Source organism: Moraxella sp. CTOTU48268, assembly GCF_032069585.1.
In the GTDB taxonomy this organism is placed as follows: Bacteria; Pseudomonadota; Gammaproteobacteria; order Pseudomonadales; family Moraxellaceae; genus Faucicola; species Faucicola cinerea.
Genome location: NZ_DAMALV010000016.1, coordinates 1 through 53,686, shown reverse-complemented (window position 1 = coordinate 53,686; position 53,686 = coordinate 1). Strand labels below are relative to the sequence as shown.

At 43.4% G+C, this 53,686-nt stretch carries 49 protein-coding genes; 18 read left to right on the top strand and 31 right to left on the bottom strand.

The annotated features are described in order from the left end of the window. Positions 1–158: 158 nt before the first annotated feature. The gene (locus RT143_RS07275; protein ID WP_313092141.1) at positions 159–1,574 is read left to right on the top strand and encodes an ABC1 kinase family protein; all 1,416 of its coding nucleotides are present in this window, start codon (positions 159–161) and stop codon (positions 1,572–1,574) included. A gap of 59 nt (positions 1,575–1,633) precedes the next feature. Here the strand turns inward: RT143_RS07275 and lpxB are convergent, their stop codons facing one another. Beyond that, positions 1,634–3,022, bottom strand: a complete 1,389-nt coding sequence (gene lpxB / locus RT143_RS07270; RefSeq protein WP_313092139.1) for a lipid-A-disaccharide synthase — start codon at positions 3,020–3,022, stop codon at positions 1,634–1,636. Between the two features lie 305 nt (positions 3,023–3,327). On the opposite strand from lpxB, the gene RT143_RS07265 reads away from it, so the two are divergent. Then, positions 3,328–4,425, top strand: a complete 1,098-nt coding sequence (locus RT143_RS07265) for a 3-deoxy-7-phosphoheptulonate synthase (RefSeq protein ID WP_159374623.1) — start codon at positions 3,328–3,330, stop codon at positions 4,423–4,425. Between the two features lie 121 nt (positions 4,426–4,546). Here RT143_RS07265 and RT143_RS07260 read toward each other — a convergent pair whose 3' ends face one another. Further along, a complete protein-coding gene (locus tag RT143_RS07260) occupies positions 4,547–5,710 on the bottom strand; it encodes a PilT/PilU family type 4a pilus ATPase (RefSeq protein WP_313092137.1) in 1,164 nt (387 codons plus the stop codon). A 359-nt stretch (positions 5,711–6,069) separates the two neighbouring features. Beyond that, complete coding sequence (locus RT143_RS07255; protein ID WP_313092135.1) at positions 6,070–6,345, bottom strand: SlyX family protein; 276 nt, start codon at positions 6,343–6,345, stop codon at positions 6,070–6,072. A 104-nt stretch (positions 6,346–6,449) separates the two neighbouring features. Between RT143_RS07255 and RT143_RS07250 the strand changes: the two genes are divergently transcribed. Together RT143_RS07250 and RT143_RS07245 are read left to right on the top strand one after the other, a co-directional pair. Then, positions 6,450–8,405 (top strand): ATP-binding cassette domain-containing protein, encoded by a 1,956-nt coding sequence (locus RT143_RS07250; RefSeq protein ID WP_313092133.1) that lies wholly within the window; start codon positions 6,450–6,452, stop codon positions 8,403–8,405. Between the two features lie 162 nt (positions 8,406–8,567). After that, complete coding sequence (locus tag RT143_RS07245) at positions 8,568–9,530, top strand: pirin family protein (protein ID WP_313092144.1); 963 nt, start codon at positions 8,568–8,570, stop codon at positions 9,528–9,530. A 66-nt stretch (positions 9,531–9,596) separates the two neighbouring features. Here RT143_RS07245 and ppnP read toward each other — a convergent pair whose 3' ends face one another. Next, complete coding sequence (gene ppnP, locus RT143_RS07240; RefSeq protein ID WP_313092131.1) at positions 9,597–9,884, bottom strand: pyrimidine/purine nucleoside phosphorylase; 288 nt, start codon at positions 9,882–9,884, stop codon at positions 9,597–9,599. Between the two features lie 239 nt (positions 9,885–10,123). On the opposite strand from ppnP, the gene RT143_RS07235 reads away from it, so the two are divergent. Then, a complete protein-coding gene (locus RT143_RS07235) occupies positions 10,124–11,455 on the top strand; it encodes a lytic murein transglycosylase (protein ID WP_313092129.1) in 1,332 nt (443 codons plus the stop codon). A 49-nt stretch (positions 11,456–11,504) separates the two neighbouring features. On the opposite strand, the gene RT143_RS07230 is transcribed toward RT143_RS07235, so the two are convergent. Beyond that, a complete protein-coding gene (locus RT143_RS07230) occupies positions 11,505–12,437 on the bottom strand; it encodes an NAD(+) kinase (protein ID WP_007116759.1) in 933 nt (310 codons plus the stop codon). 201 nt (positions 12,438–12,638) lie between these two features. On the opposite strand from RT143_RS07230, the gene RT143_RS07225 reads away from it, so the two are divergent. Next, a complete protein-coding gene (locus RT143_RS07225; RefSeq protein ID WP_065252594.1) occupies positions 12,639–13,358 on the top strand; it encodes a Bax inhibitor-1/YccA family protein in 720 nt (239 codons plus the stop codon). Between the two features lie 57 nt (positions 13,359–13,415). On the opposite strand, the gene pdxH is transcribed toward RT143_RS07225, so the two are convergent. The 4 genes from pdxH to cysS all read right to left on the bottom strand — a co-directional run bounded on the left by pdxH (position 13,416) and on the right by cysS (position 18,805). Next, a complete protein-coding gene (gene pdxH, locus RT143_RS07220; RefSeq protein WP_313092127.1) occupies positions 13,416–14,075 on the bottom strand; it encodes a pyridoxamine 5'-phosphate oxidase in 660 nt (219 codons plus the stop codon). 25 nt (positions 14,076–14,100) lie between these two features. Continuing rightward, the gene (glmM, locus tag RT143_RS07215; protein WP_313092125.1) at positions 14,101–15,456 is read right to left on the bottom strand and encodes a phosphoglucosamine mutase; all 1,356 of its coding nucleotides are present in this window, start codon (positions 15,454–15,456) and stop codon (positions 14,101–14,103) included. Between the two features lie 196 nt (positions 15,457–15,652). Further along, entirely contained in the window at positions 15,653–17,119 is a 1,467-nt protein-coding gene (gene guaB / locus RT143_RS07210) for an IMP dehydrogenase (RefSeq protein ID WP_313092123.1), read from the bottom strand. Positions 17,120–17,356: 237 nt separating this feature from the next. Next, positions 17,357–18,805 (bottom strand): cysteine--tRNA ligase, encoded by a 1,449-nt coding sequence (cysS, locus tag RT143_RS07205; RefSeq protein WP_313092121.1) that lies wholly within the window; start codon positions 18,803–18,805, stop codon positions 17,357–17,359. 107 nt (positions 18,806–18,912) lie between these two features. Between cysS and RT143_RS07200 the strand changes: the two genes are divergently transcribed. From RT143_RS07200 to RT143_RS07185, 4 genes are read left to right on the top strand one after another with little or no spacing between them, the layout of a single operon-like run. After that, complete coding sequence (locus RT143_RS07200) at positions 18,913–19,476, top strand: cob(I)yrinic acid a,c-diamide adenosyltransferase (RefSeq protein WP_313092120.1); 564 nt, start codon at positions 18,913–18,915, stop codon at positions 19,474–19,476. A 57-nt stretch (positions 19,477–19,533) separates the two neighbouring features. Continuing rightward, a complete protein-coding gene (locus tag RT143_RS07195) occupies positions 19,534–20,247 on the top strand; it encodes an ABC transporter ATP-binding protein (protein ID WP_313092118.1) in 714 nt (237 codons plus the stop codon). Continuing rightward, positions 20,244–21,062, top strand: a complete 819-nt coding sequence (locus RT143_RS07190; RefSeq protein WP_313092116.1) for an ABC transporter permease — start codon at positions 20,244–20,246, stop codon at positions 21,060–21,062. The genes RT143_RS07195 and RT143_RS07190 overlap by 4 nt, the downstream gene beginning before the upstream one ends. Before the next feature lie 41 nt (positions 21,063–21,103). Further along, entirely contained in the window at positions 21,104–21,730 is a 627-nt protein-coding gene (locus RT143_RS07185) for a LysE family translocator (RefSeq protein WP_313092114.1), read from the top strand. A gap of 4 nt (positions 21,731–21,734) precedes the next feature. Here RT143_RS07185 and RT143_RS07180 read toward each other — a convergent pair whose 3' ends face one another. The 3 genes from RT143_RS07180 to RT143_RS07170 are packed head-to-tail and all read right to left on the bottom strand — an operon-like array spanning position 21,735 to position 25,171. Beyond that, entirely contained in the window at positions 21,735–22,463 is a 729-nt protein-coding gene (locus RT143_RS07180; protein ID WP_313092113.1) for a sulfite exporter TauE/SafE family protein, read from the bottom strand. A 56-nt stretch (positions 22,464–22,519) separates the two neighbouring features. Continuing rightward, positions 22,520–23,818: an adenylosuccinate synthase gene (locus RT143_RS07175; protein WP_313092111.1), complete on the bottom strand. Its 1,299-nt coding sequence runs from the start codon at positions 23,816–23,818 to the stop codon at positions 22,520–22,522. Between the two features lie 57 nt (positions 23,819–23,875). After that, positions 23,876–25,171 carry an ATP phosphoribosyltransferase regulatory subunit gene (locus RT143_RS07170; protein WP_313092109.1) on the bottom strand — a complete coding sequence of 432 codons (1,296 nt, stop codon included), beginning with the start codon at positions 25,169–25,171 and terminating at the stop codon, positions 23,876–23,878. Positions 25,172–25,475: 304 nt separating this feature from the next. Between RT143_RS07170 and RT143_RS07165 the strand changes: the two genes are divergently transcribed. The 3 genes from RT143_RS07165 (at position 25,476) to corA (ending at position 28,163) form a co-directional block, all read left to right on the top strand. Beyond that, complete coding sequence (locus RT143_RS07165) at positions 25,476–26,069, top strand: glutathione S-transferase N-terminal domain-containing protein (protein ID WP_313092108.1); 594 nt, start codon at positions 25,476–25,478, stop codon at positions 26,067–26,069. 44 nt (positions 26,070–26,113) lie between these two features. Further along, on the top strand, positions 26,114–26,497 hold the full coding sequence (locus RT143_RS07160) for a DUF2237 family protein (protein ID WP_065252584.1): 384 nt from the start codon (positions 26,114–26,116) through the stop codon (positions 26,495–26,497). A 505-nt stretch (positions 26,498–27,002) separates the two neighbouring features. After that, positions 27,003–28,163 (top strand): magnesium/cobalt transporter CorA, encoded by a 1,161-nt coding sequence (corA, locus tag RT143_RS07155; protein WP_257621452.1) that lies wholly within the window; start codon positions 27,003–27,005, stop codon positions 28,161–28,163. A gap of 89 nt (positions 28,164–28,252) precedes the next feature. Here the strand turns inward: corA and RT143_RS07150 are convergent, their stop codons facing one another. From RT143_RS07150 to RT143_RS07115, 8 genes are all read right to left on the bottom strand, one after another. Continuing rightward, the gene (locus RT143_RS07150; protein ID WP_313092106.1) at positions 28,253–28,888 is read right to left on the bottom strand and encodes a hypothetical protein; all 636 of its coding nucleotides are present in this window, start codon (positions 28,886–28,888) and stop codon (positions 28,253–28,255) included. A 192-nt stretch (positions 28,889–29,080) separates the two neighbouring features. Continuing rightward, positions 29,081–30,013 (bottom strand): electron transfer flavoprotein subunit alpha/FixB family protein, encoded by a 933-nt coding sequence (locus RT143_RS07145; RefSeq protein WP_313092104.1) that lies wholly within the window; start codon positions 30,011–30,013, stop codon positions 29,081–29,083. Positions 30,014–30,081: 68 nt separating this feature from the next. Beyond that, positions 30,082–30,831: an electron transfer flavoprotein subunit beta/FixA family protein gene (locus RT143_RS07140; RefSeq protein WP_050324357.1), complete on the bottom strand. Its 750-nt coding sequence runs from the start codon at positions 30,829–30,831 to the stop codon at positions 30,082–30,084. A 486-nt stretch (positions 30,832–31,317) separates the two neighbouring features. Then, positions 31,318–31,530 (bottom strand): cold-shock protein, encoded by a 213-nt coding sequence (locus RT143_RS07135; protein ID WP_007116781.1) that lies wholly within the window; start codon positions 31,528–31,530, stop codon positions 31,318–31,320. Positions 31,531–31,741: 211 nt separating this feature from the next. Further along, positions 31,742–32,281 (bottom strand): hypothetical protein, encoded by a 540-nt coding sequence (locus tag RT143_RS07130; protein WP_313092103.1) that lies wholly within the window; start codon positions 32,279–32,281, stop codon positions 31,742–31,744. Positions 32,282–32,429: 148 nt separating this feature from the next. Beyond that, positions 32,430–33,446: a ketol-acid reductoisomerase gene (gene ilvC / locus RT143_RS07125; protein WP_065252581.1), complete on the bottom strand. Its 1,017-nt coding sequence runs from the start codon at positions 33,444–33,446 to the stop codon at positions 32,430–32,432. A 48-nt stretch (positions 33,447–33,494) separates the two neighbouring features. Further along, positions 33,495–33,986, bottom strand: coding sequence for an acetolactate synthase small subunit (gene ilvN, locus RT143_RS07120; RefSeq protein WP_007116784.1), 492 nt, complete (start codon positions 33,984–33,986; stop codon positions 33,495–33,497). Then, positions 33,986–35,701, bottom strand: a complete 1,716-nt coding sequence (locus RT143_RS07115) for an acetolactate synthase 3 large subunit (RefSeq protein ID WP_313092142.1) — start codon at positions 35,699–35,701, stop codon at positions 33,986–33,988. The genes ilvN and RT143_RS07115 overlap by 1 nt, the downstream gene beginning before the upstream one ends. Positions 35,702–36,458: 757 nt before the next feature. Here RT143_RS07115 and RT143_RS07110 point away from each other — a divergent pair. After that, entirely contained in the window at positions 36,459–36,935 is a 477-nt protein-coding gene (locus RT143_RS07110; RefSeq protein WP_060995090.1) for a DUF4124 domain-containing protein, read from the top strand. Positions 36,936–37,046: 111 nt separating this feature from the next. Here RT143_RS07110 and RT143_RS07105 read toward each other — a convergent pair whose 3' ends face one another. Beyond that, positions 37,047–38,708: an NAD(P)H-hydrate dehydratase gene (locus RT143_RS07105; RefSeq protein ID WP_313092102.1), complete on the bottom strand. Its 1,662-nt coding sequence runs from the start codon at positions 38,706–38,708 to the stop codon at positions 37,047–37,049. Between the two features lie 70 nt (positions 38,709–38,778). On the opposite strand from RT143_RS07105, the gene queG reads away from it, so the two are divergent. Then, on the top strand, positions 38,779–39,906 hold the full coding sequence (gene queG, locus RT143_RS07100; protein ID WP_313092100.1) for a tRNA epoxyqueuosine(34) reductase QueG: 1,128 nt from the start codon (positions 38,779–38,781) through the stop codon (positions 39,904–39,906). On the opposite strand, the gene RT143_RS07095 is transcribed toward queG, so the two are convergent. Continuing rightward, on the bottom strand, positions 39,903–40,481 hold the full coding sequence (locus RT143_RS07095) for a DUF924 family protein (protein ID WP_313092099.1): 579 nt from the start codon (positions 40,479–40,481) through the stop codon (positions 39,903–39,905). The two genes, queG and RT143_RS07095, sit on opposite strands and share 4 nt — an antisense overlap. 115 nt (positions 40,482–40,596) lie before the next feature. Between RT143_RS07095 and RT143_RS07090 the strand changes: the two genes are divergently transcribed. The 3 genes from RT143_RS07090 to tgt are packed head-to-tail and all read left to right on the top strand — an operon-like array spanning position 40,597 to position 43,452. Next, positions 40,597–41,178, top strand: coding sequence for an acyl-CoA thioesterase (locus tag RT143_RS07090; RefSeq protein WP_313092097.1), 582 nt, complete (start codon positions 40,597–40,599; stop codon positions 41,176–41,178). Positions 41,179–41,185: 7 nt separating this feature from the next. Further along, positions 41,186–42,259, top strand: coding sequence for a tRNA preQ1(34) S-adenosylmethionine ribosyltransferase-isomerase QueA (gene queA, locus RT143_RS07085; protein ID WP_313092095.1), 1,074 nt, complete (start codon positions 41,186–41,188; stop codon positions 42,257–42,259). 56 nt (positions 42,260–42,315) lie between these two features. Next, positions 42,316–43,452, top strand: a complete 1,137-nt coding sequence (gene tgt, locus RT143_RS07080; RefSeq protein ID WP_313092093.1) for a tRNA guanosine(34) transglycosylase Tgt — start codon at positions 42,316–42,318, stop codon at positions 43,450–43,452. A gap of 115 nt (positions 43,453–43,567) precedes the next feature. Here the strand turns inward: tgt and lpxA are convergent, their stop codons facing one another. The 9 genes from lpxA to RT143_RS07035 form a co-directional block, all read right to left on the bottom strand. Next, entirely contained in the window at positions 43,568–44,344 is a 777-nt protein-coding gene (gene lpxA / locus RT143_RS07075) for an acyl-ACP--UDP-N-acetylglucosamine O-acyltransferase (RefSeq protein ID WP_060995097.1), read from the bottom strand. 228 nt (positions 44,345–44,572) lie between these two features. Next, positions 44,573–45,088 (bottom strand): 3-hydroxyacyl-ACP dehydratase FabZ, encoded by a 516-nt coding sequence (gene fabZ, locus RT143_RS07070; RefSeq protein ID WP_313092090.1) that lies wholly within the window; start codon positions 45,086–45,088, stop codon positions 44,573–44,575. A gap of 129 nt (positions 45,089–45,217) precedes the next feature. Then, positions 45,218–46,270: a UDP-3-O-(3-hydroxymyristoyl)glucosamine N-acyltransferase gene (lpxD, locus tag RT143_RS07065; RefSeq protein WP_313092088.1), complete on the bottom strand. Its 1,053-nt coding sequence runs from the start codon at positions 46,268–46,270 to the stop codon at positions 45,218–45,220. 109 nt (positions 46,271–46,379) lie between these two features. Continuing rightward, positions 46,380–46,892 carry an OmpH/Skp family outer membrane protein gene (locus RT143_RS07060; RefSeq protein WP_313092086.1) on the bottom strand — a complete coding sequence of 171 codons (513 nt, stop codon included), beginning with the start codon at positions 46,890–46,892 and terminating at the stop codon, positions 46,380–46,382. A gap of 13 nt (positions 46,893–46,905) precedes the next feature. Continuing rightward, on the bottom strand, positions 46,906–49,299 hold the full coding sequence (bamA, locus tag RT143_RS07055) for an outer membrane protein assembly factor BamA (RefSeq protein WP_313092084.1): 2,394 nt from the start codon (positions 49,297–49,299) through the stop codon (positions 46,906–46,908). 318 nt (positions 49,300–49,617) lie between these two features. Continuing rightward, entirely contained in the window at positions 49,618–50,985 is a 1,368-nt protein-coding gene (rseP, locus tag RT143_RS07050; RefSeq protein ID WP_313092083.1) for an RIP metalloprotease RseP, read from the bottom strand. A 128-nt stretch (positions 50,986–51,113) separates the two neighbouring features. After that, positions 51,114–52,334 (bottom strand): 1-deoxy-D-xylulose-5-phosphate reductoisomerase, encoded by a 1,221-nt coding sequence (gene ispC / locus RT143_RS07045; protein ID WP_313092081.1) that lies wholly within the window; start codon positions 52,332–52,334, stop codon positions 51,114–51,116. Between the two features lie 265 nt (positions 52,335–52,599). Further along, positions 52,600–53,487, bottom strand: coding sequence for a phosphatidate cytidylyltransferase (locus RT143_RS07040; RefSeq protein WP_313092080.1), 888 nt, complete (start codon positions 53,485–53,487; stop codon positions 52,600–52,602). 19 nt (positions 53,488–53,506) lie between these two features. Beyond that, a partial coding sequence (locus RT143_RS07035; protein ID WP_313092079.1) for an undecaprenyl diphosphate synthase family protein occupies positions 53,507–53,686 on the bottom strand: 180 nt, incomplete at its 5' end.

The window sequence follows — 53,686 nt, the reverse complement described above, 5'->3', positions numbered from 1 at the left end:
ATGGCATTTAGACATCTAGCCACTGTCTTACGCCAAGTGGTTACGCTAAGTGTTAATCCGCTTTATTAAAAATCGGTAACAACAATCAAAGCAAATCATGTGTTAAAATGATTTGCTTTTTATTTAGCTTTTTCTTTCAAAAACATTAGGCACCCTGTATGGCAAATCCGCAAAATTACGATAACCAACCGCTTGAACAGCTCAAAACCTCGGCGCTTGACCGGCGGTTATCGATTGCCAAAGCATCGCTCAATATCGGCAGACGATGGGCGACCAATAATGCCTTTGGATTATTCAAATCAAAGGAAGAAAAAGCGGTACAAAAACAAGCATTTATGCGTGAGCAAGCCCAATATTTGGTGGATGAGCTAGGTAAACTCAAAGGCTCGGTGGTCAAAATCGGTCAAATGTTAGCCCTGTACGGGGAGCATTTTTTGCCCCCCGAAATCACAGAAGCCTTACAAACATTGAACAGTCAGACGACTGCTTTTTCATGGTCAATTATCGAATCAGCGCTACAAACCGAATTGGGCAATAAAATCCATGAATTTGATATCGACCATACCCCAATTGGCACCGCTTCACTTTCGCAAGTACATAGAGCGGTTCATAAAGCCACGGGCGAGCAAGTGGTATTTAAGGTGCAATATCCCAATATCGCTGATGCCGTGGACAGTGATTTGGATTTGTTCCGCAAACTGCTTAAAGTCACCAATGTTGTTCCACAAACCCGCCAACTCGATGATTGGTTTGAAGAAATTCGTGACCTGCTGCATCATGAAGTCAACTACCTTCTCGAAGCAGACACCACTGAGTTATTTTTTCAACGTTTTGCTGGCGATAGTCGTTATGTGGTGCCGCGCATCCTCAAAGCTTATAGCACCGATCGGCTGCTATGTATGACCTATGAAGATGGCGTGTCGATTTTGGATGAGCAAGTATTTGCGCTGCCCCAAGAAAGACGAAATGCGATTGGGCAGGCTTCGATTGAAATTATGCTGCGTGAGATTTTTGAATGGGGGGATATGCAGACCGACCCCAATTTTGGCAACTATCTGATTCGCCTTGCACAGCAGCCTGATACACAGCTTGACCAATTGGTGTTATTAGACTTTGGCGCCATTCGTCAGTTTGATGACAATCTGCTACTTATTGCCCGTAATTTGCTGTTGGCAGGGGTTTTTCACGACCGTAGCAAAATGCGCCAAGCGATTGAACAAGCAGGCAAGCATTTTGAATTCTTTGCTAATCTTAGTGATTCGGTAAAAAATGATATGGTAGAGCTATGTTTGCTTGCCAGTGAACCCTTTAGTTTGCCAAGTCGTAATCCGACCATTCCACCGAATGTACTGGATGTACATGGCAATTATATTTGGGCTGAAAGTGATTTACATAACCGTGTCATTAAGCTTGCCAGCAAATCAGCGACCTCAAAATCCTTTAGCGTGCCGCCTAAAGAGCTGATGTTTATTAGCCGTAAATTCATTGGCGCTTATACCTTTATGACTGTGCTTGATGCCAGAACCAAAGCCCATGATTTGATTGCAAAATTCACCTCAGAAGATTGGACGTAAATTTGCCGTCAATATCACCACGCCCAACTTGATAAAGCGTCAAATTTTGCCTGAGATTTTTACTGTTTTTTCCACGTCAGCCAATTATCAATCACCGCATTGGCGGGATTGATGTTGCTTTGCTCACGCAGCCATTCTGACGTTTGCCGCAAATCTCGCAGCTGCTCGTTATAATTTTTAACTTTTAATGATTGCTGTACCACACGGCAAATATTGTCTGGGTTGGCGTCTTCTTGTAGCAATTCTGGTACGATTTCTCGACCTGCCAAAATATTAGGCAGTGCCACATACGGCACTTTGACCAGCCGTTTTGCCAGCCAAAAGGTCATTTTATTGAGTGAATATACCACCACCATCGGTTTACCCAGTAGCATGGCTTCAAGCGTGGCGGTACCGGATGCAAGCAGTACCAAATCTGACGCCGCCATCACCCGTTGGCTAAAATCCGCTTGTGTTTCATCACAGCTCACTGTGACATGATGGCGCACCTGCGCTGATTGGGCTTCTAGATATTGCTCTACGATAGTCAGTAGATGTTGGTTGACCGTTGGTACGATAAAGCATAGCTTATCATCCATAATCAACAGTTGATGAATGGCTTTGAGCATTTTTGGAAAAATCGCATCGATTTCACTGCGTCTTGAACCTGGCATCACTGCAATGAGATGACTCATCTCAAGCTCGCCCATTTTGACAAAAAACTGATGATAGGTGGGATTATCCCAAATCAACTCACGGCGCAGCTCATCCATAGGCGTTGTAAGCAAATTGTCATCAATGGTCTTGAGAAGTGAATGCCCGACACACACGGCGGGATGATTATGTTTTTGGTACACAGACAACTCAAACGGAAACAAACACAGCACCAAATTGGTCGCGCGTTTGATTTTCTCAATTCGCCCTTCCCGCCATGCCCATATCGATGGGCTGACATATTGCACACAATAAATACCCGCTGATTTTAACCGTTCACCCAATCGCAAATTAAAATCAGGCGCATCAATGCCGACAAAAATATCAATTGCGTTTTGTTTAAACGCTGCCAAAATCTCATCGCGTGCTTTAAACAAATCTGGCAAATGCTTGACCACTTCCACCAAGCCCATCACCGACAGACGAGACATGTCAATCACTGAGTTAAGCCCTTGCGCTTGCATCTGTACGCCGCCCACCCCCACCCAAAAAATGTCATCACGCAAATTATTCATCTGGCGCATAAAGTCTGCACCCAGCGCATCGCCTGAGACCTCGCCTGCTACGATACCAATGACAATCGGCTGAAACTTGGTTTTAGCAACGTTTTGCAGCAAATTCTCTTCACTTAGGTTAAAAGAGCTCGCTTCGCTGACGTTAGAAAAGCTGGCTGCGCTTGGGTTAGCAATATAGGTTGCGAGTGTCGCGTTTGCAGCAAGGTCTGAAATGGTTTGTGCAGGGGCATTAGCGTACATGGGATTAAACAGCCTTGTTTGGTTATCATTTTAAAAAAATATTTTAGGGGTAAACAGATGAAAAGTAAAACCATCAAAAAATTTAAATGACAGTTATTTGTTATTTTGTACTAGTATGCTGATACAATAATTGTTATAATGTTGTTGTAGGATATGCAGATATCCAAACAGAGTTTAAACATTGACAAAATATTTTATCAACTGCCAAACTAAAAGTAGGCTTTCCTACTGACTCAAGTAATGACATTATAAATTTTTTGGTTTATAGTGATTTTTTAAATTTTTGCCAACAGCCTGTGAGAATTATGACAACTTTTGCCAAAACTGATATCGCTGATGTAGATAATGTGAATATTGAAGCAATTTTACCGCTAGTGACGCCTGCGGAATTAAAAAACGAACTACCATTGAGCCCCAAAGCTATCGAGACGGTGACCAAAGGTCGCGAAACCGTGCGTAATATTTTAGACGGTAAAGACAAACGTTTATTGATGGTGATTGGTCCCTGCTCTATTCATGACGTCAACGCTGCGCATGAATACGCCGATAAACTGTTGGCTTTATCCAAAGAAATTGAAGACAGTATTTATGTCGTGATGCGTGTGTATTTTGAAAAACCTCGTACCACAGTGGGCTGGAAAGGCTTAATCAATGACCCAGACATGAATGATAGCTTTGATATCAATAAAGGCTTGCGTGTTGCGCGCAAACTGCTGCTTGATTTGAATGAAAAAGGCTTACCTTGTGCAACCGAAGCGCTTGATCCCAATACACCGCAGTATATCCAAGATTTAATCAGTTGGTCAGCCATCGGCGCACGTACCACAGAGAGTCAAACTCACCGGGAGATGTCTTCAGGTCTGTCTTGTCCAGTCGGCTTTAAGAACGGTACAGATGGCGGTATGACAGTGGCAGTCAATGCCATGCAAGCGGTGAAATCTGGTCATAGCTTTTTAGGTCTATCTGCCGATGGTCTGGTGTCTATCATTCAATCAAAAGGTAATCCATACGGTCATGTGGTGCTTCGTGGCGGTAATGGCAAACCCAACTATGATGCCACTGCCGTTGCCCAAGCAGAAAATGAACTTGCTAAAGGTAAAGTCTCAGGCAAAATCATGATTGACTCAAGCCATGCCAATTCAAATAAAGACCCTTACCTGCAACCGATGGTCATTCAAAATATCGCTGAGCAAATCAAACACGGTAATCGCTCGATTATTGGAATGATGGTTGAAAGTCATCTCAAAGGCGGTCGTCAAGATTTGACCGCGGATTTGAGCCAGCTTGAATATGGCAAGTCTATTACCGATGGCTGTATCGATTGGGATACCACGGTCAAAGCGATGCATGATTTACGTGATGCCATTAAAGATGTATTGCCCACTCGCGAGTTGAATGAGTAACTGTTATTTTTTAAGTGATTAGTAATGAGTAAGTGATTATTAATTGTTAATTGACTCTAGTTTTTCACATAGCTGATTAAAACGCCCTGTGTTACTTGTTTAGTCACAGGGCGTTTTTTTATTAAAGCTTTAGCTCACTTGTGCTTTGCGTGTCGCCTTCCGCGCGTCGGCTTTTAAGTTTGATTTGCAACCGCAATTCGTTGGCAGAGTCAGCATTGCGAATTGCTTCATCATACGAGATGGCGCCTTCATCGTATAAATCAAATAAGGCTTGGTCAAAGGTTTGCATACCCAATTCCCGAGATTTGGTCATCAGCGCTTTAATTTCATGAAAATTACCCTTTAATATCAAATCCGCCATCAATGGGGTATTAAGCATAATTTCTACCGCTGCCCGGCGACCTTTCCCATCTTCTGTACGAATCAAACGCTGCGAAATGATAGCTTTCATATTCGATGACAAGTCCATCAGCAATTGGTTACGACGCTCCTCTGGAAAAAAGTTGATAATACGATCTAAGGTTTGATTGGCATTATTGGCATGCAAAGTGCCTAAACATAAGTGACCTGTTTCAGCAAATGCAATGGCGTTTTCCATGGTTTCAGTATCACGAATTTCCCCAATCAAAATCACATCAGGCGCTTGGCGCAAGGTGTTTTTGAGTGCGTTATGCCATGAATGACTATCCACGCCTACTTCACGGTGGGTGATCATGGATTGTTTGTGCTTGTGCACATATTCCACTGGGTCTTCGACAGTGATGATGTGGCCTGCGGAGTTTTCATTACGATGGTCAATCATTGCCGCCAGCGATGTTGATTTACCTGACCCCGTTCCCCCTACGACCAACACTAACCCACGTTTTTCCATGATAATTTTTTTGAGCTGCTCAGGTAGCAGCAGCTGTTTAAAGTTGGGTATTTCTGCCGTAATAGTACGAATCACCATACCGACTTGTAATTGCTGCTGAAACACATTAACCCGAAATCGCGATACATTGGGCACATTAATCGCAAAGTTACACTCAAGATTGGTTGCAAATTCTTCGCGCTGTTTTTGGTTCATCAAACTATAGGCAAACAGTTTGGTTTTTTCAGCCGTCAGTGGTTGTTTATTGAGCGGCTTCATGAGCCCGTGATATTTAATACTGGGTGGAAAATCCGCTGAAATAAATAGATCAGAACCACCGATTTCTACCACTTTGGACAGCATATTAAACATGACTGTTTTGGCTTCATGTAACGTTTCTTCGGCAACACTGATTAAAGATTCATTATGACTCATATAAGATATTCCTAACAACAATTAACAATAAATGAGAGCAGATTATTTGGTCACAGCACTATGCTTGCTTGATATGCTTGTGAAACTTGTTTGCTATGCTGGTGAAAATTGATAGATACATGTATAAAATTTACGTTAAAAAACGACCCGTTTAGCCTCTCATCCTTGCCTATTTTTACGGCACACCTTGATAAAGCAGTTTGCGTTTGATATCCATCACGGTCAATTTTTGCAGAGTTTGTTGCTGATAGTCAGATGCAACTAGCTACCATTAGTTTTTTCCTATTTAGGGCATTGGCAGTCTATAGCGCATAAAACGTTTGCCATGTTGATAAAAATTTCAATTTTTGTCAATAAAATTAGTAATGCGGCGGTTTATCGCTCAACAAATCAAACGGCTGAATTTGTGAGCCTTGCGTTTGAGTTTCCAATTTTTGATAAAGTAGCTGTAATTGCCGTTGTTGGTCAGCAATCAACTGGCTTTGCTCAGTGACGATATTATCAAGTTTATCCACTGTATCTTCCATAAACAGCACTTGCGTTTGTAAATCAATCAACGCTTGAGTTAATTTTTCTACTATGGTAACCAAGCCATTGTCATCGGTTGTCTGTTTTTGGTGATCTTTTTCGCTCATTTAGAATGCCTCATAAGTTTCCCCACAATTTTTTGCCATAAAGTCTGCTACAATAACCGCATTTTCCTATTATACAAACATTTTTACTAAACTTTGAGAAAGTTATGGCACTGATTCATTTACGAGATATTCATTTGGCATTTGGTATTGCACCGATTTTGGACGGTATTGATTTTAATATCGAACAAGGCGAACGCGTGTGTTTGATTGGGCGCAATGGTGAAGGCAAATCAACTTTATTTAAGGTGATTAGCGGTCAAGTCAAAGCGGACAGTGGCGAATTCCAAATCAGTGGCAATTTGAACATTGCCATGCTTGAGCAAGACATTCCAGAAACGTCGGGTAAAGTCAGTGACATCGTTATGGCAGGTGCAGGCGATGTGGCAACATGGCTGACAGCCTACGAGCAAGCCAGCGACAAATGCGCCAGCGGTGACATGAAAGCCTGTGAATTAATGTCAGATTTGCAGCATAAAATTGATGATGCCCATGGGTGGGACTTGACCCGCGAAGTACAGACCATGCTGTCTATGATGAACTTGGACGGCGACGCCGATATTAGTGAATTATCGGGCGGGCGCAAACGCCGTGTACTGCTTGCCCGTGCGCTGATTACCAAACCTGATGTGCTACTACTTGACGAGCCGACCAACCATTTGGATGTCGAAAGTATCGAATGGCTTGAGCAATTTTTGCTAAACGCGCAAGGATTAACCCTGTTGTTTATCTCGCATGACCGCTCGTTTATTGACAAAATCGCCACCCGCATTGTCGAACTTGACCGCGGTATTCTACGCAGTTATGACGTCACCAAGCAAGCAGGCAATGTCAATAAAGGCTATGCTCGATACCAAGAACTTAAAGAACAACAACTCAACGCTGAAGAAAAAGCCAATGCCAATTTTGATAAAAAACTGGCTGAAGAGGAAGTGTGGATTCGTCAAGGCATCAAAGCACGCCGTACCCGCAATGAAGGTCGCGTGCGCGCGTTAAAGGCGCTGCGTGAAGAGCGTAAATCCCGCCGTGAGCAAGTCGGACAAGTTAACATCAGCATGAACGATGGCGAAAACAGCGGCAAATTGGTTGCCAATGTCAAACATCTCAATCTAGGTTATGGTGATAAAACCTTGGTAAAAGATTTTAACACCAGCATCATGCGTGGTGACCGTATTGGTATTATCGGTAAAAACGGTGTTGGCAAATCCACGCTCATTCATGCGATTTTGGATATTCCACAGCCTGATATCACCAAATCTGGCTCAGTAAAATTAGGCACCAATCTACAAATTGCCTTTCTTGACCAACTGCGTGACCAACTTGATCTAGAAGCGACCGTGGTACAAAACGTCGCAGAAGGTTCTGATTTTGTAGAAGTGGCGGGTAAAAAGAAACATATCATCGGCTATTTGCAAGATTTCTTATTTGCCCCAGAACGCGCAAGAACACCGGTCAAAGCATTATCAGGCGGTGAGCGTAACCGCGTTTTGCTAGCCAAACAGCTACTAAAGCCTGCAAATATCTTGGTACTTGATGAGCCGACCAACGACTTGGATATGGCAACCCTAGAGCTGTTAGAAGAAGCCGTCGATAGCTTTAATGGCACCATCTTACTGATTAGCCATGACCGTACCTTTATGGACAATGTCGTAACATCAACTTGGGTTTTTGATGAAGATAGCGATGGCAATGGCATTGTCAAAGAATATGTCGGTGGCTATCAAGACTATTTGACGCAAAAATCCCGTGAACAAGCGATTAAACCCAAAGCGGACAAATCAGAAAAGACAGCAGTAAAGCCTAGAGAAGTGATTAACACTAATGCACCAAAAACTGATACGGTGAAGAAAAAACTGAGCTACAAAGAGCAGCGTGAATTAGATAGTCTCCCTAATGAAATCGCGCTACTCGAGCAAGAGCAAGCTGAACTTCAAGACAAATTAGCCGATGGCAGCTGGTTTGTGAGCGATATAGCAGCCGCTACCCAAGCCAGTGAACGTCTCAACGAGATTGATGATTTGTTACTTGAAAAAATGGCGCGCTGGTCAGAACTTGATGATTAAAGTAAGTAAACAATTTATAAAAGCAGAGTTAGCAATTAACTTTGCTTTTTTTATGTTTTATATTAGTTTATGTTTACAATAACCCATACAATGTAATTTATACTTGAAAATAGCCTTTTTGCTCCTATATTATAGCTATCAATAAGGAGAAAAATCATGGCCATGCAAAATAGCAATAAAACTTACCGACAAGTCGATAAAATTCATGCTGCCCCACGACCCCATTGGGTGGGTGATGGTTTTCATGTTAATCCGATGTTCAATCACATGGTGGGTGATAAACGCACCGATCCTTTTTTAATGCTCGACTATGCAGCAACACAGTATTTCGAACCCAATACTCAAGCCCCTCGCGGTGTCGGACAACATCCGCACAAAGGGTTTGAAACGGTAACTATCGCCTATGCAGGTGAAGTGTCCCACCGTGATTCTAGTGGCGGTGGCGGTACTATTAAGACAGGTGACGTGCAATGGATGACGGCGGGCAATGGCGTGATTCATGAGGAATTTCACTCCCCTGAATTTAGCCAAGCAGGCGGTGATTTTAGCATGGTACAGCTTTGGGTCAATCTACCTGCCAAAGATAAAGCCACGCCTGCCAAATACCAACATCTTGCCAATGATGACATGCCTGTGGTCAGTCTGCACGATGATGAAGGACTACATGCAGGACAAGTTAAGGTAATTGCTGGGGAGTTTACCCCTACTGTCAATACCCAAGCTCCTCAGCAGGGTGACAATAAGGCACGCGGCATTGGCACGACTTTTACCCCCATTAATTTGTGGGATATCAGTATTGAACCCAATCGTTCGATAGAAGTCGCAATTTCTCGCACTCACAATTTGTTGTTATTGTCGATGCAAGGCGATGTTATCATCAACGCTGATCACGACCAGCAAGCACACGCCAATCAATTAATTACTTTTGAGATTGAAAGTGGCGAGACGGGCGAGGATTTTGTACGCTTAACGGCGGGCAAAGCGGGGGCGAAAATCTTACTGATGAGTGGTGAGCCGATTAATGAGCCGGTGGTGGGTTATGGCCCCTTTGTGATGAATAGCCAAGCCGAAATCCGTCAAGCTATCTTAGATTTTAATGCGGGGAAATTTGGTGGTATTCAATAAATTTTTCGGCCAAAAAAAGCGATATCATGGATTTGATATCGCTTTTTTATTACTGATTTATCTTGATTATTTATCTTGGTAAGTGCAAAGATAAGCCGTTTCTTCGTCAATTTTTACCTTGAATTTTTGGTTGGCATCGACGGTAAAGGTTTCATGGGCTTTAAAAGTTTGCCAGTCAGTTTGGTTTGGCAACAATGCTGAGATAGCCCCACTAATGACGGTCATGGTTTCAAACTGACTCGTGCTAAATTCGTATTCGCCTACTTTCATCACGCCCACGGTCGCAGGTAGGGTGGCTGTTTGAAAACCTATTGATGCCACATTCCCATCAAAATATTGATTGACTTTTAGCATAGTTACTCCTCAAAATTATAGTATAAACCGATTATCATAAACTTTTTTAACCAATTATCAATCCTATTTTCCAAAACTGTCAAAATTTGGCAAATACTTTTACCGCAATTTTTGTAGTATTTTTATATCAATTATTCCTTAACAACTAAAATTTCCTATTTTTGTGCTATATTCATTTTTTTTACCACAGTTGTTATGTTTGTACGCATTTGGCTTGTATTAATTGAGGTTATTGCTCTATGTATGTTAAATATTCGTCGTCTATGGTCTCGTTGTCGCATCGTTTTGCTGGTCAAAAACTGGCATTACCTGTCAGCTTAGCGGCATTGTTAGCAGCTTGTTCATCAGCACCTATTCAAACCCAACCCCAAAAATTACCAGGTACCTTGCCGACTGCCCCTGTGGTGATTACCGTACCCCCGAAAGTCACGCCCGTGCCCCCTGTGACTGTTCCAACCAATCAATACAGCAGTTTTTATCAGTGGAAATCGGATTTTATTGAACGCGCCGTGCAAAAAGGTTACCCCCGTGCAGATGTTGAACGCTTGCTGTCAAGTGCCAACTACAGCGAGCAAGTGGTGTCACTGGATAAAGGACAGCCTGAATTTGCCAAAATGCCTTGGGAATATATCGATGGTGCTGCATCAAGTGGTCGAGTCAGTGGGGGTCAGCGCAATTTTGCCAGCCAAAGCGCCCTACTTGATCGCATTGAAAATCAGTATGGTGTGCCGGCCTCTATCGTGACTGCCATTTGGGGTATGGAATCTTCTTACGGTCAAGGCACAGGTAACTCATCACTGGTCAATAGTTTGGCGACCCTAGCATATGATGGTCGCCGCCGCAGTTTTGCAGAGGACCAGCTGCTAGCGCTGTTGTCGCTGCTTGAGCGTGGTGATATTGATTGGTCGCAACTACGCGGATCTTGGGCAGGTGGCATGGGACATACCCAATTTATTCCCAAAACTTGGTTAGATGAAGCAGTAGATGGCAATGGTGATGGTCATCGTAACCCTTGGCATACCGCTGATGCGTTAGCCTCTACCGCAAGCTATCTCAAAAATGCCGGCTGGCAGCGTGGTATGGGCTCGTACTATGAAGTACGATTACCAAATGGTTTTGATTATCGCCAGGTCAGTACCAAAAAAACTATGGCAGACTGGCAAAATTTAGGCATTCAATTTATCACCCCAAATGCACCCATGGATGCGATGGCAGAATTGTGGCTGCCTGCGGGTAAAGAGGGTCCTGCGATTTTATTAACCAAAAATTTTGATGCCATTAAGGTATACAATAATTCCTCCAATTATGCCATGGGGGTGAGTTTACTTGCCAAAGCCATTATCGGGCAGCCAGGCTTACAGCAATCTTGGCCACGCCATGAGCAGCCACTTGCTACTTATGAAGTACGCCAACTGCAACAGCGTTTGACGGCAATGGGCTATGATACCAAAGGGTCAGATGGCGTCGTAGGCACCAATACCAAATTGGCATTCCAGCGCTGGCAAGCCGACCACAACCAAATCCCAGATGGATTTATCTCAAAACGCTCTGCAAGCGGGCTGATTAATTAAGGTATTTTTTCATAAAAAAGCCACCTGAATCATTCGGTGGCTTTGTTATTTAATTATCCATACTAAATTCTTCAGCGTAGCTATTCCAACCAAGTTTGGTACGGCAAGCTTCAAAAAAATCCACCCCAGGTGGGTGTAATAAAGTGAGTTTGTTAGGATGCTTGTGAATCACTAAGCGCTGGTTTTGGTTGAGCGGCACCGACGGTTTCCCATCCGCACTCACCATCGGCTGGGTGCGGTTATCTTTATGGATGCGGATTTTGATTTCGCTATTGCCGCTGACCACAATCGGGCGGCTTGATAAGGTATGTGGATGCATGGGCACCAGACAAATGGCATCCATACTAGGATGAATAATCGGCCCGCCACCTGATAGCGCATAAGCGGTCGAGCCCGTCGGTGTGGAGGCAATCAGACCATCACTGTGCTGACGATAGACATTAAGCCCATCAATTTTTAAATGAAAATCTAGCATATGCACTGATTTACCTGCGTGCAGCACAATGTCATTTAGCGCCATATCTTCATAAATCACATGTGCACCTTGACGGATTTCCATCTTGAGCAAGAATCGATCTTCAAGCTGATAATGACCTTGTAAAATACTGGTCAATTTTACGTTTAAATCATCAGGATAGATGTCAGTTAAAAACCCTAGACGTCCGCGGTTCACCCCCACCACTGGCACTTTGTGTTTGACCAGTACTTGCGCCGCATGTAGCAGCGAGCCATCACCACCGACCACAATGACCAAATCACAAGCACCGCCGAGCAAACTGCGCTCAATAGTAGCAATGTCACCCAGACGTGCAAAACTCAATGCCGGCAACCGTGCCGTCTGATGGTCAATTAATAAAGGCAACCCTTGCTCATGAAAAAAGTCACAAATTTGGTAGATACTTTGAATGACACTTGGCTTGTTGGCACGACCCATAATGCCGATACGCCCAAAGGCAGGATTGGGAATAAGTGTGGACGTCATAGCAGAAAATTAACTGATAAAGATTAAACTATTTTATCACAGCTTACTGGCTCACGTTATGCCCAATCAATATTTTATATTACAAAATTGCTAACCTTCGTTGTGCAGTTAATGTATACAAACTCATTGCTATTTGCTAATTTAAGGCGATTGATATATAACTAACTTTTGAAAGTTTTTAACTCTTGGGAGAAAATTTGTATGGCAAATCCGATTATATCTCGCGCTGAACTTGCGGTTAGCACGACACCGATGACGGTCAAAGGGGTCATCCGAAAAACCTCTTTTCTGCTAGGTCTGACGACCTTATCGGGTGTTGGATTTTTTGGCTATTGCCTAACTAGTGGCGTCACTTCAGGTTTTGTTAGTGTAGCGGCTTTAGCCAGTATCTTGGTGGCGTTTGTATTGAGTATGGTAATTATCTCAAAACCCCACATAGCTAAAACATTGGCAATTCCCTATGCCATTTTAGAGGGCATCGTGATTGGCGCAATTTCCCTGTTTGCTAGTATTAAGTTTCCCACAGTTGCACCGACGGCTTTGGTCGCAACTTTCGTGACCGCTGCGGTGATGCTGGCACTTTATCGCAGTGGCGTGATTAAAGTCACCCAAAAATTTCGCTCTGTGATGATGTCCGCTGTGATTGCTATCATGCTGGTGTATCTGGTACAAATCGGGTTTAGCCTATTTGGTAGCTCACTGCCGTATTTGTTTAGCGGTGGCGTGGTGGGTATTGGTTTTAGCTTGCTGGTGATTGTAATTGCATCACTGAGCTTGTTATTAGATTTTGACAGTGTTGAGCGAGCTTATGCTGCAGGGGTGGATGAAAGCTATGAATGGGTACTAAGCGTTGGTATCTTATCAACACTGGTGTGGATGTATATTGAATTTGTGCGTTTACTGCGTTCACTGCAAAACTAAGTTTTATCAAATAAAAAAACACGGTATTCTAAACCGTGTTTTTTTATGGCTTGTAGTTTAAGGTAATAAACGTTCCATCACCCATTGCTCGTCAGCTAGCGAATAGACAATGCGGTCGTGCATACGATTGGCTCTACCCTGCCAGAATTCGATTTTTTCTACCGTCAGCAGATAGCCACCCCAAAATTCTGGTAAAGGGATTGGGTTGTCCCCGTACTGCGCAGTTAATTGGGCAAATTTGTCTTCCATTACCTCGCGACTAGCCACCACACTACTTTGTGGCTCGCTGACCCAAGCGGCTAATTGGCTGTCACGGGGACGGCTATGAAAATACTGAGCAGATTGTTCACGGCTAACTTTTTGTACAGCGCCGGTAAGACGGATTTGTCTTTCTAGGCTTGGCCAAAAAAATAATGCTTCAGCATTGGGGTTGGTCGCCAAATCACAGCCTTTGGCACTGTCGTAATTGGTATAAAACACGAGGCCAATGCCCGTGTTATCCAATTGGATGATTTCACGCATCAGTAAAGTGCGCACACTTGGCTGCATATCACGTCCACAAGTCGCCAGTGAAAACGCATATGCTTCCCCTTGCTTGCTATCAATCGCTTGCTGCACCCAAGTTTGTAGTAAGCCAAACGGCTGCTCTGGCAAGTGTGATTCGATAAGCTCGCCTTGCTCATACGATAATCGTTGACTGGTAAAATCAATACTCATGTTTTATCCTTATGAAATGTCAACTTTACGCCATCACTTGGCGTACTTTTTCAGCAAGTTCATTGGCTAGCATATCGCACTCAATCTCATCATCGCTTTCGACCATCACCCGAATCAATGGCTCTGTACCTGATTGACGAATTAGTAAACGACCCCGTCCTGTCAATTTTTCTTCGGCATCTTTAAACGTATTTGCCAATTCTGGGAAGGTATAGGGATCTTGTTTTTGCGCCAATCTGACATTGACCAATTTTTGTGGTAGCTGCGTATAACCCTTCATCAGCTCTGATAATGATTGTTTGCGCTGCGCCATCACCGCAAGCACTTGCAAACCTGCCACAATCGCATCGCCCGTACTGGCTTTATCTAGGGTTAAAATATGACCCGATGACTCACCGCCCAGTACCCAGCCATTTTTCTCAAGCCCTTGCATGACATAGCGGTCGCCGACTTTGGCGCGTTCAAAGGCAATGCCCGCTTTGTCAAACGCCAATTGCAGACCCATGTTGGTCATCAAGGTACCTACCACGCCATCGACTTGTTGCTCTGCTTGGGTGGCTAAAATATATAAAATGCCGTCACCATCAACCAACTCGCCTTTTTCATTGACCATGATGATACGGTCGCCATCGCCATCTAAAGCAATACCTACTTGGGCATCATGGTCAATCACCGCTTGTTGCAAGTTTGCCGGATGGGTAGAGCCGACATTGTCGTTGATATTAATGCCATCGGGTTTATCACCAATCGCAATGACGGTTGCACCTAACTCACGTAATACGCGGGGTGCGACGCTGTATCCTGCTCCATTGGCACAGTCAACGACGATTTTTAGGGCATTTAAATTTAGATTGTAGGGGAAAGTGCCTTTACAAAACTCGATATAGCGACCTTTGGCATCCTCCACACGATAACTTTTGCCTAGCGCTTCTGGGGTATCAATGACGACATTGATATCTTTGATTTCATCGATTTTTTCATTGATGGCTTGCTGAATTTCATCTGACAGCTTTTTGCCTTCATTGGAGAAAAATTTGATACCGTTGTCATAAAATGGATTGTGGGATGCGGATATCACTACGCCCGCATCAGCGTGAAAACTTCGGGTCAAATGCGCGATGGCAGGGGTTGGAATAGTGCCTAGCATATGCACATCCACCCCTGCGGCGTTAAATCCCGCTTGCAGACAGGCTTCAATAACATAACCAGAGAGCCGCGTATCTTTACCAATGACGACATTGGGACGATGATTTTCGTTCGGGGCTGCTTGGTTGGCTAGCAGCACTTTACCCGTGGCATAGCCTAGTTTGATTAAAAACTGCGGATGTATCGGAAATTCCCCAAACTTACCACGAATACCATCAGTACCAAAATAACTCATTTAATTCTCCTTTGTCGCCCGTTATTATAAGAATATAAAATTTTAGCATAGCAAAATTTCACGCATGTTGCGACATCTGTTTGTTTTTATGGGTGAGGGTGCGACACGTTACTTTAGGCTATAAAAACTTTAGCCTATAAATTGGGCATAAAAAAACTGGGTATTTAACCCAGTTTTAGCGCAATCAACCTATCACTTAGTTTACACGGTAATTCGGTGCTTCTTTGGTGATTTGCACGTCATGTACGTGAGATTCTTTCATACCGGCCGAAGTCACACGCACAAATTGCGGTTTGCTACGCATTTCTTCAATATTGGCACAGCCTGTATAACCCATTGACGAACGTAAGCCACCGGCTAATTGGTTGATGATACCGTTCATTGGACCTTTGTAAGGGACGCGACCTTCGATACCTTCGGGTACCAATTTTTCTACCCCTTCTTTGGCGTCTTGGAAATAACGATCGGATGAGCCGTTTTGTCCTGACATCGCACCTAGCGAACCCATACCACGATAGGCTTTGTAGTAGCGACCTTGGAATAGCTCAACTTCCCCTGGCGCTTCTTCGGTACCGGCAAGTAAAGAACCCACCATGATAGAAGAGGCACCCGCTGCTAACGCTTTTGCCATATCGCCTGAAAAACGGATACCACCATCGGCTATCAGTGGAATGTCATTTTTTAGCGCATCAGCCACGTTGCTAATCGCTGAAATTTGCGGCACGCCAATACCTGCGATGATACGTGTGGTACAGATAGAGCCCGGACCGATACCCACTTTGACCGCATCGGCACCCGCATCACGCAACGCGAGTGCCGCATCAGCGGTGGCGATATTACCGCCAATCACTTGGATGTTTGGATAGTTGTTTTTCACCCAAGCCACGCGATCAATGACGCCTTTTGAATGACCATGTGCGGTATCTACAACAATCACGTCCACATCGGCAGCGATGAGCGCTTCAACGCGGGCTTCGGTGTCTGCGCCCGTACCCACTGCTGCGCCAACACGTAAGCGACCTTTGCTATCGCGGCAAGCATTTGGGTTGTTTTCAGCTTTGGTGAAATCATTGACAGTGATCAAGCCTTTTAATTGAAAATTGTCATCCACAACAATCACTTTTTCGATACGGTGTTCGTGTAGCAAACGTTTGATATTCTCTGTGGGCTCGCCTTCTTTGACTGTCACCAATTTTTCTTTTGGGGTCATGATATTGCGAACAGGCTGGCTTAGATTATTTTCAAAACGGATATCACGGTGGGTGACGATACCGACCACTTGGTTACCTTCTACCACAGGCACGCCGCTGATTTTGTTTTCTTTGGTGATGCGAAGCAATTCACCCACACTGGTATCGGGTGATACGCTGATAGGATCAACAACCGTACCAGCTTCAAATTTTTTCACACGGCGTACTTGCATGGCTTGTAAATCAATGTCCATGTTTTTGTGCAAAATACCCATACCGCCAAGTTGGGCAATGGTAATCGCCATTTGCGATTCAGTCACGGTATCCATCGCAGCAGATACGATGGGTAAATTTAGCTCAATACCGCGTGTCAAACGGGTTTTTAAATCTACCATCTTAGGCAAGACTTCAGAATAAGCAGGGAGTAGCAGCACATCATCAAAGGTAAGTGCTTCATCAACGATTCGTAACATAAAGACCTCGGAGCAGTTAAAAGTAGTTAAATAGTAATTAAAATTTTGTTGTGGTGAAAAATTTGACAGCCAAAAAACCGCAAAAGGCTGAACAGTTCCCTGCCCAGCCTTTGGATTTAGCGTGTTGTCATTGGTATGTTCAATTGACACCATCGTTTAGTTTTTGATTAACCGTCTATTCTAGCTAAAATCGGTTAAATTATCAAGAGATTTAAATGGTGACAGGTTAAAATCAGCTTAAACACGGCGCCACGTCGTGCCATTTTTACCGTCTTCTAGCTCAACACCTTGAGCCTTCAAATCATTACGAATTTGGTCAGCTTTGGCAAAGTCTTTATCCGCTTTGGCTTGCTTGCGCGCTTCGATGAATGCTTCAATCTCGCTATCACTTAACCCGGTCGTTTCGCCCACTTTCGCTTGTAAAAAATCGGTTGGATTAAGCTGTAAGATATTGAGCGGTTGTGCCAAATCTTTTAGCAATGTTGCCAGTGCCAGCGCTTGGGCATTGCCTTCAGCGGTTTCGAGATTAACCGCTTTGTTGATTTCACGCGCCAGACTAAATAATACACTCACCGCCCCGGCACTGTTAAAATCATCGCACATCGCTTGATTAAAGGGGGTTTCAAACGGAGCTTTATCAATCTCGCCCGCTGGTTGGGTTAGGCTTTCTACAGATTTTAAGGCTTGATACAGACGCGTGAGGCTGGTTTGGGCTTCTTTAAGCGCGCTATCCGAGAAATTCACTGGACTGCGATAATGACTCGACAGAATAAAAAAACGAATGGTCTCTGGGTGAAATTGCCCCATCACATCGCGAATGGTAAAGAAATTACCCAGTGATTTTGACATCTTCTCGCCGTCAACATTGATAAAGCCCACGTGCATCCAGTTGTTGGCATAGGTTTTACCGGTTGCGCCTTCAGATTGGGCAATTTCGTTCTCGTGGTGCGGAAACTGCAAATCATGCCCGCCGCCGTGGATATCAAAGGTGTCGCCCAAGCAGCAAGTACTCATTGCCGAGCATTCGATATGCCAACCTGGGCGACCCACACCCCAAGGCGACTGCCATTTGGTCTCAGACGGCTCTGTTTGTTTGGCAGCTTTCCACAAGACAAAGTCAAACGGATTTTTTTTGTCTGTCTCAACATTTACCCGCTCGCTAGCACCTGCTTGCATATCGGCTAGGCGACGCTTTGAGAGTTTGCCATACTCAGCAAAATTTTCGACCGCATAATAGACGTCGCCCGTTGCGCCTTGATAGGCTAACTTTTTGCTTTCCAGCGTTTGGATTAGATGCTGCATCTGTGGGATAAAATCCGTGGCTTTTGGCTCACTGTTAGGACGCTCACAGCCCAGATTATCCGCATCTTCGTGCATGGCTTTGATAAAGCGGTCTGTCAACTGATAGATACTTTCGCCATTGTCCCTAGCACGGTTAATAATTTTGTCATCAATATCAGTAATATTACGCACATAATTGACATCATAGCCAATATGACGCAGCCAGCGCACGACCACGTCAAAGCCGACCATGACCCGTGCATGACCAATGTGGCAATAATCATACACCGTCATCCCACAGACATACATGCCAACCTTGCCTGCTTCTAAGGGCGTGAATGGGCGTTTTTGTCCACTCATCGAGTCATATATGGTAATCGGCATGGGCTGTGTCAGCTGGGTCATGGGATAGTCACCTGTGCAAGTTGGGTAAAAAAGACAATCGGTTATCATACCGAAATTTTGTTAAAAGTGCTATGATTTGGCATATTTCACACTTTAAGGTCTCTACAATGGGCAATCGATTATCAAAGATTTACACCCGAACGGGCGATGACGGCACCACTGGCATGGCAGATGGCTCACGGGTGTCTAAGGCAGACTTACGCTTTGACGCCATGGGCAAAATTGACTTATTAAACTCACAAATCGGTTTATTGCGGGGCTATCTTAGTCAAGCTAGTCATGGTCAATTTGATGACAACTTAAGCCGCTTGCAGCACCAGCTTTTCAATTTAGGGGGCGAACTTGCCATGCCCGAATACCGCGGGATTTTGGCAGAGTATGTGATAGAACTTGAAAATCAAATTGATGAGTGGAACACCCATTTACCACCCCTCAAAGATTTTATCTTGCCTGCAGGCAGCATGGTGACCAGCCAAGTGCATATCGCTCGCTGCTATTGCCGAGACGCTGAGCGCCTACTCGTGGCATTAAACTTGCGGGATGATAATGTCTCACCAATCAGTCTACAGTTTATCAATCGTCTATCCGATTGGCTGTTTGTATTGGCGCGCGTCGTTGCTCGATTGGATGCCGGTCAAGAAGCGCTTTGGGATAAAAACACCCTGTCATAACTCTATCACGATACTTTAAAAACGCTGTCCATTAAAAAAACTATACGTTAAAAAGCCATGCTGCAATTTGACCAACTGTCCTACCAAATCGACAATCGAACACTCATTAATCATGTTTCAGATGAAATCCATGACCATGATTTTATTGTCATCACGGGACAATCGGGCAGTGGCAAATCGTTACTGCTAAAGCTATTATCAAGCCTATTACCTATGTCAGCAGGTCACATCACCTTAAACGGCAAAAATTTGACCGAATTGACGCCGGCTATCTGGCGCTCACAGGTGGCCTATATTGCGCAACTAAGTGAGATGATTGAGGGCAGCGTCTTAGATAACTTGAGCCTGCCCTTTAGCTTTGCACTTTATAAAGACAAAAAAATTGATGTATCTTGGCACGAGCAGCAGCTAGTTAACCTTGGCAAATCACCCCAGTTTTTACAGCAAGATAGCCGCAGCTTATCGGGTGGCGAAAAACAGCTTGTCAATTTATTACGCACGCTACAGTTGCACCCGACCATTTTATTACTTGATGAGCCTACCGCCTCCCTTGATACCACTACCACCCACCAAGTCGAAACATTGATTAACCACTGGTATCAGTCCACCCCCAATGCTACCGTCGTGTGGATCAGCCATGAGCCGACCCAAATTCAGCGCTTACTGACGATTGGCACCAGCCATTGGACGATGGCTAATGGTCAATTGAGCAATCACAAGTTAACAATTGATAGCAAAGTAGCATCCATAGTACAAGGCAATCAGCCATGATGATGTTAGCCAGCACCATGCCCGCTATCTCCTACCTACAAGTGGCGCTGGCAAGCCTGGCATTATTACTGGTGATGGCAATCAGTGTTTGGTTAAAATTGGGTATCGTCAAATCCCTGCTCATTGCAAGTTTTCGCACGGTGGTTCAACTAAGCCTCATTGGACTGGTCCTTGCGTGGATTTTTGCCAGAGAGCAATGGTATGAAGTGTTAGCGATTTTGACTTTTATGTCGATTGTCGCCACTATCGCTGCCAAAAATCGGGTTAATAAACCCTATCAAGGTTTATTTTGGGATACGGCGCTGGCGGTGTTTGTCAGTAGTTGGGTGGTGGCTATATTTGGTGGTTGGTGGATATTGTCAGACAACGCGGCTAGCTGGTTTCGCCCCCAAGTGATGATACCGTTATTGGGGCTGATTTTAGGTAATTCATTGACTGCTATCTCACTCTCTATGAACCAACTTGTCAGCAGTTTTCATCGCGAACAAAATATGATTAATACCTATTTGGCATTGTCCGCCACGCCTTGGGAAACTGCAAAACCCTATGTCATTGCTGCCATTCAAAATGGCATCACACCGACGATTAACAGCATGATGGTGGTGGGGGTAGTGAGCTTGCCGGGTATGATGACAGGACAAATTTTGGCAGGCGCAGACCCGCACCAAGCCGTGCTTTATCAAATTATAACCCTGTTTTTAATTGCCACCAGCAGTACCTTAGGGTGTACAATAGCGACTTTGCTGATGTTTCGACGGTTTTTTAACCCGCAGTGGCAGTTTGTCATTCCACCCTCTGCCAACACTTCTCATTAACCGTTGCATCGCTATCTTTCACTTATTTACTATAAATTCTAATGACCCTGCAAAATTTCTTATTTTTTTTAATCAGTACTTGCCTTATCTCAGCAGCGCCTGGCTCTAATATGCTATTAGCGTTCCAATTTGGTGTCAATTATGGCATCAAAAAAACCCTATGGACGTTAGCAGGGCTGAGCATGGGTTTATTTATATTACTGACAGCGTCACTGTTAGGGCTAGGGCTTATCAGTACCAACGCGCCTTTTTTGCTGACCATTATCAAAGTCGTTGGCGCGCTGTATTTAGCCTATCTTGGGATAAAATCTTGGCGCCAAGCTGACAGCGAATTGCACAGTGACCAGTTACAGGTCATACCGACCCCCGCGCAACTGTTTAAAACAGGGGTTTGGGTGTCTTTATCCAACCCCAAGGCGATTTTGTTTTTTGCCGCATTTTTCCCCAAATTTATCAATTTTTCCGCGCCTTTACTGCCGCAATACCTCATACTCACGGTGGGGTTTTTTATGATTGAGATAACGTGGCAGCTGGTTTATACCATGAGCGGCAAAAAACTGTCGGATTGGCTGCAATTGGGCAATCGCTTGATGTGGCTCAATCGATTATGTGGCTTGATATTTATTATCATTGCCATCGCGCTCATCACTGAGATTTTTTGGCATTAGCGGTTCAAAAAAAATAGCGGCGGGCGATATCGACAATCAACTTGAGTGCTATGAGGGTGAGTAGATACGGCAGGATTTTTTCTAGCCAGTCTAAACGGATTTTATGGCGCAGTCGGGTGCCAAGCCATGAGCCCACGGTTGCCATGACCACCATCATCACTAGCAACTGCCAATAATCGGCAAACACAAATCCCATCGCCACATAAACTAGCAACTTAGCGGTATGCACCACTGTCATCATCAAGGCGCCCGTGGTGACAACGACATTGTTATCATCGTAGTACTTATTGAGCATGGCGATATTGAGCGGACCCGGTGTGCCAACAAACACGCCCAAGCCCGTTTGTGCAAATCCGACCAAAAAGAAACTTTCAAAACGGCGGATCACTCGGTTAAAAGTGCTTGACCAAGTTATTAGTAAGATATAAATGCCGATAAATAACGGAATAAGCTCTAAATGGATAAAGCGTACTAACATGCCAAATACCAACAGTCCCGTCAATGAGCCCGCCAAAAATTGCCAAAAATAGGTAAAGTCTAAAGTATCCCGACCAAACCAAGCGCGCGTGGCATTACTAACGAGCTGGGTCACGCCATGCACTGGCACAATCGCTGCAGCAGGCACAAAAAATGGCATCAGTCCAATGAGTATCATGCCGCCGCCCACGCCTGTAATGGCGGTTAAAGCAGAGGTTAATAAATTGGCTAAGGCGAGTAAGCTATCATTCAGCATTTTTTGCCCTAAAATAAAAAACCCGATGTCATATCGGGTTTTTTGATAAGTGAGGGTTAGGCATCGTACGGGTCGCGTAGCACGATGGTTTCGGCACGGTCAGGACCTGTTGAAATAATGTCAACGGGACATTCGATGAGCTGCTCAATGCGTTTGATATAAGCTTTGGCATTTTCAGGTAGCTTGTCATACTCTGTCACACCCACAGTGCTAGTTTTCCAACCTGGCAAAGTTTCGTAGATGGGTTTGACATTCTCGTAAAACTCCGCATCGCTAGAGCCGCAAACTTCCCCACTTGGTAATTCATAACCCGTGCAGATATTAAGGTGTTCAAGGTCATCTAACACATCAAGCTTGGTCAAGCAGATACCAGATAGTGAGTTTAGTACCACAGCACGGCGTAGAATCGCTGCATCAAACCAACCACAACGACGGGCGCGGCCCGTGGTAGCACCAAATTCTTGACCCACAGTACCGATGTGCTCACCGATATCATCAAATAGCTCTGTTGGGAAAGGACCAGCACCCACGCGCGTGGTGTAAGCTTTGGTGATACCCAATACATAGTCAAAGTACAAGGGTCCAAGACCCGTGCCCGTTGCCACGCCGCCAGCGGTGGTGTTTGAGCTGGTAACGAAGGGATAAGTGCCGTGGTCAACGTCAAGCAACGTACCTTGCGCGCCCTCAAACATTAAGTTTTTGCCTTCTTTGCATAGCTTGTCAAGCTCGCCTGTCACATCAGCCACCAAGTCTTTTAGCGCATCACGCCACTCTTCTGCCAACTTTAAGGTCGCATCAAAATCAACTGCGTTCACCCCATAATATTGGGTCAAGGCAAAGTTATGGTATTCAAGGTTAGTTTTTAGTTTATCGGCAAAGTCAGCCCGCAACAAGTCAGCAAAACGCAACGCACGGCGCGCTACTTTATCTTCGTAGGCAGGGCCGATACCACGACCGGTCGTGCCAATTTTGTTGTTGCCGCGTTTGATTTCACGGGCTTGGTCAAGCGCTACATGCTGAGGCATGATCAGTGGGCAGTTGGGTGAAATACGGAGGCGCTCACGCACAGGCACGCCTGCTTCAACCAGTGATTGCATTTCTTTTAATAGCGCGTCTGGGGCTAGCACCACGCCATTACCGATATAGCAAGTAACCCCTTCACGTAGAATACCCGATGGAATCAAATGTAATACGGTTTTTTTACCGCCAACGACTAAAGTGTGACCGGCATTATGACCGCCTTGATAGCGCGCCACAGCACTGGCTTTTTCAGTCAATAAGTCAACGATTTTGCCTTTACCCTCATCGCCCCACTGGCTACCAAGGACAACGACGTTTTTTCCCGTATGTTTCATGATAAGTCACCTTTTATCAAAGTAATTGCTAAAAACAAGTTTACAACAGCTTAAAAATTAATTTTCTGCCAAATGCTCTAAGTACCAAACCCCATTCGCTACTTGTAAGCGGTGGGTGGTTTGCTCAGGTTCATCGGTTTCATCCAGCGCAATCATCACCCGATGCCCTTCTTGGCGTAGTGAGTCAATCGCTTGTTTGAGCGCTGGCGCATCAGGATGATTGGGTACATGTAAAATAGTTTGTACATGGCTATAAGGCACCACGGTAAAAGGCTGCTCATGTACTTGGATATGATTTTGCCAACGGTTTAGTTCGCAGCTAAAGCCAACGCCCGAACGCACGGCATCGGTATTATCAACTTCATGATGAAAATGATTGCTAAAACGACCACCACGAATCAGCGGCAATGACTCATCTGCCACGTACACATTAAAGACAACGCCTGTATGATAGTGATATCCCAATCCTGTGACATCGACACTGACGTTGGCATCCCAGTGGTCTTCAAGATAGCGCACCAAATAAGTCAAATCAGACAAGGCTTTAGCAATGATAGCATCGTGTTTAGCTTGAGTTGAGAGCCGTTCGCGCAGTTTTTGCAAGTCATTACCTGCCTCGCCTAGCACATAAAAATCGTTGGCAAGCTCGCCAAACTGGCTCATTTTGCTGGTCAAAAGTTTCAGCTCAGGTAACGCTTTATTAGCATAGAGCTCAATTAGTTTTTCTTGCAGATGCGTAGGTACACTGGCAAGCTGGCAAAGCTGCTGAAAAATCGCCACATGACCAATATCAATATGCGAGCGTGCAATCACATCCGTGCTATCTAACAAGGTAAATAGCACATCTAATAGTTCCACTTCACTGGCTAGTGAGTCGGTACCAAAAATCTCAGCGCCCAACTGTAGCGGGGTGCGCGAACCAAATAAGCCCTTTGGCATGGTATAGATTACATGCCCTGCATAACAATAGCGGGAAATTGATTTTGATGGGTTACTAGTGTCTTGATTATTGTGTAGACGCGCATCAATCCGCGCAATTTGTGGGGTGATATCTGCGCGCACCCCCATGAGCCGACCCGTTAGCTGATCAATGATTTTAAAAGTTTGTAATTTAACATCTTCAGACGCATAGCCGAGTAAGCTTTCAGTATATTCAATCATAGGCGGGCTAATAAATTCATAGCCATGGCTGATTAAAATACGGGTCAATTGATAACGCAGGGTTTCTTGCTTTACCGCTTCGGTTGATAGTAAATCGACAACCCCATCGGGTAATAGCCAAGTATTTTTTGTATTAAGATAAAAAGCAGACTGATTTGCCACATTTGTGGAATTTGATGCTAAATTTGACACAATAAATCCTAAGGATGATTAAATGATATATCACTAGACATGACAACAAGCGGCCATATGAAAACATAGACCATGAATTACCATGTAAAATCATAGAATAATCGATGAGAAGGGCACTTACAAAAATAAAATAAGCAAAGAATAAAATAAGGGCACTTTTCCTTTTCATTGTATCATAGCTTCACTGGGCTTAGGCATTTTTTTATTGCCCAATTTTTTATGCTAAACTGCGATACAATTTTATTGAAACTTATTTATTAAAACTAACACTCACGCAATCATTATAGGGAAATCCAATTCACCCATGAAACTCTTTGTCTCAACCACCTCCCCTTTCGCCCGTCTCGTGATGGTCGCCTGTTTACGCCAGCAAATTGATGCCGAGCTTATATTTGTCATGCCTTGGGAAAACCCACAAGAATTATTAGCGGTCAACCCTTTTAGCCAAGTACCTGCCCTGCTCACCGATAATCAATTACTCATCACTGAAAGCAGTGTGATTTTGGCGCACCTTATGCCGCAAATTTTCGCTGATGAAAAATCTGCTGCTTTAATAAGCCTGAGCTTAGGCATTATCAATCAAACTGTTCGCGCCTTTGCCACCGAGCGCTTTCATCCATCAAGTGCTACCCCCCATCCATTTATTGAGCGCTCCACCAGTCTATTGTCTAATTTACTCCCCAATGCACCACAGCTCGACGCACAAAGCGATGCGTTAAGCCAAATCTTTTTTGGTATCGCTTTAGGGTATTTAAAATTACGTTTGGCTGAGGTGTTTGACAAGGCAGTAAGTGAGGCAAACAAAGATGCACTTGAGCAATTTTATCCGCGAGATTTTATGCAAAAAACTCAGAGCCCTGCTTTAGAAAAACTACCAACATCTATCTCTCAACTTTAGCCAATCTTTCATCTAACACAATTAAAACGAAAAAAGAGCTCTTTATGTCCTATCATCCAAAAGCTGAATTAAACCAAACCAATGTACTGGGTACCGCACTAGCGAGTTGCTGTTTTGACCCGTTAACAGGTTATTATCGAAATGGTTTTTGTCATACCGGCGCTGGTGACGTCGGCTTACACACGGTTTGCGCCAAAATGACCCGAGAATTTTTAGAATTTTCTGTTGCCAAGGGCAATGATTTGGTGACACCTTTACCCGAATTTGGTTTTCCAGGACTGCAGCCCAATGATTTTTGGTGCGTGTGTGCTCTGCGCTGGGTGGAAGCATTGGATGCAGGGGTTGCGCCGCCGCTAAAGCTTGCCGCATGTCATGAGAGTCTCTTAGAGTTAGTGGATATAGAGACACTGCAGCAGTACGCTATTTAAGGCGATAGTGAAAAAATGACAGTTGCTAAGTCCATGGTTAACTAGATTCAACTAGGCTTTAGCGGTCTGTCACGTATAATTATCTTGAGATTGTCATTTTTCACTGTTATCATTATCAATCTAATTTTAGCGGTACGATTGCATTGTCAATGCATGACTTCTTTTTTATTCGTTTAAAAATCACTGAGAATTACAAAATAGCAAGAACAAACAGGCAAAGTGGCTTACTTTGATGTTTACTTGCTGTTTTGTGGTTGCTACCTTTTAGTACTTTGATAACGACTGGACACATTTATTCGATCTGATACAACTCTTTCAAATCGTGATAGCGAGGTTTTTGGTTATGACGCCACCCCACCAAAACAAAAATTTATCTGAACGCAGCGACGATTTATTAGAGCACCCCACTCAGACGACCCAGCGCGTAACGCCGCCTTTAGCCTCAACGCTTAATCCGCCACATGATATGTCTGCAGATGCTTTTACCCTTGCCAACGCTGATATCATGTATGATGAAATCGCTGATGAAGAACTCGATTTGCATGGTGATGATAGTTATATCTATGGCGAAGATTATGACGATGATAGCACTGTCGAAGTCTATGCACCTACCGATGTACCACCCCCCGAGTACAACCCTGAAGCTGAAATCACCGAAGATCGCTTTAAAGGGAAAAATGAGATTGCCAACTGCTTCGCCTACTCTCGTAAATCTGGGGAAAAAATCGGCGAGATTGAGCTTGATGATGTGCGCCGCGAATTATCCAACAACAATGTATTTGTTTGGGTAGGACTACACGACCCAAGTATTGAAACCATTCGAGAAGTCCAAGAGGCATTTGACTTGCACGAACTTGCCATTGAAGATGCTTTCGCTGAGCATCAACGCGCCAAAGTTGAAAGCTATGGTAATGATAGCGTGTTCGTGGTGGTACGAACCGCCAAATTGACCGAAAACACCATTCGTTATGGCACTACGGCTATCTTTATGGGTAAGCAATATATCATCACTATTCGTCAAGGTGCCTCTCATAGCTACGAAAGTGTGCGAGATTTTTGTCATCGCCGACCAGAAAAATTACGCCTTGGACCCATCTTTGTACTGCATGCCATTCTAGACTTTATCGTCGATAACTACTTACCTATCACTGAAAAATTAGGGCGTTATTTGCGTGAGCAAGAACGGGAAATTTTCTCTGAAAACTTTAACAAGCATACGCTGCGCAATTTGTATGAATTAAAATCACAGCTCGTACATATGCGTGCTGTCATCTTACCCGTACAAGATATCTGTAATTTTTTTATCAATCATAAAAAGACTGATTTGATTCCAAGTTTTCCTAGCCAAGCCAAACCGTATTTTCGCGACGTCAATGACCATCTACTGCGGGCGCTCGATGCGGTCAATGGACTGAACGAAATGCTCAGTGTTGCCATGGATACTTACATGGCCGTGGTCAATATGGGTCAGAATGAGGTGGTACGAAAACTTGCCGCTTGGGCAGGTATCCTCGCGGTTCCGACCGCCGTCGCAGGGATTTATGGAATGAACTTTGATAATATGCCTGAGCTAAAAATGCATTATGCCTACTATATTTTGTTGGCATTTATTTTGACCATTTGTTTTACGCTTTACTATCGATTTAAAAAGGCAGGTTGGTTGTAAATTTGATCTTTAATTATAAAAGCTTAACAGATGATGCTGTTAAGCTTTTTTATTATTGGTTTATAAATTTATCAATTAAACACTATTCTCTAAACAGTAATTAAATTAAACAGCTCATCAATTTCTTCTTTCAAATGGTACATTTCAGTGTCATTCCATTTTTTGGATAAATGGCTGATGGGCAAAATCACACAGTGTAAATCGCGATAAGTGATGGCATTAAAAGTATTTCTCACGAGGGTTTTATTGGCTTCTCGTTCAAAATATTTAATTACATCAATATTTTGGGTAATGACTAAGACAGGTTTTAGAATACTATATAGCCAATCAAATAGATGGGTGTGTTTATGTTGGGGGCTTAGTAAAGTCTTTTTCGGGGTGATAACACTATAAAGGTAAGTTTCAATCACAGGATGGTTTGAGAGTTCATCAATCAAATTTTGCTGAAATATATGGTTGCGATTCCACTGTAAATCATCATTGTAGCTAGCGATGTCATAATGCTCAGCAAACGATTCACGATCAAACCCTGTGTCATCATGCCAAATATTTACATCAAACACGTCTAAATTAACTTCGCGAGCCGGATTGTAGCCGACCATCATGATTTTACACTTGAGTGGTGAGCCTGAACAGATAAAAGGACGTACTTTTACATTATCTAGTTGCTGCTCGCTAAGCAGCTGCTCAAGCTCAGTACGGAATTTTTTTAAATCCATTTTCACAATTTATTCCCAGAAAATTTACTATCAATAAAATCCCACAATTTTTATTATATTACCTAGTCGCTATACAACAATCAATATACTTTTAGCGATAATTAAGTCAGTGCTTAGCCAGTAAATAGCAAATAAAAAAACCTCAAAAAATATGAGGTTTTTTTATATTTATCGCTTGGTAGCTTATGACAGCGACAATTACAGTTTACTAGTTAGTTCTGGCAAGACTGTAAAAATATCACCTTCTAGGAAATAATCAGCCACTTGAGAGATAGGCGCTTCTGGGTCATTGTTGATGGCAACGATAACTTTTGAATCTTTCATACCTGCCAAATGCTGAATAGCACCTGAGATACCTGCGGCGATATATAGATTTGGTGCGACAATTTTACCCGTTTGACCCACTTGTAGGTCGTTTGGCACATAACCTGCATCAACTGCGGCACGTGATGCACCCATCGCAGCGCCTAGCTTATCAGCCAGTGGTTCAATATACTTGGTGAAGTTTTCACCGCTGGCTAATGCACGACCACCTGATACAACAATTTCTGCAGCAGTTAATTCTGGACGATCAGATTTTGCCAACTCTTCACCGACAAATTTTGATTTACCCGCATCTTCGCCTGCGCTTACTTGTTCTATGCTAGCTGCGCCGCCTTCTGCTGCCGCTGCATCAAATGCAGTGGTACGAACTGTGATAACTTTTTTGCTTTCAGTATCTTTAACGGTTGCAATGGCGTTACCTGCGTAGATTGGACGCTCAAATGTCTCTGCATCAATCACAGCGGTCACATCAGTTAGCATATTTACGTCTAACAAAGCGGCAACGCGTGGTAAGAAGTTTTTACCTGTTGTTGTCGCTGGTACAACGATATGGCTATAATCACCTGCAAGCGATACGACGAGTTTAGCGACGTTTTCAGCCAGTTGATGCTCAAAAGCAGCATTACTTGCGCAAAGCACCTTTGAAACACCTGCTACTTTAGCGGCTTGTTCTGCTACGGCTTCACAGCCAAGACCTGCAACTAATACAACGATATCGCCACCGATTTTGCTTGCTGCCGTTACGGTGTTGAGTGTTGCTTTTTTCATCTCTTTATTATCATGTTCTGCATATACTAAAATTGCCATGAGATTTTCCTTAATATTTGATAATCGCTATCGTTAAATGACGAATTAAATTGAAGGTAGTTAAATGATTAGATAACTTTAGCTTCGTTTCTTAATTTATCGACTAACTCGTCAACCGATTTAACTTTAACACCCGCTTTACGCTCTGCAGGTGGCGTTACTTTTACGATTTGAATGTTACTAGCGGTAGAAACACCATAATCTTCTGGTTTTTTCTCTTCTAATGGTTTTTTCTTCGCTTTCATGATGTTAGGCAGTTTGGCATAACGTGGTTCATTTAAACGTAAATCAGTGGTGATAACCGCAGGCAATGATAACTGAACGGTTTGTAAGCCACCATCGATTTCACGTGTTACATTGACGCTACCACCGTCGACTTTTACTTGTGATGCAAAGGTTGCTTGACCCACATCCATCAATGCCGCTAGCATTTGACCTGTTTGGTTGTTGTCATCATCAATCGCTTGTTTGCCTAGTAAAATGATGTCAGCGGCTTCTGCTTGTGCAATCGCTTTTAAAATTTTTGCCACTTGTAGGGGACGCACAGTGTCGGTCGTTTCAACTAAAATACCACGATCTGCACCCAGTGCCATTGCGCCACGGATTTGTTCTTGTGCTTCTTTTGGACCGATAGATACAACAACAATTTCAGAGACCACGCCCGCTTCTTGTAGACGTACAGCTTCTTCCACAGCAATCTCATCAAATGGGTTTACAGACATTTTAACATTGGTTAAGTCAACACCAGTGTTGTCCGCTTTTACACGAACTTTTACGTTATAGTCAACTACACGTTTAACAGCAACTAATGCTTTCATACGTTCCTCGTTTGTTATATGAATTAAAAAAGGAGGATAAATCCAAGTATCCCCAGTCATGATAAAATGAACATCCTATTCTTTTTCACTAAAAATAGCTTGGTGAGCTAACTTAGCGAACTAAAAAGAATAGTTATACTGTGAATACTCACAATACCCATTATCTTCGTTAATAATATATGTTGCGATAACTTACCCAACAAATCAAGAAAATCCTATGAATTTTAAGTCATAAAAAAATGGTTTGAATACATCAAAAATTCTTGAATTTTTCGAATATATCATAACTAAAATAATTAGGGAAATTTTTTAACTAAATATTCAACATACAATGATATTCAACATACAATGTCTTGTGCTTGATATAAACATTCAACATAAAACAAACGCGCAAAAAAAAACAACCTATCGTCTGGTTGTTTTTCTTTATTGCAAGCTAATTAAGATAAGCAGTTAATAAACAAACAATTAAGCTTGTAGTTATTATTATTGTGCTTCAATTTGTTCGGCTTGTGGGCCTTTTTGACCTTGGCTCAATACGAAGCTCACACGTTGACCTTCTTTAAGTGTTTTAAAACCTGAACCTTGGATTGCACTGTAATGAGCAAAAACGTCTTGACCGCCATTGTCTTGAGCGATGAAGCCGAAACCTTTGCTCTCATTGAACCATTTTACAGTACCAGTAGCTTTATCTGACATAAAAAATCCTACATTAAAAATTAACTATGTTATCTATAACGCTTGCAATTACTTAGGTAAATACAGGGTGTTATAAATTGTCATCGCCAAAAATTTGTTAAGTGTATTTTAGCGAATAATGACAGTATAGCCTAGTTTTAGCGTTTCACCTACTATTTTTTGAATTTTTTACCACAAAGTTACAATTAAAAAGGGATTTAAATTGACTTTATTAAGCTAGATTAAAGGCGATAACACCGTTCATCAACATATTGATAAATATCGCAATACTGGTCACGATAATCACCAGTGAAAATGATAGACTGTAGTCCATATATTTGATGGGCATACTCATATCATCGACATCTTTAATATCGCTTGCCTGATCTTTGAGTAGATAAAATCCATAAATCCAACCAAATATGCTATACAAAATATAGGCAAATGGCACGACTTTGGCAATGGTACTAAATGCACCATAATATACGGCAACCACGGATACCATAAGCCACACAGTTTCTAATATGGAGCTCACGCTAAATAACGTCGATTGCGGCAGTTTTCCTAAGTTTTTCTTCAAAACTATGGATTCATACGCAATCAGTAGAGCGACAATTAAGGTACCGACCAGATAAATTGCTTGCCAATTTAATGTATAGCTATCCCCCATCAGGTGATTCAAAGGATTTGCCAATGCAGGCAAAGAACTCATACCGCTAAAAGTGTGTAAAAAAGTTGCAGTCGACAACTGCCAAACAGACGCTATATTCAAAACAAATCTCATAAACTTTACATGTATACCCATTATTTTATACTAAAAAACCCTGTCCATGTAACTTTACACGGCGCAGGGTTATTGTCATTTTATTGTTTTTACCAATTGGGTATGATGCCATTGGTAAAACTAACTGGGTGCAAAACTAGTTTTTCTCTTTGTCGATGATTTTGCTTGAGGTGATCCAAGGCATCATACCGCGAAGTTTGGCACCTGTTTTTTCGATTTCATGCTCAGCGGTTTGACGACGGCGCGCTGTCATTGATGGGTAATTTGACATACCTTCAGCAATAAACATTTTTGCATATTCACCTGATTGGATACGTTTTAGGGCATTACGCATCGCTTCACGTGATTGGTCATTAATAACTTCTAAACCTGTTACGTATTCACCGTATTCTGCGTTGTTACTGATTGAATAGTTCATATCAGCAATACCGCCTTGGTACATCAAGTCTACGATCAATTTTAATTCGTGTAGACATTCAAAGTAAGCCATTTCTGGGGCATAGCCTGCTTCAACCAAGGTTTCAAAGCCCATTTTGACCAGTTCAACCGCACCACCACAAAGTACCGCTTGCTCACCAAATAGGTCCGTTTCAGTTTCGTCTTTGAACGTTGTTTCGATGATACCTGAACGACCACCGCCTACGCCCATCGCGTAAGATAATGCGACTTGTTTGGCTTGTCCAGAGGCATCTTGGTAAACGGCGATTAAGTCAGGAATACCGCCGCCTGTGGCAAATTCGTTACGCACGGTATGACCCGGTGCTTTTGGCGCAATCATAATGACGTCTAGGTCTTTGCGTGGTACCACTTGGTTATAATGAATTGAGAAACCATGGGCAAATGCAAGCGTGGCGCCTTGTTTGATGTTTGGCTCAATCACGTCATTGTATAGTTGTTTTTGGAATTCATCAGGGGTCAAAATCATGACTAAGTCAGCTTGCTTGACGGCTTCTTCTACTTCAGCTACTTTTAGGCCGGCATTTTCTGCTTTTTTCCAAGATGATGAATCTTTACGAAGACCTACCGTAACATCAACGCCGCTGTCTTTTAGGTTCAATGCGTGCGCGTGACCTTGTGAGCCATAGCCGATAATCGCAACTTTTTTGCCTTGGATGATTGATAGATCACAATCTTTATCATAAAAAATGTTCATAACTATTTCCTTGTGTAAAAAACAACTACTATTAAAAGGTTGGTAAATTTAGACGCTGAGGATTTTTTCGCCCCGAGCGATACCAATAACACCAGAACGTACTACCTCTAAAATGCGTTCACGTCCCATCAATTCGATAAAGCCGTCCAATTTTGCGGTGTCACCGACAATTTGAATGGTATAGACATTGGGCGTGATATCAACAATACTTGCACGGAAGATATCCGCACAGCGCTTCACTTCTTCGCGGTTGCTACCCGTGGCACGCACTTTGATCAGCATGAGTTCGCGCTCAATATGTACACTATCGGTCAGCGTGGTTACTTTAACGATTTCAATCAGCTTGTGCAACTGTTTGGTCACTTGCTCAATCTTATTTTGATCGGTATCTGTGGTCAAGGTCAAACGCGATAAAGTCGGGTCATCGGTTGGCGCGACGTTCAATGTCTCGATGTTGTAGCCACGTTGTGAAAACAAGCCAACCACACGAGACAGTGACCCTGATTCATTTTCCATTAAGACAGAAATTAAATGTTTCATTAGGTACGCTCCCCTTTGGCTAACCACATATCACGCATTGACTGACCTGCTAATTGCATTGGATAAACATGCTCGTTTTTATCGACTAGCACATCGATAAATACCAATCGATCTTTGAGTGATAAAGCATAAGCAAGTTGTTCATCAAGTTTGGCTGGGTCAGTGATTTGGATACCGACATGACCGTAAGCTTCTGCAAGTTTGACAAAATCTGGCAATGAATCCATATAAGAGTGCGAATGGCGACCTTCATAAATCATGTCTTGCCATTGTTTTACCATACCCAACTGGGCGTTGTTAAGATTTAGAATCTTCACTGGTAAGTTATATTGTAGGCAAGTTGATAGCTCTTGGATATTCATCTGAATTGAGCCTTCACCTGTGATACAGACCACATCACGCTCGGGGTTAGCAAGTTTGGCTGCCATTGCATAAGGCAATCCTACCCCCATGGTGCCTAAACCCCCTGAGTTTAACCATTGACGCGGCTCATCGTATTTATAGTATAGGGCTGCAAACATTTGGTGCTGACCCACATCAGATGTGATGATAGCTTTACCATGCGTTAACTCATATAAGCGCTCAACAACGTGCTGTGGTTTCATGCCATTGCTGTCGTCTTTGTCATAGCGCAGACCATGACGTTTACGCCATTCATTGATTTGCGCCCACCAATCATTTAACGCGGCTTGGTCAAGCTGTGCGTTATTTTCTGTTAATACGGCGAGCATATCACTTAGCACATTTTTTACATCACCGACGATCGGGATGTGTGCATTGATGGTTTTTGAGATTGATGCAGGGTCGATATCAATATGGATAATTTTAGCGTTTGGACAGAATTTTTGCGTATTGTTGGTCACACGGTCATCAAAACGCGCACCGACGGCCAAAATTACATCTGAATTGTGCATGGTCATATTGGCTTCATACGTACCATGCATCCCAAGCATACCTAAAAACTGTTTATCCGACCCTGGATAAGCGCCCAATCCCATCAAAGTATTGGTCACCGGCAAATTAAGTAAACGAGCTAATGCGGTTAATTCTGCACTTGCGTTTGACGCAATCACGCCACCCCCTGAATATAATACAGGGCGTTTAGCAGCAAGTAAGGTTTCGATGGCTTTACGAATTTGTCCTGAATGACCGCGAACCGATGGTTGGTAAGAACGCATACTGACCGACTCAGGGAAATGGTAAGGAAATTTTTCGTTAGGCGCGGTTTTGTCTTTGGGTACATCAATCACCACAGGACCTGGGCGACCAGAGCTTGCGATATAAAACGCTTTACGCACGATTTCTGGGATTTCGCTGGCATGACGTACTTGAAAACTGTGTTTGACGACAGGACGTGACACACCAATCATATCAGTTTCTTGGAACGCATCATCACCGATGAGGCTTGAAGGCACCTGACCTGAGATGATAACCATCGGAATAGAATCCATAAACGCGGTAGCGATGGCGGTAACCGTATTGGTGGCGCCTGGACCCGATGTTGCCAATACCAACCCAGTTTTACCTGTCACACGGGAATAAGCATCTGCCATATGACCCGCTGCTTGTTCGTGACGCACGAGGATGTGCTCAATGCTATCTTGTTTGAACAAAGCATCATAAATATGCAACACGGCGCCACCTGGATAGCCAAAAATGTATTCAACACCTTCGTCAATTAGCGCTTGCACCAGCATTTCTGCACCAGACATCATGACAGGTTCACCTGCTGAGGCTTTGGCGGTTTTTTTGTCAAAATTGGGTGCAGCGTGAGCCGTTTGGTTTTCTCCCGTCATATTGGGAGCTTGGGTAGTTTGAGTCACTGTCATCACCTTTTATGGTCGTCTTCAAAAATGATACTGGGAAGTTGTTTTAGATAAAAATTGCTAAATGATTAGCAAGAATCTTCAACACTGCCATAAGGTAACAGTGAACAAATCAGACGAGGGCAAAAAGCATGATAACCAAAAAAGAAAGCATCACGAAAATGACGTAATGTATAAATTGATGGCTACTTTTTGTCTTTGTTGACCGATAAGTCAGGGTTGTTAGATTCTTTTGTTTAGATTCATAAACAACAACAACGGTAAAAAATGCTCTCATCCAATTGTAGAGCCTAATTAGCGGATAGCGCCAATTAGCTTAGATTTTACCAATTAGTAACCAACGATAATTGTTACTAACGACCAGTAGAGGACTTATGATGTGAGTTTTTTTAACACTTGTCAATAAAAAAAAGCTACTAGAATTTATAACTTTTAGTTATAGGTAAATGAATTCGTTTGAGGCTTGGTTTTAAGGCTTGGTTTTAAAGCTTGATAAATTTTAAAATCTCAGACTGATTGAGCCAGTCGTTTTTAGAAAATCACATTTAAGAGATTAAACGATTATCTTGTCAAAATTTACTGCTAAAAGCTATCAAGCTGTGATAGGCTATCGCATAACTTTCTAGTTTCTTGCACAGGAAAAACAATGTTAAAGCCACTGTTTTTGTTATCACTCATGTTATCACCATTCATTATGGCGAATTCAAATGCAGCCACTTACTACAAGTGGACTGACAAAAATGGTGTACCGCATTATAGCCAATATGCCCCGACCAATGGTGTTAATTTGCGACAAGTGCAAGTGATTAATACCCGTGAACTTGGACCTAGTAGTCGTGCACCTGCAACCGCTGGCAATAGCACAGGTGCTGCATCAGGTGTATCACCAACGCTGACAGCCGATCAAAAACGTGCTGCTGAACTTGAAGCACAAAATCAGCAACTCAAAAAACAGCAAGATGCGGAGCGCTGTAAATCATTACAAAATACCCTTGCTAATCTAAACCAAGGCGGGCGTGTCTATGAAATGGATAATAAAGGTGAACGTAAATATTTAGATGGTCGTGAAATTGAGCTACGCCGTCAGCAAGTCGCGCAAACAGTGAGCCAATACTGTAAATAACTTTGCATGCTATATAAATTTAGCATTCAATTAAAATTAAAGGTTTGTAAAGGTTAAAGGTGAGTGAATTCTTACCTTTTTTCTATTGAACCTTCTTAACCTGCCGTGATTTTAATCTTGCGTGATTTGATGGATGATGTCACCGATTGCCGATGCCATGTGATTGGCCTGCAATGCATATTCACCCATTTTTTCTGCTAACGTATCACCCGCTTTGCCATGTATGAGCACGGAGGTTAGCATGGGTGCGGCAATTGCTTGCCCCAATAAGCCCGCCATCAGACCTGCCAAGCAATCGCCCATGCCAGCGGTTGCCATACCGGCATTGCCCAAGCCGCAAATACCAATGCTGTCTCGTTCAAGCACAATCGTTTGTGCCCCTTTGATAAGCCAATTGCCCCCATAGTGGTGAGCTAATGCCCGAATCGCGCTGATTTTGTCTCGATCGATGTCAGCATAGTGTTGATTGAGCAAACGTCCTGCTTCCGCTGAATGCGGCGTTAGGTAAAACCGTTGGTTTGACTGTCCCAATCGTGGTTGAATTGGCGCATTTAAACCGTCACTCATGCCTGCCCAATCTGCCAAATGGTATAAACCATCGGCATCAATGACACATAGCTTCTCTGATTGTATGATCGCCGTAAGATACTGGTTAAATAACTCCAACGTTACTTTATCTCTACCCAGACCCATGCCAATAGCAACCACATCCACCGCGTTAATCAGCTCGATGACGCTAGCGATATTGTGTAAATCCGCGGTCATGGCATTGGGCAAAGCGGTGATAATAGCTGAATGAAAATCACCATGACAAGCAACGGTGACTTTGCCTGCACCACTGTTCAATGCTGCACTGGCGGCCAATATCGCTGCCCCTGCCATGCCATGCCCATCCTCTAATCGATTGCCACCGATGATGAGTACATGACCATACGTACCTTTATGGCTCACCTGCTGACGTTGTGGCAAGTTAGGTAGTAGGTAATGCAACAAGATACCCGATTGCTCAACAGGAAGCAAAGGCACATCGATAACGCTGCCAACATAATCTTTACTATCCCCCATATGCAGTCCGACCTTTCGCCCAATTAAACAAAGTGTCTTGTCTGCCTTAATCGCAGTATCATCATATACTTCGCCCGTAGCGGCATTAAGTCCGCTGGGTACATCGATGCTGATGACTTGACAAGCGTGAACTTGCTTGCGGTATTGATTAATCCAATTGATGATTGTCTGATAATCACCGCTAGGCTTGCCATCGAGCCCAATCCCCAATAACCCATCAATCACCACATCATAATGATAGCTTAAACCAAGCTCATAAAATGGCTGTAAAAATGCCGTCAACGTCAGATATTTTGCCGCATTTGCACAGCTTGACTGGTACAGGTGCTTTGCTGTTTGGCTGTCGAGGGTGCTAGGCGCTGCGACTTGTACTACGGTAACTGACCAATTTGGGCAAAGCTGGTTCACATAATGCGCCACCAACCAAGCATCGCCGCCATTATTACCCGCGCCTGCCACTACCAATACCGATTTTTGAGAGTGACTGCTTTTTTGAAGGTAACTGCTTTTTTGAAGGTGACTGCCTTTTTGATTGTTACTTTCATGCTTGATGATGTGTGCAAGTTGCCATGCAGCTTGTTGCATTAAGGCAAAACTGTCATTTTTGCTAAACCAGTTTTTTTCAATGTCATAAATTTGTTTGGGGCTATATAAGGCAATGGCGTTTTGCATCACAGTAGTTTTATCCGTCCGTGCATTACTTTGCATAAGATGATCCAATGATGTGGTAGGTGTTTATTTTGCTATAATAGCATTTTAATTTTATCTGGTTGTTGGCATGTTGGACACTACAAATGAACTCAATGCACTCAAGGGCTGGATAAAGGCGCAAGCCAAGGCTTTGGGGTTTGCTGATTGTGGCTTTGTCCATCCAACCAATCCCATCTTTGTAAAACAGCTTGATGCCTTGCAAACCTGGCTAGCACAAGGTAAACATGGCGATATGCTGTTTTTTGAAGACAATCATGATAAACGTGCTAACCCTGCCCTGTTAGTTGACAGGACGCAAAGTATCATTAGCGTGCGTTTAGATTATTTGGTCACGCCGCCGCCCAAACGCAGTGTGCCAGACGATGAGCGCCCCAACTCAGCGATTATTGCCCGCTATGCTCGAGGACGTGATTATCATAAAACCATGCGAGGGCTACTAAAAACCCTAGCCAGACTGATTCAAGAAAAACTGACCACCGATTATCCGCAATATGCCAACGACTTTGTATTTCGCCCCTTTAGCGACTCCGCGCCTATATTTGAGCGCGCGTTGGCTGAGCAAGCAGGTTTGGGCTGGACAGGCAAACACACTTTGCTGATTCATCCACAAGCGGGGTCATTTTTTGTGTTGGGGGAATTATTCACCAGCTTGCCTTTGGCAGAGGATAAAAAGCAAATCGAAACCGTCTCATCGCATTGTGGCAGTTGCCGTGCTTGTATTCATGTGTGCCCTACCCATGCCATCCGCAAAACACCCACCGGGCATTATGATGTCGATGCACGGCTGTGTATTTCGTATTTAACCATTGAATTAGATGGCAAAATCCCTGTAGAACTTCGCCCCAAAATCGGTAATCGCATTTTTGGCTGTGATGATTGTCAGTTGATTTGTCCTTGGAATAAATTTGCCAGATTAGCGACGATTGAGGATTTTAATCCGCGTCACCGTTTAGATGAGGTGTCACTGCTTGAGTTATGGGCATGGGATGCACAGGATTTTTTGACAAAAACTGAAGGCTCGCCGATTCGCCGCACGGGCTACGACAATTTTATGCGCAATGTGGCGGTAGCCTTGGGCAATGCACCATTTAGCCAAGCAATTATTGTCAAATTGCAACAAAAACGCCCAATATTAAGCGAAAACACACAAGAACATATTGATTGGGCGATCCAGCAACAACTTAATAAAAGTTAAAATGATGAGTTGGGTTGTTGTAAAAAAGCAATTTCCTCATCACTGGATTGTCTACCCAAAATCGCATTGCGGTGCGGATAACGCCCAAATCTCTCAATAATGGCTTGATGCTTATATTCAAACGCTAACGTATCGGCACTGGCGTATTTTTTAAACAGTGGCAACGCCTGCTGATGAATGTTTACCGATTCCGCATGCATAAAAGGCATTAAAGCAAAATTGCGTTCGTCTTCATTCAACTTGTCAAAATCTGGCTGTTTGACGATTTCTTGCGCCAATACTAACGCCATGCTATCTTGGGCAAAAGCTTGTGAAGAATCTCGAAAAATATTGCGCGAAAACTGATCCAATACAATGATTTCTGCCAATCGCCCTTTTGTACTGGCTCGCCAATCCCCTAACTCGCCTCGTTTGGCTTGCTCAAGTGTGGCTAAAAATTTAGCCGTTACAGTTTTATCAAAATCCTCATTTTTGGCAAACCAAAATGGCTTAGTATTTTCCTGCAACCAAAAATCTAATACCTTTTTAGCGTCCGCTGATAAGGGTTGCGCTGCTACCTGTGATTGATTGGTCATTTGCTTTCCTTTTGTAGGGTAATTATAGTGACTTGTCGGGTAATTATAGTGACAAATTTTGCTAAACAAGCGCGATTTACCTATAATGTGGCACAAATTTAGATTGAGAACAACCATGTATCCTTTTTTACGACTTGGCACCCATGCCATCAAAAGCGCGATTAAACAAAAGCAAGGTCATTCGCTTCAATTAACCGATACCAGCGAAATCACCTTGACCGCTAATATCAACGATATTGACAATTTTTTTGAAATGAACAACGGGCGTGTTTTTACGCTGTTTGATTTGGGAAGAAACGATCTTGCCATTCGCTCCGGGCTTGCCAAAAAATTATTCAAGCACCGTTGGGGGCTGGTGGTCGCTGGTAGCACCATTCAATATCGTAAGCGTGTTCGTTTATTTGATAAGGTCACCATCAAAACCCGACTGATAGCCGTTGATGAGCGCTGGTTTTATATCGAGCAAAGCATGTGGGTCAAAGGTCAGCCGACTTGCTCTGCGCTGCTACGCACAGGTATCACCAACATCGTGACAGGCAAGGTTTTGCCGACTGAGCAAGTGCTCAGCGCATTGGATTATAAAGATATCAATATGCCACCTGATGACTGGGTCAAAGCTTGGTCGGACGCCGATAAAATCCGCCCATTTCCTAAAGCCAATGTCCACCTTGCCAAAGATTCTGCTATCACCGAGTAACCCATAAATGCCTTTAACTTTAGATGATTTTGATTATCAACTGCCCGATGAACTCATTGCTCGCTATCCGTTAGCGGTGCGCTCCGCCTCTCGATTGCTGTATTTGCCTGCCCATGGTCAACCCAAAGACCAACAATTTGTGGATTTGCCAGAGTTGTTAAATAGTGGTGACTTGGTGGTGTTTAATGACACCAAGGTCATGAAAGCAAGGCTGTTTGGGCAAAAAGCCAGTGGCGGCGCGGTCGAAGTATTGGTCGAGCGTATTTTGCCCGATGGTGCTATTAGCAGCCAAAAGCACACCGCTTTGTGTCATGTACGCGCCAGCCGCAGCCCAAAAGAGGGGCAAACGTTGAGCCTTGCCGATGGTAACATCCATGCCACAGTAATGGGGCGTGAGGACAATTTATTTTTAATAGCGTTTGACCAGCCGATATTGCCTGTGCTTGAGCACTATGGCGAACTGCCGATTCCGCCCTATTTTGAGCGCCATGCCGATGACAATGACGAAACCCGTTATCAAACGGTATTTCATGACCCAGCCAAACTTGCCAGCGTAGCCGCACCGACCGCGAGCCTGCATTTTGATGACAATGTATTGGCTGCATTCAAGTCCAAAGGCATCAATACTGCCTTTGTCACCTTGCATGTCGGTGCAGGCACATTTGCCCCTGTCAAGACAGATGATATTTTGCGCCATAAAATGCACTCAGAATATGCCGAGTTACCCCAAGCGACTGCCGATTTGATTAACCAAACCAAAGCCCGTGGCGGGCAAGTGATTGCGGTCGGTACCACTGTGACACGGGTATTAGAAACGGCGTTTCAAAAAACCGCCAGCTTTGAAAATCCAATGCTATCGGCTTGGTCAGGTGATACCGATATTTTTATTTATCCGTCATTTAGGTTTGGGGTGATTGATAAGCTCATCACCAATTTTCATTTGCCGAAATCCACGCTATTGATGCTGGTGTCAGCGTTTGCAGGCAGTGAGCCTATCAAACAGGCTTATCAGCACGCCATCGAGCAACGATATCGTTTCTTTAGTTACGGTGATGCGATGTTGTTGGATAAAGTGGTATAATTTCAACCTCTTATGAATTTAACCTTTTAAAAAACCTGTTACAGAAACTTTAGATTATGCAATTCACCTTACATAAAAACGCTACAGGCGAGAGCCGTGCTCGCCGTGGTACGGTTCATCTCGCTCATGGCGATGTGCAAACCCCTGCCTTTATGCCTGTCGGTACTTATGGCACCGTCAAAGGCATGCTACCGCGGGATATCCACGAAATCGGTGCCGAAATCATCTTAGGCAATACCTTTCATTTGTGGCTGCGCCCAACGACCGATGTCATTGACAAATTTGGCGGGTTACATGACTTTATCGGTTGGAACAAGCCGATTTTGACTGATTCGGGCGGTTTTCAAGTCTTTAGTCTGGGCGCAATGCGTAAAATCGTCGAGGAAGGTGTGCATTTTCGCTCGCCCATTGATGGCGCAAAGGTGTTTTTATCCCCTGAAATATCGATGCAAATTCAATACTCACTGAACTCAGATATCGTCATGCAGTTTGATGAATGCACGCCTTACCCTGCAACGCCTAGCGAAGCGGATACATCGCTTGAACTATCACTGCGTTGGGGCGAGCGCTGTAAAAATGAGCATGAAAAACTTGGTAACAAGAATGCTTTGTTTGGTATTATCCAAGGCAGTATGTATCGCAACCTTCGCGAAAAATCCCTAGAAGGTCTTTTAGATATTGGGTTTGATGGCTATGCCATTGGCGGGCTTTCAGTCGGTGAGCCAAAAGAAGAAATGATGGCGGTGCTTGATTACTTACCCGATGATATGCCAGCCGATAAGCCCAGATACTTGATGGGCGTGGGTAAGCCTGAAGATATCGTGGAAGCGGTACGCCGCGGCGTTGATATGTTTGATTGCGTGATGCCAACACGTAATGCACGAAATGGTCATTATTTCACCACTTTTGGCGCCGTTAAAATTAAAAATGCGGTGCACCGATTTGACCAAAGTCCGCTTGATAGCGAATGTGATTGTTATACTTGTCAGAATTTCAGCCGCGCCTATTTGCATCATTTGTTCAAGTGCAATGAAATGCTATCGGCACAGTTGGGCACCATACACAATTTACGTTACTATCAGCGCTTGATGGCAGATATCCGTCAGTCCATTGAGGATGATAAGTTTGATGCGTTTGTCGATACTTTTTATCAGCAGCAAAACTTACCAAAACCTGATTTGCATTTGACCTAAAAACCACCTAAAAAGACCTAAAAAAAAGAGCCGATTTGGCTCTTTTTTACTTTTCAGATGCTGCTGTTGATACGCTAAAATACGTTAAATAGCAATGCTATCCTTTCTTACTACCTTATCTGACTAAGCCACGTTCGCTATGAATCAGGGAATCCAATAGCAATTGTACCAAAGGTTCTTGGGGTAATAGCTGCTCGGTCACTGCTACAATGGCTTCTTCCTTGGTCAGTCCTGAACGGAAAATCACCCGATAAGCTTGGCGCAGATAATCAATAGTCTGCTTTGACCAACCTTTACGGCGCATGCCTTCGATATTAAGACCATGGCTTTTGGCAGGGTTACCCGATACCATGTTAAAAGCCGCAACATCTTTTAAAATCAAGCTTGCACCACCAATCAAACTATAATCATCAATGCTACAAAATTGGTGAATACCTGAATTACCGCCGACAATCACATGGTTACCGATGCGGACATGCCCTGCAATCCCCACATTATTAGCCACAATGTTGTCGTTGCCAATTACGCAATCATGCGCAATATGGGTATTGACCATAAACAGATTACGGCTACCAACGCGTGTGATGCCTTTATCTTGTACCGTGCCGCGATGAATACTACAGGCTTCGCGAATGCGATTGTCATCGCCGATTTCTAGCCACGTCTCCTCACCTTGGTATTTGAGATCTTGGCAGTCTTCGCCAATGCTAGCGAATTGAAAAATCTGGTTACGCTCACCGATACGGGTAAACTTGCTAATGACGACATGGGGGTGAAGCACGGTCTGTGCCCCAATTGTGACATGTTCACCAATAATGCAATACGGCCCTATCTTGACCGACGGGTGTATCGTTGCAGTGGCATCAATAATCGCCGTTGGGTGAATCGTCATGAAAAATCCTTATACCAGCCCACTATTCAACAAGAATTAAAAATACAGGTTTAGCTGAACCCATAGGCAAAGCTAACTATAAACAGCAGGTTAAAATAAAAACGACATTATAGCATTTTTACTAAAGTATGCCATTTTTATCAAGGATTTTGCTTAACTTAAACAGATTTTATCGGTATAGCTTACTCAAACGCGCCTTATTCAAGTCATGTGAATATGATGTTAAAGTCATGACTGGTGATATTGGGTACGCTGCTCTGCAATGGTGATTTCTGCACTGGCTGCCAAATCATCACCCACGCACGCTGTACAACTAAATTTATAGATACTGTGACGCTCCATGGTCTTTTTGGCGCGTAAAATGAGCTGATCACCGGGGATGACTTGACGTTTAAAACGCACTTTATCGACCCCAGCGAACAGATAAATATAGCCATCTCTTGGTTTGACATTTTTGCTGATAAAACCCAGCACACCCGCTACCTGCGCCATCGCTTCAATCATTAAGACGCCTGGCATGATAGGCTCTTCAGGAAAGTGACCATTAAAGAAAGGCTCGTTAATGGTGATGTTTTTAACACCGGTAATCCACTCATTGGGTTTTACCGCAGTGACTCTGTCTAATAGCATAAAAGGATAACGGTGAGGCAGATAATCACGTAACACAACGGCATTGAGAGGTAATGTCACCCCAATCTGTGCAAGGCTAGCGATGTCTTCATCAATCAACTTATCAAAATCCATGGATATATCCTTTATACTTTTAAATCATCTTTATCAAAAAAATAGATTTGTGAAAAACAACCATTGTAACGGTTTTAAGATTGAGTTTACAGTTGTTTTCTCAAATTATTTGATGGATAAACGTAATGATTAACTTTTTGGTTTGCCAAGTTGCTTAAAATTAATATAGGCTCTTTTCCATAAGCTATTGGGCATCACTGGCATGCCTGAAGAATATACACCCGGTTGGTGAATCGATTTGGTTACCATCGTCATGCCAGTAATCGTGACATCATCACAAATTTTGATATGACCTGCAAAACCTGATGCGCCACCAATCATGCAGCGTTTACCAATTTCTGTACTGCCAGCAATCCCAACACACGCTGCAATCGCCGTGCCAGCACCAATTTTTACATTGTGGGCAATTTGCACCAAATTATCAATAATGACATGATTACCGATAACCGTATCATTAATTGCACCGCGATCGATACAGGTATGGCTGCCTACGCTGACATGATCGCCCAATACCACTCGCCCTAATTGGTGAATTTTTTGCCAACCTGCTTCATCTGTACTGCCTTTAGGAGCAAAGCCAAAGCCGTCATTGCCAATGCTGGCATGGCTGTGCAAGCTGACATGTTTACCCAATACACAATCATGCCCGATATACACATGCGGTGCAATTAAGCTACCTTCGCCAATCACGACATTGGGCTGAATATTGACTTGGGCCTCAATCTTGACACCATCACCAATGACGCAGTTATCGCCAATTTGGCTATACGCCCCAATACGCACATTGTCGCCCAACTGCAGATTGTTACCCAAAATGGCAGTGGGGTGAATCAAACAATCTGATAAATTAGGGTTGACTGTCTGATGATACGCTTGCGTCGGTTCAAACAATGCCGTCAGTTTGGCATACGCGGCATAAGGTGATTTGACCACGATGGCAACGCTATGGCTTGGGCATTTTTCCTGCAAAGATGCGGGGACTAGCACAGCACCAGCGCCCGTGGTCTGCAATTTTGATTCAAATAGAGGGTTGGCGATAAACGTGATATCGGTGTCGGTGGCGTCCTCAAGGGCGGCGATTTTGGAAATTTGTTTCTGCAAGTTTTGGTCGGTTTGCCCATCCCCTTGGTCAATGACGTCACTAGCTAAAAAATCCAAAATTTGTGCGATGGTGAACGCCATTTGATTACTCCAATCGTTTGCTTAAAATTTGCCTTAATTTTACACACAAAATAAAAAACGCAATAGTCGAATATTGCGTTTTTGCTAAAACCTCTGAGCTTAAAAAATATTATTTTACTTGATCGTTAATCGCTTTGGTAAAATCTGCCGTTACATCCCATTCAGGTTTCACATAACTAACCGTTCTATCACGATTATCAATGAGCACATCAATATTTTTTTGACGCACAATATTTTCTTTAATGGCTTGGATTTTAGGGACAATTCGCTGCATCACTTCTGCCTCATTGGTATCAATGATGGACTGGATTTGACTGGCAACCTGTTCATAGTTTTGTAAGTTGGTTTGAATTTGCTTACGCAAATCATCCTTTTGTGCTTGGGTCATCTGAGCGTTTTGCGTGGCATATTGTTTTTGCAAACGCTCAATGGTCGCTTTATAGCTGTCAAGCTGCTGCTGCTTTGGTTTGACCGCCGCTTGCACCACGCCAATTTTGGTTTTAGCGATGTTAGTATTATTGATGGCAACTTGGGAATTCCAAACCGCAACGGTATTGGCAAAAACTGGCATTGCCAATACACTCAAAATGCTCGCTGTGGCTAACTGAGTCATTATTTTCATATACATAGACCTTTTAGAATGTACGTCCAATTTCGAACTGTACATTATCGATTTTATCTTTATCTTTATCATTGAGCGGAACGGCATAGCTTAATGAGATTGGACCAATTGGGGTAATCCAAGTGAAGCCCGCACCCGCGCTAAAACGCATGTCATTGTCTTTTTCATTTAATAGCGATACGGTATTGCCACCCACTGTGACTTTTTGGTCATATTTATTGGTGGTGTCAAACACTTGTGCCCCTTCAACAAATAATACGGGACGGATTTGGTCTGCCCAATCGCCTTTAAACGGCATCGGCAAGATTAGTTCAGTACCCACTTGCGCGAGTGCATTACCGCCAATCTCTTCTGGGTAATTATCGACCCCATTATTATTCTTCACTGGGTAATAACGATTACTGGTAGGGCCTAAAGTGGCATTCTCATAACCACGCACTGAGCCATAACCCCCTGCGAAGAAGTTTTCCCAGAAAGGTAAATCGTTACCATATCCTAACTTGGTATAACCGCGTAGTACGGTATTTTTTAGGAACGGGCGATAGTAGTTCCCTTGGTAGACCAGTTTTTGGTAAGTGGCATCGCCGAAGGCCAGTTCCAAATTGACGTTATGTGACATACCTTTGGTTGGAAAACGTCCACGGTCAAGCGTATTCATATTCCAGCCTAAGTTTAAGCTCGCGGTATTAAAGGGGTCTGATTCGAATGATTCATTGCCATCGGAGTCTGAACCTATTTCAAGATTGCCTTCGTCTTTTAAGTATTGATAGTTTGATACCGCTAACAAAGCGCCTGCTTTGATTTTGGTGCTATCTAGTGTAAGACCGGCACTTAAACTCTTATTTTCATCAATCGGATAGCTAAAACCTAAGGTGCCGCCATACGAATCTGTTACGTAGTTTGAAATATTTTTGCTGTCATATTTGGTTTTGCGTGCATAAATACTGGCACTTTGCGATATCCCATCTGGGGTAAAGTATGGGTTGGTATAGCCCAAATTATAACTATCTAACGTCTCAGAACGCGATAACGAAATATTGACCTGATTACCTGTACCCAAAAAGTTAGATTGACTTAAACCTGCTTGGAAAGTGATACCACCACTTTGTGAATAACCAGCCGCAATGGTACTGGTACCTGATGGTTGCTCCTCTACTGCGACATTGATATCTACCTGATCGGGGGTGTTAGGGACAGGTTTGACATCCATGTTGACAGTTTTGAAAAAGCCTGTACGCATCAAACGTGTGCGCGACAAATCGATTTTTTCATTGGCGGCTAATGTGCCTTCCATTTGGCGCATTTCTCGGCGCAATACTTCATCTGCGGTTTTATTGTTACCGGTAAAATTGATACGGCGAACATACACAGGACGCACAGGATCAATAAAGAAATCGACATCTACCGTGCGAGTATCTTCATTGATACGCGGCACTGGGCGGATTTGGGCAAAATAGTAGCCATCGTTACCATATAGTGTGCCAAGATTTTGTAAAGTTGTCGTCATTTGACGTTGTGAATAACGCTCACCTGGCTTAAATGCCACCTGCTTACGAAGCTTATCGGTGTCATAGTTGGGCGTACCCATAAAATTGACATTGCCAAATTTATATTGCTCACCTTCAGTAAGATTGAGCTCGATAAATACTTTATCTTTTTCTGGACTTAAATTAATGGTGGCATCATTGATGGTGAATTTGACAAAGCCCGCGTTTTGGTACATGGCAGTGACATTTTCTAAACTTGCCGCAAGCTTTTCTTTGGCATAGCGGTCAGATTTGCTAATCACATTGATCCATGAGCTTTCTTTGATGCTCATCGCCTGTCTGATTTCTTTATCGCTAAAATGTTTATTGCCAATCACCTTGATATCGACAACACGCGCCGCTTTACCTTCAACAAAATTAAATTTAAGCGCAACGCGGTTATTGTCTAAGGGCGTTTGGGTCACCGTAACTTCGCTATTATAATAACCTTGCTGATTGTATTGCTGTTTTAGCTCATTTTGGACTTGCTCAACTGTCGCCTGTTTTAACACATTGCCTTCTACGATGCCAATACGTTTTAGGCCTTCGGTCAATGCTTCTTTTGGAATCAGTTTATTACCATCATAAGTGACACTTGCGATAATTGGGCGCTCTACCACATCAAATACCAATTTATTGCCTGATTGGGATGCTTTAACGTCTGAGAAATTGCCAGTTTCATAGAGGGCTTTGATACTAGCTGCGATATTGGCATCGTTTGCTACTTCACCGGTATTGACAGCAAGCACGGGATAGAGGTTATCAGCGGATACCCGTGTCAATCCATTAAATTGAATATCGCTCACGGTAAAATTTGCCGCTTGTGCATACGAGGTAACGAGTGCTAACGGTGCAACCAAAAATAACGCTGAATTTCGCATATAACTTGTTTCCGAATTGACGACTGCCCAAAGATAATGCATAAAACCTGTCACTTTTAGGTATCCAAAATTAGTTATCCAAACGTATTTACCTGAATTTGGTAATCTAAGTTTGGTTAGCTAAAAATGACAAATGCTATCAAAAAGGGTGACTTGATTAAACTTCTAGTAATAGTTTGTCTTTGATGTGTAGCTTGTATTATCAAAGTACAAGAGATCCGTAAATAAATTTTACTGGCATAAGGTAAGCTAAATTTTGCGTAAAGTCTAGCGAAAAAACAAAACTACAAATCAATATTTTAGCCAAATTTGGGTCGATTAAAACAAGCGTGAGATATCGTTACCAATCGCCAACAGCATGAAACCTGCAAGCAAAACTAAACCGATATTCATTCCCATCATTTGTATTTTTTCGGGCATGGGTTTACCAAAAATAGCCTCATAGGCATACATGACAATATGACCGCCATCGAGCACAGGTACAGGTAATAAATTAAGCACAGCAAGGCTTAAACTGATAATCGCCATAAACGATAGTACCGCTTCCCAACCGATGCTAAAGCTTTGATTGGCGACTTTGGCAATGGTAATGGGACCTGATAGGTTTTCAACCCCAATGGTGCCCGTCAACATTTTACCCATGGATTTGAGGGTCATGGCACTTAAATCGACAGTTTGATGCACGGATTTTTCGACCGCTTGGATGGGCGTATATTGAATGGTTTTTATATACTCAGGTGGCGGCATAATCTTAGATGCCGCTGCAGCTGCACCAATTTGTCCAAATCGATTGCCCATGGTATCTTTTTTTGCTTGTGGCATGACTTTTAAGGGGATGATTTTGCCTTGGCGCTGCACTTCAAGGGTTAGTAACTGTTCGGGGCTGGATTTGACAACTTGCGAAAACGCAAGCCAATCGCTCACCGGTTGACCGTTGACACGGCTGATGGTATCACCGACTTGCAGACCTTGACGGGCGGCAGCGCTATTTGGGACGATTTCACCGACCACCGCCGGAATTTTTGGTTGCCACGGGATTGCACCTAGACTATCAATCGGGTTGGTTGCTTTACCCGCTTCTACTTTCATAAAGCGCTGTATCGGCACGGCGACATTGGTTGGACCTTGCGCGCCATTCACTGTTAAATTAACCTGTCCCGACTCACCCATGCGATCGGCTAACGCATAGTTAATATCTTGCCAACTTTGAATGGGTTTATTATCGACCGCAACAATTTCGTCACCGACTGTCAGACTGGTTTGACTGACGGGTGAATTGGGCAAAATACTGCCGACTTTGGTCGCCAAGACTTGGGTTGGGGTGATAAATAGCAGCCAATACAAAAAAATCGCAATCAATAAGTTCATCACCGGACCTGCTGCGACGATGGCAATTTTTTTCCAAGGTTGTTGGGTATTAAAAGCTAAATGACGTTCGGCTGGATTGACTGTGCCTTCTCGCTCATCGAGCATTTTGACATAACCGCCGAGCGGAATCGCAGAGACCGCATAATTAATCCCAGTTTTTTTACTTGTCCAGCTTAGCAGCTTTGGACCAAACCCAATTGAATAGGTCAATACCTTGACACCGCACAGCCGAGCAACAATATAATGCCCCCACTCATGTAGCGCAACCAAAGGTCCTAGTACCACAATCGCAGCTAAAACGGTCAAGATGAAATTCATGGCTATCCTTTTGACAAAATCACAGGCTAAAAATAATTTAACTATCGATATCTTAATAAGTTATGTAGTCATTTTTAACGACTATCAACCAGTGTTGCCAACTATTTTTAAGCTTTTTTAAGCATTATTTAAGCGTTTAAATCGGCAATACATTGGTGTGCTTGTTCACGGCTTAGTTTATCGACCGCCAAAATCGCTTGCAATGACCCAATCGGCTGTTTTTCGGCTTGCAATAGTACTTTTTCATTGATATCAGCAATATCGGTTAAACGGATGTCACCGTCCAAAAACGCTTGAACGGCTATCTCATTACTGGCATTCAAGGCGATACACGCATAGCTACCTTGTTGCATGGCTTGATAAGCCAACTCTAAGCATTTAAACTTTTCTAAATCAGGTCGAACAAAATTTAAATTACTTAACTTAAAAATATCTAATCGTTCCACCCCACTGCTGATACGGTCAGGGTATGCCATAGCATGGGCAATGGGGGTACGCATATCAGGACTGCCTAGCTGCGCTAAAAAACTACCATCGTTGTATTCAACCATAGAGTGCACGATACTTTGCGGATGAATGACCACTTCAATCTCAGAGACCGGCATATCAAATAAAAAACTCGCTTCAATCAGCTCCAAGCCTTTATTCATCATGGTGGCACTATCTACTGATATTTTTTGCCCCATGGACCAGTTCGGGTGCTTGACGGCTTCTGCGACGCTGGCGCCTTTCATGTCATCGAGTGTTTTGTGTAAAAATGGCCCACCTGAGGCGGTTAACCAAAGCTTTTTAATACCATGGTTATCATTATGAATGGCATTGCGCTGTTGTTGCACCACAGTAGGCAAACATTGAAAAATGGCATTGTGCTCACTATCAATTGGGAGCAATTTGGCATTTGACTGCTTGACGGCTTTAATCATCAGCTCACCTGCCATCACTAACGCTTCTTTATTGGCGAGCAAAATAGTTTTACCCGCATTAGCCGCTGCCAGCGTTGATGGCAACCCTGCAGCGCCGACGATAGCCGCAACCACCATGTCCACTTCTGCTAACGTGGCAAGCTCAACCAGACCTTGTTCACCAATCAAAATCTTGCAGTTTAGATGAGCCTCGCTGAGCATCTGCGCAAATGCTGTTTCCTTTTCTTTAGCAACACAAACATAAGTTGGCTTGAATTGCTGGCAAATGCTCAACAGTTTATCCAGCCGCGAAAACCCTGTCACCCCGACCACGTTATACAAATCAGGATGCTGACTGACGACCGATAGCGTACTATCGCCGATAGAGCCTGTTGCGCCCATAATAGCAATGTTTTTTTGCGGTATAGTGTGAGTTGAAGATAGCATTACAATGACCTAGTAAGTTGGGGCAGACGGCGGTTAAACCTAACATTTTGCGTTTACAGCGGCAAATTGCCACTGTTATAAGCATATTAACACGCGAGAAGATTTTTAAGCATCAATCAACAAGCAGTTGCGCAAAAAAAGATTGGATGAAACACAAGCTTGCATTGATTAGTGAATTAAACAAATTGATATTGGTTATATTGGAATTGAACAGATTAATATTAAGCAGGTGTGAAAACTTTTGTAAGATAAACGCAATGTACCATTAAATTAATCCGTAAAATTTCATCGCCCAAAACCCCAACGCAAAAATTGGCACGGCTGAAAGCTGCGAATCAATACGATCAAGAATGCCCCCATGTCCTGGCAACAATGCCCCGGCATCTTTGACTGCGGCATGGCGCTTTAGCATACTTTCAAACAAATCACCGAACACGGACATGATGATAGTGAGCAAAGATAAGAGTAAAAACAACCCTATAGCCATCATAGACCAATCGTTTAACAAGCCAAAAGAGACGCCAATCACCACAAGCGTGCCCGTGGCAAGTCCACCTAATAAACCTTCCACACTTTTATTGGGTGAGACGTGCGGGGACATTTTGCGTCTGCCAAGTTTTCGTCCGACAAAATAAGCACCGCTATCCGCGCACCACACCAATACAAACACATATAGCAGCCACCAAGCTGAAAGTGACCACAGATAATACATCGCAGTAATGGCAGATGACAGTATAATCATACCGATGAGGTATAAATGCTTACCATACCAAGCTTGGGTATCATTGGGATAATGGCGAATCCAGCCAATCGCTACCGACCAAATCAGCGCCGCAACCAGCCAAAAAAACACCCAAGAAGCTATGCTACCAGTCAGCTTTGCCATTACCAATAACAAACTGACAATCGCTAACACCACAAGGCTATATATATAATCAATTGGTTTGGCAGGTTTGGTCGGCGTTTGGGTGTTAGGCGGTAGATAACTGCCGGGATTTTGTTCAAGTGACGGCATGAGCTTTGACCACTCAAAAGCCCCAAAGCCTGCACCGACTAACAATAGCGGCAACATCAAAATAGGCTCGCGGGTAGCAAACATCGCAACGCCAACAATCACTAACAAAATAATGGCAGTTCTAATGCGTTCCCACATGACAGTTCCTATTGATTAACTAAAAGCTCAAACCTAATACTTGCTCGCTGGTTTTACCAAATCGACGCTCACGACCCATAAAAATATCAATCATTTGGTCTAATTCAGCCGCATTAAACGCTGGCCAAAGCGTTTCGGTAAAAAATAACTCAGCATACGCACATTGCCAAAGTAGAAAATTAGAAATACGGTAATCGCC

Coding starts and splice junctions, on each gene's coding strand:
- RT143_RS07140 (WP_050324357.1), bottom strand. CDS start 30,831: ATGAAAGCATTAGTTGCTGTTAAACGTGTAGTTGACTATAACGTAAAA.
- RT143_RS07195 (WP_313092118.1), top strand. CDS start 19,534: ATGCTGCAATTTGACCAACTGTCCTACCAAATCGACAATCGAACACTC.
- bamA (WP_313092084.1), bottom strand. CDS start 49,299: ATGCGAAATTCAGCGTTATTTTTGGTTGCACCGTTAGCACTCGTTACC.
- queG (WP_313092100.1), top strand. CDS start 38,779: ATGTTGGACACTACAAATGAACTCAATGCACTCAAGGGCTGGATAAAG.
- RT143_RS07225 (WP_065252594.1), top strand. CDS start 12,639: ATGGCAAATCCGATTATATCTCGCGCTGAACTTGCGGTTAGCACGACA.
- RT143_RS07175 (WP_313092111.1), bottom strand. CDS start 23,818: ATGAAACATACGGGAAAAAACGTCGTTGTCCTTGGTAGCCAGTGGGGC.
- RT143_RS07230 (WP_007116759.1), bottom strand. CDS start 12,437: ATGACGTCCACACTTATTCCCAATCCTGCCTTTGGGCGTATCGGCATT.
- lpxB (WP_313092139.1), bottom strand. CDS start 3,022: ATGTACGCTAATGCCCCTGCACAAACCATTTCAGACCTTGCTGCAAAC.
- fabZ (WP_313092090.1), bottom strand. CDS start 45,088: ATGGATTTTGATAAGTTGATTGATGAAGACATCGCTAGCCTTGCACAG.
- ilvC (WP_065252581.1), bottom strand. CDS start 33,446: ATGAACATTTTTTATGATAAAGATTGTGATCTATCAATCATCCAAGGC.
- RT143_RS07090 (WP_313092097.1), top strand. CDS start 40,597: ATGTATCCTTTTTTACGACTTGGCACCCATGCCATCAAAAGCGCGATT.
- RT143_RS07160 (WP_065252584.1), top strand. CDS start 26,114: ATGTCCTATCATCCAAAAGCTGAATTAAACCAAACCAATGTACTGGGT.
- cysS (WP_313092121.1), bottom strand. CDS start 18,805: ATGACCCAGCTGACACAGCCCATGCCGATTACCATATATGACTCGATG.
- guaB (WP_313092123.1), bottom strand. CDS start 17,119: ATGTTACGAATCGTTGATGAAGCACTTACCTTTGATGATGTGCTGCTA.
- RT143_RS07110 (WP_060995090.1), top strand. CDS start 36,459: ATGTTAAAGCCACTGTTTTTGTTATCACTCATGTTATCACCATTCATT.
- glmM (WP_313092125.1), bottom strand. CDS start 15,456: ATGAGTTATTTTGGTACTGATGGTATTCGTGGTAAGTTTGGGGAATTT.
- ilvN (WP_007116784.1), bottom strand. CDS start 33,986: ATGAAACATTTAATTTCTGTCTTAATGGAAAATGAATCAGGGTCACTG.
- pdxH (WP_313092127.1), bottom strand. CDS start 14,075: ATGAGTATTGATTTTACCAGTCAACGATTATCGTATGAGCAAGGCGAG.
- tgt (WP_313092093.1), top strand. CDS start 42,316: ATGCAATTCACCTTACATAAAAACGCTACAGGCGAGAGCCGTGCTCGC.
- RT143_RS07060 (WP_313092086.1), bottom strand. CDS start 46,892: ATGAAAATAATGACTCAGTTAGCCACAGCGAGCATTTTGAGTGTATTG.
- lpxD (WP_313092088.1), bottom strand. CDS start 46,270: ATGGCGTTCACCATCGCACAAATTTTGGATTTTTTAGCTAGTGACGTC.
- RT143_RS07180 (WP_313092113.1), bottom strand. CDS start 22,463: ATGCTGAATGATAGCTTACTCGCCTTAGCCAATTTATTAACCTCTGCT.
- RT143_RS07095 (WP_313092099.1), bottom strand. CDS start 40,481: ATGACCAATCAATCACAGGTAGCAGCGCAACCCTTATCAGCGGACGCT.
- rseP (WP_313092083.1), bottom strand. CDS start 50,985: ATGAATTTCATCTTGACCGTTTTAGCTGCGATTGTGGTACTAGGACCT.
- lpxA (WP_060995097.1), bottom strand. CDS start 44,344: ATGACGATTCACCCAACGGCGATTATTGATGCCACTGCAACGATACAC.
- RT143_RS07250 (WP_313092133.1), top strand. CDS start 6,450: ATGGCACTGATTCATTTACGAGATATTCATTTGGCATTTGGTATTGCA.
- RT143_RS07115 (WP_313092142.1), bottom strand. CDS start 35,701: ATGATGTCTGGTGCAGAAATGCTGGTGCAAGCGCTAATTGACGAAGGT.
- RT143_RS07145 (WP_313092104.1), bottom strand. CDS start 30,013: ATGGCAATTTTAGTATATGCAGAACATGATAATAAAGAGATGAAAAAA.
- RT143_RS07185 (WP_313092114.1), top strand. CDS start 21,104: ATGACCCTGCAAAATTTCTTATTTTTTTTAATCAGTACTTGCCTTATC.
- RT143_RS07255 (WP_313092135.1), bottom strand. CDS start 6,345: ATGAGCGAAAAAGATCACCAAAAACAGACAACCGATGACAATGGCTTG.
- ispC (WP_313092081.1), bottom strand. CDS start 52,334: ATGCTATCTTCAACTCACACTATACCGCAAAAAAACATTGCTATTATG.
- queA (WP_313092095.1), top strand. CDS start 41,186: ATGCCTTTAACTTTAGATGATTTTGATTATCAACTGCCCGATGAACTC.
- RT143_RS07135 (WP_007116781.1), bottom strand. CDS start 31,530: ATGTCAGATAAAGCTACTGGTACTGTAAAATGGTTCAATGAGAGCAAA.
- corA (WP_257621452.1), top strand. CDS start 27,003: ATGTATGATGAAATCGCTGATGAAGAACTCGATTTGCATGGTGATGAT.
- ppnP (WP_313092131.1), bottom strand. CDS start 9,884: ATGCTAAAAGTCAATCAATATTTTGATGGGAATGTGGCATCAATAGGT.
- RT143_RS07245 (WP_313092144.1), top strand. CDS start 8,568: ATGCAAAATAGCAATAAAACTTACCGACAAGTCGATAAAATTCATGCT.
- RT143_RS07275 (WP_313092141.1), top strand. CDS start 159: ATGGCAAATCCGCAAAATTACGATAACCAACCGCTTGAACAGCTCAAA.
- RT143_RS07260 (WP_313092137.1), bottom strand. CDS start 5,710: ATGAGTCATAATGAATCTTTAATCAGTGTTGCCGAAGAAACGTTACAT.
- RT143_RS07235 (WP_313092129.1), top strand. CDS start 10,124: ATGTATGTTAAATATTCGTCGTCTATGGTCTCGTTGTCGCATCGTTTT.
- RT143_RS07265 (WP_159374623.1), top strand. CDS start 3,328: ATGACAACTTTTGCCAAAACTGATATCGCTGATGTAGATAATGTGAAT.
- RT143_RS07165 (WP_313092108.1), top strand. CDS start 25,476: ATGAAACTCTTTGTCTCAACCACCTCCCCTTTCGCCCGTCTCGTGATG.
- RT143_RS07040 (WP_313092080.1), bottom strand. CDS start 53,487: ATGTGGGAACGCATTAGAACTGCCATTATTTTGTTAGTGATTGTTGGC.
- RT143_RS07105 (WP_313092102.1), bottom strand. CDS start 38,708: ATGCAAAGTAATGCACGGACGGATAAAACTACTGTGATGCAAAACGCC.
- RT143_RS07190 (WP_313092116.1), top strand. CDS start 20,244: ATGATGATGTTAGCCAGCACCATGCCCGCTATCTCCTACCTACAAGTG.
- RT143_RS07200 (WP_313092120.1), top strand. CDS start 18,913: ATGGGCAATCGATTATCAAAGATTTACACCCGAACGGGCGATGACGGC.